The following is a 51,465-nucleotide window of genomic DNA, read 5'->3' as shown; positions in this document are numbered from 1 at the left end:
TTATAATCAGGTTTTTCTTTGTGAAACATAGGGATTACCTCACAACTCTTCTTACCTCTATTATACGACTTTACACAAAGAAAAGCCCTTAGAAACTTGAGTTCTAAGGACTTTGTCTTCAATCTGACCTGTATCATATACAGGTTTTTATATCAGATCCGTCTTCTCACGGTAACTAAAATAATCGGAATGTGAGACGATAAGATGGTCCAATAAGACCAAACCCATTAATTCGCAGGCTTCTTTAACAAGTTTCGTAACATGGTCATCATTTCTACTTGGCATAACAGCACCAGATGGATGATTATGAACCAGAATCACGGATGTTGCCATATGCTTTAAGGCATAATGGAGAATTTCCCTTGGTTCCGCAATACTTCTAGTAGCAGATCCAATAAAAATGGTTTGCTGATGAATAATTTGATTTTGTGTATTCAGATAGAGCGCCACTAGGTGCTCTTGTTTTTTATCTCCAAATTCTTGTTGCATCTTTTTAGCCAGTCTTTGACTACTCAGAATGCTCTCTGCCTCAATGGTTTCATGTTTGTGAATACGACTTCCAAGCTCAATCATAGCTTGCAGTTCAATAGCTTTTACTCTCCCGATTCCTGATAAACTCTGCAGTTCTTGCAAGGTCATTTTTTTTAACTCAGTTAAACTGTTTAATTGAGACAATACTTTCTGTGCAATTTCAAAAACAGTAGATTGACGAGTTCCTGTTCGTAATAAAATGGCTAGTAATTCCTGATTACTCAAACTCTCTACTCCTTCTGTCACCAAGCGTTCCCTTGGCAAGAGCGAATCTTCTTGAAATGAAATACTGTACATAAAAATCCTCCTCACTTTATTATTCGTGAGAAGGATGCTTAATTCGATAAAAACTAGTTATTTTTAGATTTTTTCAAGCGCTAGTCGTAAATCTTCAATCAAATCATCAGCATTTTCAAGCCCGATTGAGAGACGGATTTGATTTTTAGTTACTCCTGCTGCTTCTAGATCTGAGTCAGACAACTGAGCATGTGTTGTAGTCGCGGGATGAACGACCAATGATTTAGCATCTGCTACATTGGCTAAGTTTGAAAAGATTTCTAAGTTGTCAATCACCTTACGAGCTTCTGCTTCTCCACCTTTAACGTGGAAGGTAAAGATTGAACCAACACCTTTTGGTAAGTATTTTTCAGCCAAGGCATGGTATGGACTATCTGGAAGTTTTGGATAGTTGACCTTTTCAACTCTTGGATGGTTCACAAGGAAATCAACGATTTTCTCAGCATTTTGAACATGACGTTCAACACGAAGAGAAAGTGTTTCAAGACCTTGTAAGAGCAAGAATGAGTTAAATGGTGAAAGGGCAGCTCCCATATCGCGAAGCAGTTGAACACGAGCAGCAACGATAAAAGCTGCAGCACCAACATCACGAGTATAGCTGATATTGTGGTAGCTTGGATCTTCTTCGACTAATTGAGGGAATTTCCCTGAAGCAGTCCAGTCAAACTTCCCACTATCAACGATAACACCACCGATTGTTGTACCATGACCACCGATAAACTTAGTAGCCGAGTGGACTGCGATATCTACACCGTGAGAAAAGACATTGATGAGATATGGTGTTGCAAAGGTATTGTCTGCAACCAAAGGAATCTGATGTTTATGAGCAATTTCAGCAATTTTTTCGATATCAGGAATGTTGATGACTGGATTTCCCAAGGTTTCAATCAAAACAAGTTTGGTATTGTCTTTAATCGCTGCTTCTACCTCTTCTAGATTATCGATATCAACAAAAGTTGTGGTGATTCCGTAACGAGGAAGGGTTTCTTTCAATAGGTTAAAAGTACCACCGTAGATAGTTGAAGCTGCAACAACATGGTCACCTGCGTGAGCAAGTCCAAGAATAGTATAAGTAAGAGCTGCCATCCCAGATGCTGTGGCAAGAGCACCAACACCACCTTCAAGAGCTGCAATACGCTCTTCAAAGGCTGAAGTTGTTGGGTTAGTAATACGAGTATAGATATTCCCAGCTTTCTGAAGTGCAAAAAGTTCTTCTCCTTCTTGTGTATCTTCAAATACAAAAGATGTTGTTTGGTAAATTGGTACAGCACGAGATTTGGTAGTAGCATCTACAACTTGTCCTGCATGCAATTGTAGGGTTTCAAATTTAAATTCACGAGTCATCATCAGACCTCCAAAGATTTCATTAGGTTCATTGTATCACCTATTTCACTAGGTTACAAATACAACTTTGTTATATCTTGGCATAAGCAATAGCTATGGCTATGCCTGATAGAGAAAAATAGCAATCTTTTATTAGAATTGTAGAACTTTTTTCAGATAGTTAAAAATGTTTGTTTTCACTTCTCCTATCCTTTATACTAGATATAAAGGAGAATACTATGTCAGAAAATAAACATGAAATAGATACAAACTTTGCTGGTCGTTTAAATATCCTACGTGCTGGTGTTCTTGGAGCTAATGACGGGATTATTTCCATTGCAGGTGTTGTTATAGGGGTTGCCAGTGCAACCAGCAATATCTGGATTATCTTTCTCTCAGGTTTAGCAGCAATCTTAGCAGGTGCCTTCTCAATGGCTGGAGGCGAGTATGTATCCGTATCTACTCAAAAAGACACAGAGGAAGCCGCTGTAGCCCGTGAACAACTACTTTTGGATAAAGATATGGATGCTGCCAAGAAATCCCTCTATGCAGCTTATCTACAAAATGGTGAGTGTGAAACTTCAGCTCAGCTCTTAACCAACAAGGCATTTCTTAAAAACCCTCTCAAAGCCTTAGTTGAGGAAAAGTACGGAATCGAGTATGAGGAATTCACTAATCCCTGGCATGCTGCTGCATCTAGCTTTATTGCCTTCGTACTTGGTAGCCTGCCACCAATGCTTTCGATTATTATTTTCCCAAGCGAATACAGAATCCCTGCTACTGTTGTTATTGTAGCAATTTCTCTATTAGTTACTGGCTACACCAGTGCTAAACTTGGAAAAGCACCAACCAAAACAGCTATGATTCGTAACCTTTGTATCGGTTTGTTGACCATGGGAGTTACCTATCTATTCGGACAGTTGTTTAGTATTTAAAAAAGATACCGCTCGGTATCTTTTTTTGCTATCAAAATATAGACAGTTAATTTGATTTACCAAAACCAACCTTCGTCATCATTGATAGGTTGGGCTTCTTTGATCTTGCGTGGGCCTGTTCCATACATTTCAGCTTCGATGTCTTCTTTTGTTGGTAGGATTGAAGCTAGGATAATGTAGATAATAATTCCGAGTCCAAAGTTTGCGATTGTAAAGATTGCAAAAAGGAAACGAACTAGGGTTACATCAAGATTCCACTTATCAGATAGACCTGCAAGTACACCTGATACCATACGATTTCTTCTCATTTTATAAAATTTTGTATTCATAATTTTTTCCTCTTTCGGATTTCTTAATCTTAGTATAGCACTAAGCTAGATTTGCTACATCAGTCCTTAGGCCGATTTAATAAGAGGAGCTTTCCACGACAGAGACCACAACGATAACGCTTGGTATCGATTTTTCGCTTTCTTTGATAGATTTGCTGACAAGACTGACAAGCATAGACTAAATTTGGCTTTTGATTGGAACTTGATAAGGGAGGAACAAAGCGGAGACCGTCGACCTCTTTTAGAAGTTGCTTAAAGGCTAAATCCTTATGCTGATAGCCTTTACCTTCGAAATAAAGATGGTAATGGCAGAGCTCATGACGAACAATTTTACGAAAAACCTCTAAACCAAGTTCTTGATAAACCTTAGGATTGAAATCCAAATGACCATCCTTGGGGAAAAAACGTCCACCTGTCGACCGTAGACGAGTATTCCATTGAGCTTGGTGTTTGAAAGGTTTTCCAAAATCTTCTAAAGAGACCTGTTTAACGTAATCAGTTAGATTCATTTGGTGCAAGAAGTGACAGATTCACTTTTTCGCGGTCAGCATCGATTTTCTTCACCCAAACGGTTACCAAATCGCCGACTGAAACGACTTGACTTGGATGTTTGATAAATTTCTTGCTCATGTGTGAAATATGAATGAGTCCATCTTCATGGATACCGATATCAACAAAGGCACCGAAGTCAACGACGTTGCGCACAACTCCCTCAAGCTTTTGGCCAACTTGTAAGTCTTTGATATCCAAGACATCCTGACGAAGGACTGGAGCATCAAAAGAATCACGGAAATCACGACCTGGTTTGAGAAGATCAGCAATAATGTCTTTAAGTGTTTCTTGACCGAGGTCTAGCTCTTGAGCCATTTCTTTGATAGAAACAGATTTGAGTTTTGCTTGCGCTTCTTCATTTAGGTCCTTAACATCCAAGCGTTTGAAGAGTTCTTTAACCGCAGTATAGTTTTCAGGGTGAACTCCTGTATTGTCAAGGATATTAGAACTTTCAGGAATACGAAGGAAACCTGCAGCCTGCTCAAAAGCTTTTGCCCCTAGGCGAGGAACTTTCTTGATTTGGGCGCGTGAGGTGATTTTTCCTTCTTCTTCACGGTACTTAACGATATTTTCAGAAATGGTTTTGTTAAGTCCTGCAACGTGTGAAAGTAGGGCTGGACTAGCCGTATTGATATTGACACCGACTTGGTTAACAACTGTATCTACCACGAAATCAAGACTTTCAGAGAGTTTTTTCTGACTAACATCATGTTGGTACTGGCCGACACCGATGGATTTAGGATCGATTTTAACCAATTCAGCAAGAGGATCTTGCAAACGGCGAGCAATGGAGATAGCAGAGCGTTTTTCAACGGTTAAGTCAGGAAACTCTTGACGGGCAAGTTCACTAGCTGAATAGACAGACGCACCGCTCTCATTAACAATGACATAGCTAACTTCTGGAAAATCCTTAAGTACTTCAGCAACAAATGCTTCACTCTCACGGCTGGCAGTTCCATTTCCAATAGCGATGATTTCAACACCGTATTGGCCAATCAGATCTGCCAAATCACGCTTAGCTTCCTCAATCTGACGAGCTGAAGCTGGTTTGACTGGATAAATGACTTGCGTTGTCAGCATCTTACCAGTCGCATCAACGACCGCAAGCTTGGCACCTGTACGAAAGGCAGGGTCAAAACCAAGAACCACGCGCCCTTTAAGAGGTGCTACCAGAAGAAGATTACGGAGGTTTTCTGAGAAGAGTTGAATAGCTCTTTCTTCTGCCTTCTCTGTTAACTCTGTACGGATACGACGCTCGATAGCTGGCAGTACCTTCTTCTTAACAGATTGCTGAATAACTTCTTCAATATAGGCATTTTTAACCTTAAAACGAGCAGCAAAGAAGGCTTGAATACGTTCAACCGCATGCTCAAAACCAATCTTCAAGATGCCTAACTTCTCACCACGATTAAGGGCAAGCGTACGGTAACCTTGCATGTTTGCAACTGTTTCTGAGAAATCATAGTAAATTTGAAATACTAACTTTTCATCCAGGCTTTCGTCTTTGACTTGAGAAGTGATTTTAGAATTTTCAAGGACTTCGCGATAAGCAATGGCACGAAGTGTAGGATCCTCAGAAAGTGCTTCAACTAGGATATCTACTGCTCCAGCCAAGGCCTCTTTGCCACTAGAAAAACCTTCACATACAAATTTTTCTGCTTCTCCTTCTAAGTTGGGAACATTTTGTAAAATCAAGCGAGCAAGAGGAAAAAGTCCAGCCTCACGGGCGACAGTTGCCTTGGTCCGACGTTTTTCCTTATAGGGAAGATAGAGTTCTTCAACGTCTGCGAGTTTTTCAGCAGCTAAGATGGCTTCTTCTAACTCTTTGGTCAACTTACCTTGCTCTTTGATTTTTGCTAAGACCGCTTCCTTACGATCATTGAGGTTGGTAAGACTTTTATCAAGGTCGATAATAGCTTTGATAGCCACCTCATCCAAACTTCCAGTCATATCTTTCCGATAACGAGCGATAAAGGGAATGGTTGCTCCTTCTGCTGTCAAAGACAAAACCGTATCAATTTGCTTTAAGGTTACACCCAAATCTTGGGAAATTTTTTCATATTTTTTATCCATAAGACTATTATACCATACGGAAGAAAGCTTGTTTTCATTAATTTGTTGCTTTATTTCAACTTTATAAAGAGAAAAGCAATGTTTGTTTTAAAATCCAACTATTTCCCAAAAATAATAGTATAATAGTGTTAACTAAAAGAATTGAGGTATGCCCAATGGCTGTTAAATTTACAAAAACTGATGACTTAGATAAGATGTTCGAAGAGTTCGCTAAACTACCTGATTTGAAGCAAGTAACATTTCCAGATGACAAAGAAAAGAAAGATAAGGCAGAAAAGAAAAAATAGATGACACTCTTTCAAAGTTTACCTTCTAGTGTGTTACAAGCTGGCGCCATTTTCCTATCAATTATCATTGAAGCTTTACCCTTTGTCTTAATTGGTAGCATCATCTCTGGTGCCATTGAAGTCTATGTGACTCCTGAGAAGGTCTATAAATTTCTCCCTAAAAACCGCCTAGGGAGAATCTTTTTTGGTAGCTTCATTGGTTTTCTCTTTCCTTCTTGCGAATGTGGAATCGTTCCGATCATCAATCGTTTTTTAGAAAAGAAGGTTCCTAGCTATACAGCTGTTCCCTTTCTAGTAACCGCTCCTATCATCAATCCCATCGTACTTTTTGCGACTTATTCAGCTTTTGGTAATTCAATTCAAATGGTTCTCCTAAGAGCTTTGGGCGCGATGCTAGTTGCTACTATATTGGGTATCTTTCTCGGATTTTTCTGGGAGGAACCTATTCAAAAGGAAAATAGGCTGGCTTGTCATGAACATGATTTTTCTCACTTGACCAAAGGTCAGAAACTTCTTCAGGCCTTTATCCAAGCTATTGATGAGTTCTTTGATATGGGACGTTACTTGGTTTTTGGCTGTCTGTTTGCTAGCATAGTTCAGGTTTATGTACCAACTAGGATCCTGACTTCTATCAGTGCAACACCACTACTTGCTATTGTTCTCTTGATGGTCTTATCCTTCCTTCTATCACTTTGTAGTGAAGCGGATGCCTTTATTGGCTCTTCGCTTCTCTCCAGTTTCGGATTTGCGCCAGTCCTTGCCTTTCTGGTTATTGGACCAATGCTTGATGTCAAAAACCTACTCATGATGAAGAATTATCTTAAAACTCGCTTTATTTGGCAGTTCATGACCATTGTGACTCTTGTTGTTCTTGTCTATTCTTATATAGTCGGGGTGATGCTATGATACGATTTATCATTTTGTTTAGCTATTTTGTCTTAACCCTCTATCTGCAACTATCAGGTAAGCTCAATCAGTATCTAAACCTCCACTACACTTATCTGGCTTATATCACAATGGTGTTGTCTTTCTTGCTAGCTATTGTTCAAGCCTATATTTGCTTCAAGCGTTTGAAAGAACATAGTCACTTACACAAGTTTTCTGCCAAGCTTGCTAGTTTTGTCCTCCTAAGTTTGCCCTTGTTAGTTGGATTTACATTTCCAACTGTCGAGCTAGATTCCCAAACAGTATCAGCAAAAGGATATTATTTTCCTCTGTCAGAAGGAACGGACAAGGCAATCCAAGCAAGCGAAGGTACTAGCAGTCAGTATCTCAAACCGGATACCAGTCGATTTTATTCACAAACAGCTCATGAAAATATTATTCGGAAGAGTGCTGATAAATACTTAGCTCAATCTAGTATAGCTATCAAGGACGAGAATTACTTGGAAGTCATGGAGGCGATCTATGATTATCCCAATGAATTTGAAGGCAAGGAAATCGAGTTTATCGGCTTTGTCTACAACGATCCAAATCATGCCAATAGTCAATTTGTTTTTCGCTTTGGTATCATGCATTGCATCGCTGATTCGGGAGTTTTCGGCCTCTTGACCACAGGAAATATCAATCATTATGAAAATAATACCTGGGTAAGAGTCAAAGGTAAGATTAGCAATCACTATCACAAGGAACTTAACCAAGTCCTCCCAACTCTTGAAGTTCAATCTTTCGTAAAAGTCGATAAGCCAGAGAATCCTTATGTTTACAAAGAATTTTAAAAAGTAGCCTGAGTGGGCTACTTTTTCTTGTTATGTGACTTTCAGTCCGTCTCGCTCCGTTAGGTGCGAGACAAATAAACCACCCGCTATGCGGGTGCGCGTCGAAGGTTATACCAAAAAAACTCCAAACGCGATACAATAAAGGTGTTCAAGCCAATTGTAAAGCGAAAGGAGAAAACCATGGCACAAAAGTCTCATAGTTTATCACACACAAAGTGGCACTGTAAGTATCACATTGTGTTCACCCCTAAGTATAGACGAAAAGTCATCTATAATCAATATCGGAGTAGTTTAGGTGAAATATTTCATCGTTTGTGTAGCTATAAAGGAGTTGAAATTATCGAAGGACACTTGATGCCAGATCATGTACATATGTTAGTCAGTATTCCACCAAGGATAAGTGTTTCTAGTTTCATGGGTTATTTAAAGGGTAAAAGTGCACTCATGATGTTTGACAAACACGCCAACCTCAAGTACAAGTTTGGAAATCGACATTTCTGGGCGGAAGGTTATTATGTGAGTACAGTAGGGCTTAATGAAGCCACGATAAGGAAATACATACAAGATCAGGAAAAGCATGATATAGCACTAGATAAATTAAGTGTGAAAGAATATGAGGATCCCTTTAGGGATAGTGGTAGGTAATACTCACGCCTCTTTAAGAGGCAAGTGACGAGTCAAGAGCAATGAGGCTTGAACAACGTGAAAGCCAGCGTCTTTAGGCGCTGGCTGGTAATTTGGGCTTATAGCCCTGGTACAAACCACCCGTTTGACGGGTGGTTATGATTTAGTAAAGTTGAATGTTTGACTTATTCAAAAGAATTGTTTTCTTCATTTCAGAATTCTAATACTGTCTGTTTATCTATTTTTTAACTTTTAGGATTTAAACATCCAAGCTTAAGATTTGCCATTAGTCCTAAATGAATGTTCAGAGATCCATTTGGTGTAGCTAGATAACCTTTCATCTGTTAAGGATTCTACTGCGATAGTTACACACATATTGACCGCTTCTTCAACTGTTACAGAAAAACGATAACCATTTAACTGTAGAAATTTCACCAAAACAAAGAAAGCAGTTCGTTTATTAGCGTTGGCAAAAACATGCTTCTTGATCAATTGGACAAATAGTATCGTTGCCTTATCAAAAATTGTTGGATAAAGAGGTTTACCGAAGACAAATTGTTCTGGTAAATTGACAATCATATTTAAAGCAGAAGGACTAACCGTTTGAATTTTTTCATTAGGTGAATACCGTTGAATTGCTAAAGCATTGATTTTTTCAATTTGCCTTTCTGTTAGATAGACTGTCATTTTTCCACCAAAGCTTTGAAAACATCATCGTATTCGTCAAAAATTTTGTCCAAATTTAAGTCAAAGGCATCATCAGATACATAAGAAATCTGATGTCCAGACTCTTCGGGAGTAAAGATAATTTCACCACTTGGTAACAATTTCGCTTCGTATTTAACACCACTTGGAATATTGAATTCGCTTGGAATGGTGATGGTGATTGAATTTCCTTGTTTTCTTGTTTTTACTACCATCTGATTTCCTCCTTTGAAGTATTATAACAAATAATTACCGTAATTACAATGACAGAATATCAGTCAAAATACTCCTGCATGAGAGATTTCTTCAAGCAACTCATCCGAATAAACCGAATATCTCATTGGATCAGGCGCTTTGTGGTCGTTCATTGCTTGACCACATCTACAAGTCCATTTTCCCATATCTAACCTCAGTCTCGACTTAATTCTTCAAGGAAAAATTGATTAAGAGCTTCCCAATCTTTCTTCTCCTCGGTAACACTTTGGACGTAATCATCTAGTTCTTGGATATTTTTGATGATGTAGTCCTGGATGGGCTTAATGGGCTCAATTTCCATACCTTCAGGTCCATTTATCTTGATATCAAGCAGTCTAGACACATGCTCTTTCATTTCATCAGGAAGCAATTCTTTCAATAAATCATCAAACAAAATCGGTGGAACAGAATGATATTTTTCTATCCAACGACAAGCTAAAATGGGACGCAGAGCATAGAAGTACTTTTTAGGTTTGACCTTGTCTCCTGAAAGATACTTATTCATTTGAGTTCTAGCAGTATTCAAGTAATGGTGGAGCATCTTTTTCTCGGAAAAATACTGACTAACAAGCGGACGGATACGGTCAATAAAGCCTTCGTCTTGCTGGTAAACGATTGGCGACTGTAACCACTCAAAGAGGGTTGGATTTGACTTATAAAGCAACTTTAAAGCCTTGTCCAAATCCCAACCACTCACATCCCATGTATCGTCAATTGGTAGTTCGATGACATCTCGATGATCGTTCAAGCTTAGATAAAAATCTTGCTTGTGCTTGTATACGAAACGCACATCAAAATCACTATCCGGAGACTCAAAGCCCCAAGCGCGACTACCAGACTCAATTGCCCACAAAACAGTAACATCATAATCACGCTCAATTTCTGCTAGTTTTTCAGGTACCAGAATATTCATTTCTTCTTGTGTTTGCATGGTGGTTCTCTTTCTTATTAATTTCTTATACCCCATTTTATCAGAATCCTAGGACATTATCAAAAATTATTATAGTATCTACAGAAAAAAAGCCTACGATAGGCTTTCTCTTATCTGACAATATCTTTATACATATCTGGTCTTCTATCTCTAAACAGACCCCAGTTTAAGCGTTCACTTGCTCCCTTGTCGAGGTCATATGTAGTTAACAAGATCGCTTCGCCTTGTCGTTCTGCTTGGGTCAAGATAGCACCTGTTTCATCGGTCATAAAGGATGAACCGTAGAAATTAAGACTTGAACTTTGTCCACCATTTTCCTCGCAAGGAGAGACTTCTTCCAAACCATAACGATTAGCAGCAATAACTGGGACAATATTTGCTGCTGAGTGTCCTTGCATGGTACGTTGCCAATGACCACAACTATCTGTATCCAAAATAGGCTCTGAACCAATGGCTGTTGGATAAAAGAGCAATTCCGCTCCATTTAAGGCAAGGCAACGAGCTGTTTCTGGGAACCACTGGTCCCAACAGATGCCAATACCAATTTTGGCATAGCGTGTATCCCAGACCTTGAAACCGGTGTTTCCAGGAGTAAAGAAGAATTTTTCTTGATAATAATGGTCATCAGGAATGTGAGTCTTCCGATAAACACCAAGCACTTCTCCATCAGCATCTATGACTGCAATAGAATTGTACAAGACATTGCCATCTTTTTCGTAGAAACTGATTGGTAAAACGACCTTTAATTCCTTGGCAATCACTTTGAAATGCTGAATAGCCGTATTTTCTGTCACCGACTGGGCATACTGGTAGTAGTCATATTGACGTTCCTGACAAAAATAGGGACGTTCAAACAACTCAGGCAAGAGAATAATTTGCGCACCTTGCTCAGCAGCTTGACGGACTAAACGTTCAGCTGTTTGGATATTGGTTTCCACATCCTTAGCGCATTGCATCTGAATGGCTGCAACCGTTACATTTCTCATCTTTTTCTCCTATTCTGGAATTTGTTGGGTAATACAGTGGATATTCCCACCCCCTAAAAGAATATCTCTAGCTGGGATTCCTACGACTTCACGGTCTGGGAAACACTGACTGAGGATATCCAAGGCCACTTGGTCGTTTTCGTCCTGAAATTGTGGCACCAAGACAGACTTATTGGCAATATAGAAGTTCACATAGGAAGCTGCTAAACGTTCTCCTGCATAGCGTTCTTCTTCACCTTCTTCATAACTATAACCCGGCAAATCTTCTTCCGTTACTACTTGATGGATAGCTGGAATCGGAAGTTTATGAATGGTAAAGGAACGCCTCTTTGCATCTGTTTCCGTCTCTAAAAGAGCTAGATCTGCCGCAGACATGGCATACTGGGGATCATCCTGATCATCTGTCCAAGCTAAAACAATCTCCGCTGGACCAACAAAGGCTGCTACATTGTCGACGTGTTCATTTGTCTCGTCTTGATAAATACCGTAAGGCAACCAAATAACTTTTTCGGCACCAAGGCTCTCTAGTAAGGTCTTTTCAATCTCCTTTTTAGTCAGGTGAGGATTACGACCAGGACTAAGAAGGCAACTTTCAGTCACAAGAATGGTTCCTTGACCGTCACTGTGAATAGCTCCGCCTTCCAGTACAAAAGGTTTGGCATCATAAACAGGTATATCTAAGACTTCTGCAAAACGACTGGCTACTTGGTCATCTGCTTCATAGTCTTGGTAGAGACCATCCACAGCACCACCCCAGGCATTGAAAGACCAGTCTACCGCTAACTTTTCCCTTTTATCATTAAGGAGAATGGTCGGACCAGTATCACGAGCCCAGGCATCATTTGTCTGAATATCTAGATAAACGACCTGATCTCCAAGATAGGATTGCGCTTCAGACAGATAGTCTTCCTCCACCAAAAGGTAGACTGTTTCCCCCTGAGCAATAGTTTTGATAATTTGGCTAAAAGCTGTTTTAGCCGCCTTTCCTTGAAAAGGCCAAGATCCTGGTCGAGTAGGCCATATCATGAGGGTCCCATGGTGGGGTTCATACTCTGCTGGCATACGATAGCCTAATTTTTTGGGACTGTCCATCATGATAATCTCCCTTTAAAATCTTGATAGCCGAAGGCTTTGACTAAGCTACAGTCTCCCTGTTTGTCCATAAGATAGAGACTTGGCAATCCAATACCATTAAAGGTATTATTTTTAACAAATGAGTAAATAGCCATGTCCTCAAAGTAAAGTCTATCTCCAATCTCAACAGGATTTTCAAAACTATAATCACCAATCACATCGCCCGTCAGACAGGTATTGGAAGAAAGTTTATAGGTATGCGCTTTTTCCTGTGCCTCAAAGCCATTTCTCAAAGGTGGATGATAGGGCATCTCAAGTACGTCAGGCATATGGCAGGTCGCAGAGGCATCTAAAACCAAGATTTCCATACCGTTTTCTACAATATCCAATACTTCAGTTGCTAGATAACCCGCATTGAGCGCAATAGCTTCACCCGGCTCGATATAAACTTCAAGATTGTAAGTTTCTCGGATACGCTTGATTTCTGAAATCAGCAAATCCACATCGTAACCTTCTCTTGTGATGTGATGTCCACCACCCATATTGAGCCATTTAACTTGATGCAAATAGGCCCCAAACTGGTCTTCTACTGCTTTCAAAGTAGTTTGTAAATCATCTGCCCCTTGCTCACAGAGGGTATGAAAATGAAGTCCGTCAACCAAATCCAATAAATCACTTGGTATCTTATCCAAAGTTACTCCAAAACGAGAGCCAGGAGCACAAGGATCATAAAGCGCGTGGTCTCCCTGCGTTGAACATTGAGGATTAAGGCGCAGACCGACACTGATACCAACTTCACGACAACGTGCTCCATGTTTGCGTAACTGTCTCTCTGAATTAAAGACAATATGGTCTGTTATTTCAAGTAACTCTTCCATGTCTGATTCCTTGAAAGCAGGTGCAAATACATGGACTTCCCCCGGAAATTCTTCCCTAGCTAACTTCGCTTCATAGAGTCCACTAGCTGTCGTACCTGAAAGATACTGGCTAATCAAAGGATAGGTTTTATAGAGGGAATAAGCCTTTTGAGCTAGCAACACCTTACAGCCCGCTTCTTCCTGAACCTCTTGTAGAATACGGCAATTTTCCTCTAGTTTTGCTTGATCAATAACATAGGCTGGCGTTGGTACTTGTCCTAATTTCATTAGTCCACCATTTGTGGGTTTTCTACCACAACCCATGGCAAACCGAATTTATTCAAAGCTTCCATGAATGGGTCTGGATCCAACTCTTCAAGGTTATAAACTCCTGGTTGTTTCCAAGTGCCATCCATCACTAATTTTGTCCCAATCATAGCAGGAACACCTGTTGTATAAGAAATGGCTTGAGAACCAACTTCGGCGTAACATTCCTGATGGTCGCAAACATTGTAGATGTAGATGGTCTTTTCAACGCCATCTTTCACACCTGTAAAGATACATCCAATATTAGTTTTACCAACAGTACGTGGGCCAAGGCTGGCAGGATCTGGAAGCAAGGCTTTCAAGAATTGGATTGGTACGATTTCTTGTCCGTTAAAATTAATAGCATCTGTACGAAGGAGACCAACGTTTTCCAAGCATTTCATGTGCGTTAGATAAGATTGGCCAAAAGTCATAAAGAAGCGAATGCGTTTAACACCAGGAATGTTCTTTGCTAATGATTCGATTTCTTCATGGTGGAGGAGATACATGTCTTTTTGACCAACTTGAGGGAAATCATACTCACGTTTGATAGACATAGCTTCAACTTCTACCCATTTTCCATCTTCCCAGTAAGAACCTGGTGCAGAAACCTCACGTAGATTGATTTCTGGGTTAAAGTTTGTCGCAAATGGATAACCGTGGTCACCACCATTACAGTCTAAAATATCGATATAGTGGATTTCATCAAAATAGTGTTTGAGGGCATAAGCCGAGAAAACACTAGTCACACCTGGATCAAATCCAGAACCAAGAAGAGCGGTTAATCCAGCTTCCTTGAATTTTTCTTGGTAAGCCCACTGCCATGAGTAGTCAAAGTAGGCAGTAAAACCAAGTTCCTTACAACGCTTCTCATAAATGGCACGCCATTCAGGGTCTTCTGTATCCTCAGCCTCGTAGTTAGCTGTGTCAATATAGTGGACACCTGTAGCTAAACAAGCATCCATGATGGTCAAGTCTTGATAAGGCAAAGCTACGTTCAAAACAGCTTCTGGTTTGTAGCTTTCGATCAAGGCAATCACTTCTTCTACCTTGTCTGCATCAAGAGCAGCTGTCTCAATCTTTGTACTTGTTTTACCTTCTAATTTAGCCTTCAAGTCATCGCATTTTGACTTGGTACGGCTAGCAATCATAATTTCTTTAAAAGTTTCGCTATCTTGGCAAATCTTTGAAATAGCAACCTGGGCAACGCCCCCACATCCGATAACTAATAAACGACTCATTTTCTTCCTTCCTCTTCTTCTAAAATGTCTTCTACATACTTAGGCAACATAAAGGCACCAATATGTAGGTTTGCAGTGTAGTATTCTGTGAAAAGCTGGCGTTTTTTCCAACCTTCCTTGTCAAAATCTTTGACAGGGTGATATTTTTTCGATGCAAACCCAAATAACCAATAGCCTGCAGGACTGGTAGGGATATGTGCCTGATAAACTCGACTGATTGGAAAGGCTTGATTAACCTTACGGTGCATGCTTCGACAAGCTGACTCATCTTCGTCAAAGAAGGGACTACCATGCTGATAGATCATGATTCCATCCTCTTTCAAGGCTCTGTAACTATTGCCGTAAAATTCCTTAGTAAAGAGCCCTTCCGTATGGCCAAAGGGATCTGTCGCATCATTGATAATGATATCGTAATCATCTTCGCAGTTCCGTAAAAAGCGAAGCCCATTTTGGTAGTAGATGGTAACACGAGGATCATCTAGACCAGTAGCAAATTCTGGGAAGTATTCTCGACAAACCTCAACCAGCATCTCATCTGGTTCCACGATATCGATTTGTTCCAATTCTGGATATAGGGTTAATACTTGGGCAACACCACCGTCACCACCCCCTATTACCAAGACTTTCTTTGGATTGGGATGGACAGCCATAGGAACGTGGACAGTCATTTCGTTGTAGACAAAGTCATCTGCATCTGAGAACAAGACGTGCCCATTTAAAATCAGTATTTTCCCAAAAGCTGGTGTATCTAATACTTCTATATCCTGCCATTCACTTTTTCCAGCGTAGAGTTGTTTGGCAGTTCTCAAGGACAATTTCACATCTGGAGTATGAACTTCAGAAAACCATAAATCCATTTAGTTCTCCTTTCTCTCAATGACATTAATGTGGTTGACCTCTGGATCTTCCGTTCCTTGGAGGGAACAACCACGTTCTTTGGCAAATTGAATATAATCGACAAGACCTTGTGTAATGCGTTCACCGGGCGCTAGGATTGGAATACCTGGAGGGTAACACATGACAAATTCCCCGCAGACTTGCCCAACGGACTCGTCCAGGGTTAAGCTTCTTCTCTCTGAGTAGAAGGCTTCCTGAGGAGACAGCACCAACTCTGGTTGGATATATTCGCCAGCGATCAAGTCCTTCCCATCTCTTGAGTAGAGTCTCTTGATGTCAGCCAGAGCACCAACCAAGCGTTCAATATCTTGGATACGGTCACCAATCGAAATGTAGGCCAAGATATTGCCAATATCACCAAACTCAATCTGAATGTCATATTCATCACGTAAGAGGTCATAAACTTCAATACCTGTTAAACCAATTCCCTGAGTGTAGACTGACAGCTTGGTCACGTCAAAATCACAAACGGTCACGCCATCTACTAACTCTTTTGAGTAGGCATAGTAGCCACCGATGGCATTGATTTCACGACGAGCATACTCAGATAGCTCAATGACCTTCTCAAATGACTCTTTACCACGAAGGGCCAGATTGCGGCGTGAAATATCCAAACTAGACATTAACAAATAGGATGCTGATGTTGATTGGGTCAGGTTAATGATTTGACGCACGTACTCAGGATTCATCTGATCCCCAACTAAAAGAAGGGAACTTTGTGTCAAGCTACCACCAGACTTATGCATGGATACGGCTGACATATCTGCTCCTGCATCCATAGCAGATAGAGGAAGTTTATCTGTAAAGTGGAGATGAGCACCGTGTGCCTCGTCTACTAAGACTTTCATTCCTGCAGCGTGGGCCATCTCTGTTAGCCCCTTAAGATCTGAACAAATACCATAGTAGGTTGGATTGTTGATTAGAATAGCCTTGGCATCTGGATGGTCCTTAATAGCTTGCGCCACACGGTCATTTTCAAGCCCTAAAGCGATACCAATCTTAGGATCCACACTCATCTCGATATAGATGGGAATAGCACCGCATAAAACGAGTGCATTGATGGCTGATTTATGGACATTTCGTGGTAGGATGATTTTATCCCCTGCTTTACAGGTGGAAAGAATCATGGTTTGCACGGATGAGGTTGTCCCGCCAATCATTAAAAAGGCATGAGCAGCACCAAATGCTTCTGCTGCTAGTTCTTCTGCATCTCTGATAATCGAAATGGGATGTCCTAGATTATCCAAAGGCTTCATAGAATTGACATCAATCCCAACGCATTTCTCACCCAGAAGTTCAACCAACTCTGGATTCCCACGGCCACGTTTGTGACCAGGTACATCAAATGGTACAATTCTTTTCTTTCTTAATTTGACCAGCCCCTCATAGATGGGAGCTTGGTTTTGATTTAACATTATAAAGACATACTCCTTTATCATAGTTTTTTCACCTTGTGTAAGGCTCTAAAGGATACTTATGAAAAAAGAGCAGGTTGGCACCTGCTCTACAATCTACTGACGTGTTTATGTTTGTTTCTTTTGAGTATGTCTGTTCCTGATGTTTCCTAACTCTCTAGTAGCAAATATTACGTACTTTATTGATCGTTTCACAAGATGACGTGTGCTTTCACCACACTAACAAATGTATACGAATTAGAACTAATGTCCTAACATCAACTTATAAAAGTAGGCTTTTAACCCTATCAATAATGTGGCTTTTCAACCACGCTTCGGCATTCAACCCTGCCTGTCCGTAGGCATTTTTTACTCGGGTTTATATTTGCTAGAAAACATCATCTCATTTTCTAAGCTTCATTACTATATCATGTTTTCGTATTCTTGTAAAGTACCTTTTTGCAAAAAAAATAAATTTCGTTCGTGAATATCATAATTCCTGTAAAATATTAAGCTTCATTTAAGATTGAAAGCGAATAGAAAAAGAACGAATAAACTTACTCGTTCTTTTATTAGTTATTTAATCTTATGCTTGTTCATTTTCTCTTGGAAAATATCTGTAAGAATTTGTCGCAATTCTTGAACTTCCTTTTCAGGAAGTTGGCCTTCTTGTTCAGCAACAGCGTACAATTCCGGATATTCAAGTGAGATTCTCTTAACAGTACGTGTAATGGCATGTTTTCTAACAAAAAATGGAATCCGTTTAATCATATCTTGAGGAATTAAGGCAATAATCTTATCAGCAGTTTCCTTATCGTTCAGCTTAGAGAAAGTTAGGCCCTTTTTAATCATTTCTTGTTCTTTTTCTGTAAAATCTTTAATATCCATTATGTCTCCTTATGACTATTTTATTTACTTCTATTATACTATTTTTTTAATTGATCGAATGAAAAATCTCTATAAATCACTTCTTTACCAAGAAAGGAATCTGTTGTAACAGGTAGTTTTTTCAGCAGCTCTTTGATATCAATACCATTGGGAAGAGGATTCAATTCTCCCAGATTATTTTCCTGAAGGTGTGTTGCAAAGATAAACTCTCCCTTTTCCCAATACATAGCACAATCATTGATAAGATCTACTGGTGACAGGTCCAGCAGTTCTTGCTCTTGCGCTATAAAAGTCTCGTAGATCAACTCAAAAATAGCTTCTTTATCAATTTTTACAACTCTTAATGTATGTTCATCCATGCTTGCTATCCTCTAATCATATCAATTTAACTATCATTCGGTTGGTAACTTCTTATCCTACTCTTTAGGCAAATCATTCGAAAAATACTACTTTTAGAGTTGAACCCACTTATCATTGTCCATAATAAAGGGCTTCGCTAGACCTTCACCTGTATAGTTTTCGTATTTTGTATCTAGATATTTGTAGCAATCTTCCTTGGTTGCAAATTTGATAGCTTGATAAGGCTCCTCAAAGGTTAACTTTTCGACAAAGAGATAACCGTCCTCGCTTGGCACAAGTATGCCGACATGACCGATAAAGAGGGATTGACCATCCAAGTCATCATGGACTACTACGGAGAGCATTCTTGCATTTTCATTAAACTTGAATTGAGAAAGGAACTGTTCCATCTTAGCAGCATGCACCTTAACATCTGTCGTTGCTTCGGTCTTGACTCTTGAAAATAAGATATCAAAAGCATCCTTGTCTTCCGTACCAAAGATTTTGCCCTTATCAATGGCATCGTTATCGACAAACAAGAGAGAATCATCTTTCTCTAACTTAGGGATTTCGATAGAATTTTTCAATAAACAATAACTGTTAATACGACAGTTAGTCCCGACAAAATCACCTTTTTGAGGAGTCCAAAGATTGCTTATCTTTTCAACATCATAGTCTGTTTTGGCAAATGTAGAAAAATCTCCAGTTAAGCCAACTGAACCAACAGTCGCGTTATAATCATTTACAAGGTTGAAAAATGCATCGACACTATCTTTATCCAAATGTGCAGCCAAGGCTTTCCGAACTTCTTCTGCACTCGGTTTGCTATTCATATTGGTGTAAGAGGCTTTCCAAGAAACCTGATTCGACTGTGATTGAATCACGGAAGTTTCAGCAGTACTATCATAAGTCTTTTGAGTTTGACTACAAGCTACTAAGGTCAAAAGGAGTGTTGAGCAAAGACCAATAGTCGCTAATCTTTTAAATTTCATAGGCTTTCCTTTGTTTAAAAAAATTGTTGTTAAAGGTAAATAAGATTATGCTTTCGGTTGAGAATAGACTTGGATATGCTGACCTAGCACCTTAATTTCTACTGGTAGGTCAGCAGATTTATCACCATCAACATCCGTTTCTAACTCAGTGTCTGAAGAGATTTTGATATGACGAGCTTTTGTGTACTCGATGTGATCATTTTCAACGACATCCCCTTTTAATAAGTCAGGGATTACAGATAATTTAGAAAGAATTGATGCATCCTTAAGAATCAGAACGTTTGCATATCCGTCCTTATCTTCATCAAAGATCTTTTTGTCAGCGAAATAATTGGTAAGAAGAACTAAAACATGACTTGCTTCTCCAATATAGTTTCCATTTTCTGTCTCAACAGTAATATTAAATTCTTGATCTGTCACGACAGACTTTACAGTATTAACCGCATAGGCTAGCATACCAAACTTTGTTTTATCTTCAATTCCAACGTTATGAATGGCTTCTGGTAGTGACCCAATACTAAAAATGTAGCCGAAATAGTGCCCATTGGATTTTCCGATATCAATCTTATTTGTAGAATTGAAATCAAGTTCGTCAATAGCCCCGTCAATATCTTGATTGATTTCTAATAGTTTCGTAATGAGATTTCCAGTTCCTCCTGGGATAATCGCAAGTTTAGGAATGTAGTCTTTTTCAGCGATACCAGAGATTACTTCATTGACAGTCCCATCTCCACCAAAAACAAGAACAGCATCATATCGCTCGCGAGAAGCTTCTTCTGCAAAGTTTGTGGCGTCTTGCGCTTTTTGTGTAATTCTGGTATCGACTTGCTCGAAGAATTTTTTAGCCTTATTTTCTAACTTTTCCTTATAATCTAAAGCTTTTTCTCCACCAGAGGTTGGATTGATAATCAACATTATTTTTTGCATTTATTTTCTCCTCAATATCCATGTACATCTTTAGGCTATCAATATATTTTTTTTGATATACTTTATTATATAATGAAATTTCTAAAAACAAAAATTGAAAGTACTGAACTAAAATAGATACAATCATGAACTGTCTAAGAATTTTTCTATCAAAATTGGAAAAATAGAATTTGTGGAAAAAATTTTATCAAGTTACAAACTGAAGAAATCATCTCATTCACTCTTTCTTCATATACATCAGTTTTTATTTTACTTCAAAACAAAACCTATGCTTCTATTATTTTCTTAGCCACAAATGTTGTAAAAAACTAATATCTTTATAGGGTTTTAAATTACATACTGCAAGTTCAATCTTTGTCATTTCTTCTAACCAGTTTTCTTTGTTCTTAAATTCATTTGGTTGTAGACTGTAAAATGTTCGAATCCCCAAATAGTTTTCTAATTTAAGACCAGACAAAGCTAATAATTCCTCAATCGTATAAGTAGAACCACTTGTAAATGAGAGGCTCTCAAAATTTTCACCATTGAGTAAGCTAAATGCTTGATTGATGTCATTAGCAAAAACAACACTTTGTAAAACTTTTCCAACGTGATTATGCTTGATAATTGAAATTAAGCCATCATCTTTTAAAATTCTTTTGAACTCCAGAAGATAGTCTTTTCGGTCATTAGGATCTATATATTCTAAAACATTATGGCAAAGGACAAGATCAAAGGATTTATCCGTAAAACGAACGAGTTGGTCAATACTTCCCCACAATTTTTCATAAGCTCTCAAATTCAGTCAACTTTCTCATCTCTGATCTAGCTTTTGAATCCTTAAATAACTAATCTTAACTTAGAAAAACCTATTAAAAAATAGAATCCCTACACCTTTTATTATACTACATTAACAGAAAAAAAGACTGAAGTAGATGGCATTCACGGATCTATACTATTGTAATCGGTCAATTCCCTAAAATGATTACCTAGTCCATTTTATTGTATACAGATGAGGTGTTATTTGAGCATGCCCTTTTATAACTCAATTAGTATTAAAAATAAGATAGAAACTTCAGGATGGCTACTGTCTTGTAGCATTTTTTTACCTTGATAAGTTTAACAAATCGTAAAAAATAGTTAAAAAGTCTTTAAAATTAAAAAAACGTATAATATCAAGAGTTCAATGAACTGATACGATACGTTTTATAATGGGCAGATTTACTTAATTTTATCTTCAATTTTGATTTTGCTCACCCGAATCCTTCTTCTGTCTTTGAATATAGACTATCGATACCAACGAAAGAAAAATAACTCCAAGTCCGATAATCAAAAAGGAAGCTAAGTGCACACTTGGTAAAAATGTCATCACACCTTTTGCAATCGGCATAAAGAGAATTGCCAGTGTAAAAATGGTACTCAATACCCTCCCCAGATAGTCTCCGTCAACCTTGGTCTGTACCTGCGTAAAGAAGTGAATATTAAAAATCGTCATAAATAGTTCACAAACAAGGTTTCCTGAAAAAGTTAGAAAATTTGGCAGTGGCAAGCCCATCATGAAAACTCCTACTCCTGTGAGGATCAATAAGAACAAAAGTGTATTCATACTGGATTTAAATTTATTTGCAATCAATGCTCCGATGATTGAGCCAATTGCACCCATGGTTAAGATAGTTGCATAGGCTCCTTCTACACCATAGAGTTTATTTGAAAAAGGGAGCAAAAACTCAAAAGCTGCAAAAAAGAAATTCACACTGGAAGCCACTAACAAGAGAAAGAAAATTTCTTTTTGATGCCAGATATAGTGCAAGCCATCTTTGATGTCCGCAAAAATATCTTTCCCGGTGAAACTCTTCTGCTCTTGAACCTTTGGTTCTTCTTTTGGAAGTAAAGCCACTAGAGCAAAAGCAATGAAAAAAGTCAGTGCATCTAGTGAGAGCGTCATATGAAGACTTGCAAATTGTAAAACAAGGAAAGAAAGCACAGGAGAACTAACACCAACAACCTGCAAAACTAACTCCAAGCGCGAGTTATAGGTCACTATCTCGTCCTTTGCTACCACCTCTGTGATAATAGCTTTATTGGCAGGCCGAGAAAAAGCAAAGGCAATGGCCTGGACAATATTAGCAAAGATCAAAGCTCCAATCATCCAGCTATCATTTCTGATAAAAGAAATGACCAGACAGAGAATCCCACAAACCAAGTCTGTTGTCATCAAAATCTTACGACGCGAAAAACGGTCTGAAATCACTCCACCAAAGGGATTGACTAGTATGGATGTAACGAGTTCAGAAATCTGATAAATCCCTAGAACGGTTTGCCCAATCGTTCCCATCGATGCCAACCAAACACTATTCCCATAATCATAGAGCATATTTCCTAGTTTGTTAATAGCTCCACGACTAATCAACTGTACTGCATATCGATTCATAAAAACTCCTCTCAAATTTTGAAACTATTGTATCAAAACTTGAAGGAGTTTCTTATTTTTTCCCGTATTTGGGAAATTAATCTTTTACAAATTTATCGTAATGTTCCTGATAGTAAGCTACTTGCTCTGGAAGACCTAGCACATCAAAAATATGCATGGCTTCCTGCATTTGTTTACAACCTTCTTCTTTTTGCCCCTTCTGATAAAGAGCAAATCCTTTAAGAAAGTGGAAAACATTACGCTCATAGAGTTTGATGCTCTTACCTATGATCTTCTCTATATAAGCTTCAAAGTAGCTGGCATTTTCAAAAGCAAGATGTTCTAAACAATGCTGGTAACAATTAAGAGCTAAAATCAAGACCAGTTTTCGATGGCGACCAATTTCTTTGTAGAAATCCTCCCTCTCCATCACTTCTCTACCAAGGCGAGCAACATAGTCCACATCATAAAAGCTGTAGAGATTGCCAAAGAGAATCAACTCATACATGGTCCATTCATCTGTTTGGAAAAGATAATCCGCCACCTTATCCAGATCAGCTTGCTTCATAGTGAAGCTAGCATCTCTTTGACAAATCAGACCTTGTAACAAAATCCAGTTCAGCTCAAAATAGAGGGGATTTGTTGAACTCTTAGCCTTTTCAAGTTGTTCTTCTTGAAGCTTTTGAAAACCTGCAATATCATTTGAGTAGTAAAGCGGAATAATCTGAGCCATCAAGCTCACATGCGCATGATGTTGAAAATTTCTAGTCTTATCCATAAAATTCTCAATCGTCACATGAATATTATCTAATATTTCAAAGAAACGAGATGCAGCCAGATCTGACTCCCCCAATTCAAATCGGGATAATTGGGAGGTCGAACAGGCCTCTCCTGCAGCTTCTTTTAGAGAGTAATTTTTACTGATTCGAAATTCACGAAAGACTTTTCCAAGATTTTCCATCTTACACCTGCTCCGACAATTCTTCCCACTCCAGCATAGCTTCTTCCTGACGATGGCTAATTTTATCCAGTTCTGCTTGCAATTGCATGAGTTCATCCGCATCATTGGTGGTATGCATTTGTTCAGAGATTGCTTGGGCTTGAGTTTCCAGCTCTTCGATTTCTGTCTCAAGACTTTCGATTTGTCTCATCAATTTACGAAGTTCTTTTTGACTTTCCTTTTGAGCTTGGTAGTCATTAACTGGAGAAGCTTCTTTTTCTTCGTTAACAGCTGCTGCTTCTTCTGCTTGGCTAGCTGCTAGCTCTGCTTTTTTATCAACATAATAGTCATAATCACCCAGATAAAGTGTTGACCCATTCTCAGATAATTCCAACACATGAGTGGCCACTCGGTTGATAAAGTAACGGTCATGGCTGACAAATAGAAGAGTCCCATCAAAGTCAATCAGTGCATTTTCCAAGACTTCCTTGCTATCGATGTCTAAGTGGTTTGTCGGCTCATCGAGGATCAAGAAGTTATTGTTTTCCATGGAAAGTTTAGCTAGAAGCAAACGAGCTTTCTCTCCACCTGAAAGCATTCCAACTGATTTCTTAACATCGTCACCAGAGAAAAGGAAGGCACCTAGGCGATTACGGATTTCAACTTCTGGCGTCAATTTAAAATCATTCCAGAGTTCGTCTAAGACTGTATTGCTCGGAGTTAACTTACTTTGCGTCTGGTCATAGTAACCAACCTCAACATTAGCACCAAAACGCTTCTCCCCCTTAATAAATGGAATTTGGTCTACAATAGACTTAATAAAGGTTGACTTACCAATACCATTAGGACCAACAATGGCGATGGCGTTCATCTTACGAAGATCAAGGTTAATGGGTTCTGATAAGATTTCACCATCATAGCCAATGGCAGCATTCTCCACCGTCAAAACGACATTACCAGATACTCTATCAGAATGGAAGGTCATATTAGCTGATTTCTTGCCAGCTTCAGGCTTGTCCAATCTCTCCATTTTCTCCAGTTGCTTGCGTCGAGATTGAGCACGTTTGGTTGTCGATGCTCGAACAAGATTTCGGTTAACAAAGTCTTCTAAGGCAGCAATTTCCTTCTGTTGTTTTTCATAGTTCTTAGCTTCAGTTGCGAGTTTTTGCTCCTTCTGCTCCACAAAGCTCGAGTAGTTTCCTACATATCTGTCCAAAGAATGTTTTGTTAAGTCGAGTGTTATGGTCGCAACCTTATCGAGGAAATAGCGGTCGTGACTGACGATAATGAGGGCACCGCTATAGTTTACAAGGTAGTTTTCTAACCAGGCAATGGTTTCAATATCTAGGTGGTTAGTCGGCTCATCCAAGACCAAGAGATTAGGCTTTTCAAGGAGCATTTTAGCAAGAGCTAGACGAGTATTTTGACCACCAGATAACTCTGCAATTTTCATCTGCCACATAGACTCGTCAAACTTGAAGCCATTTAAGATAGCACGAATATCGGCTTCATAGGTAAATCCTCCAGCATGACGAAAATTTTCTGATAGGCGATCATAGTCAGACATGAGTTTATCTAGTTCTGCTCCAGTCTTTTCCCCCATCTCCAACTCCATCTGGCGAAGTTGTCTTTCAGTACGACGCAAGTCATCAAATACATGTAGCATTTCATCGTAAATGGTGTTCTCAGACTCAAAACGGCTATCCTGTGCTAGATATGAGAGGGAAATATCTTTTTTCTTATTGATTTCACCAGTGGTTGGCTCCTCTTCTCCAACCAATATCTTGAGCAAAGTAGACTTCCCAGCACCATTTTTTCCAACGAGGGCAATACGGTCTCTTTCATCTACTTGTAGGTTTATATTATCAAAAAGAACCTCTCCTGCAAAAGAACGTTCAATTTTATTAGCTTGTAAAATAATCATACAGTTAGTATAGCATGTTTCGGTAAGCCGTTCAAGACTTGTGGTTTAGGTATATTTCATAACTTTTTCAGAAACTTATGCTAACGTTTTACTAAAACTTCAAATCGTGATATAATGTAAGCGATTAGATTATATATTAAAGGAGATTTCCTATGTCTTACCAAGAAAACTACCAAAAATGGGTTGATTTCGCAGAACTTCCAGACTATCTTCGTCATGATTTGGAAAATATGGACGAAAAAACTAAGGAAGACGCATTCTATACAAATCTTGAATTTGGTACTGCAGGTATGCGTGGACTGATTGGTGCTGGTACTAACCGCATTAACATCTACGTTGTTCGTCAAGCAACAGAAGGTTTGGCTCGTTTGATTGAGTCAAAAGGTGAAAATGAAAAAGAACGTGGTGTAGCCATCGCTTATGATAGCCGTCACTTCTCACCTGAGTTTGCCTTTGAATCTGCAGCAGTTCTTGCCAAACATGGTATCAAATCTTACGTATTTGAAAGCCTTCGTCCAACTCCAGAACTATCATTTGCAGTTCGTCACCTCAACTGTTTCGCAGGAATTATGGTCACAGCCAGCCACAACCCTGCTCCATTTAACGGTTACAAGGTTTACGGTGAAGACGGTGGACAAATGCCTCCACACGATGCGGACGCTTTGACTACTTATATCCGTGCAATCGAAAATCCATTTGCAGTTGAAGTTGCTGATGTGGAAGCTGAAAAAGCTTCTGGCTTGATTGAAGTTATCGGCGAAGCTGTTGACGTAGAATACCTTAAAGAGGTTAAGGACGTAAACATCAACCCAGCCTTGATTGAAGAATTCGGTAAAGACATGAAGATTGTCTACACACCACTTCATGGTACTGGTGAAATGTTGGCTCGTCGTGCTCTTGCCCAAGCTGGATTTGACTCTGTTCAAGTCGTTGAAGCGCAAGCAACTGCTGACCCAGACTTCTCAACTGTAAAATCTCCAAACCCAGAAAGCCAAGCAGCCTTTGCCCTTGCTGAAGAACTTGGTCGTCAAGTTGGTGCAGATGTTCTTGTGGCAACTGACCCTGATGCTGACCGTGTTGGTGTTGAAGTTCTTCAAAAAGATGGTAGCTACCTCAACCTTTCAGGTAACCAAATCGGTGCTATCATGGCTAAATACATCTTGGAAGCCCACAAAAACGCTGGAACTCTTCCTGAAAATGCAGCCCTATGTAAATCTATCGTATCAACTGACTTGGTAACTAAGATTGCTGAAAGCTACGGCGCAACCATGTTCAACGTTTTGACAGGTTTTAAATTTATCGCTGAAAAAATCCAAGAATTCGAAGAAAAACACAATCACACTTACATGATGGGATTTGAAGAAAGTTTCGGTTACTTGATTAAACCATTCGTACGTGATAAAGATGCAATCCAAGCCGTTCTAGTCGTTGCTGAACTTGCTGCCTACTATCGTTCACGTGGTTTGACACTTGCTGACGGTATCGAAGAAATCTACAAAGAGTACGGCTACTACGCAGAAAAGACTATCTCTGTTACCCTTTCAGGTGTCGATGGTGCTGAACAAATCAAAGCGATTATGGCTAAATTCCGCAACAATGCACCAAAAGAATGGAATGCAACAACTATCACTGTCGTTGAAGACTTCAAAGCCCAAACTGCTACTGCTGCTGACGGAACTGTTACAAACTTGACAACTCCTCCAAGTGATGTTTTGAAATATACACTTGTTGACGGTTCATGGATTGCCGTTCGTCCTTCAGGTACAGAACCAAAAATCAAGTTCTACATTGCAGTTGTTGGTGAAAGCAACGAAGAATCACAAGCTAAGATTGCTAACATCGAAGCAGAAATCAATGCCTTTGTAAAATAAAGTCCTATAAAAGATGAGACCAACCAATCTCATCTTTTTTTCGTATCAAATCTAAGCAATTTTAGAAACTTTATGGCATACTAGACATATCAATGAAAGCGAGGTAATCTCATGGAACAATTTTTAGAAAATATCAAAGACCTTGAAGTCACTACAGTTGCGCGTGCGCAAGAAGCTCTTGATAAAAAAGAAACTGCAACTTTCTTTATCGGTCGCAAAACTTGCCCTTACTGCCGTAAATTTGTAGGTACATTGGCTGGTGTCGTAGCTAAAACTAAAGCTCACATCTACTTCATCAATAGTGAAGAACCAAGCCAACTCAATGAGTTGCAAGCATTCCGCTCACGCTACGGAATCCCAACTGTACCAGGCTTTGTTCACATTGCGGATGGACAAATCAATGTCCGTTGCGACTCTTCAATGTCAGCACAAGAAATCAAAGAATTTGCAGGATTGTAAAAGATATAAAAAAGAAGGTCAATGCCTTCTTTTTTAATTATTTTCAAAATAGGAATCAACCAGCTCCTGAATCCTTCCTTCTTTAGCAGCAGGAATGGTATCTTCTAAAACAAAGTTCTTTCTACTAATATCTTGGGAGAGATTTCCAAAGATAAAATTAGTGGAAATGTTGTAGATAATTTCTGAAGGCGCAAATCCATAAACTTGATTTTCAAGGATATGTTTTAAGCGTTCTTCAGGATTTGGAAAGGATTCTTGCATACCTACGCTATTATATAGGCGCTTAACAAGTTCTGCAATATAGAGGCCTGATTTTATGTACAAATCAATAAATGTCTTAGATGGATCATCAAAGATTCCTGGGTTTTCTTTTTCAAGATCATCCACCATTCTCTTCACCACTCGTTTAGGAGTGAAAATCTGATTGGTTTTCTGCGGTGGAATATAGTCAAAAATATCTTCTTTCTGATCTTTAAAATAATCTGCCAATTCCTCTTTCTTACGAAGAAATTCTTGAATGGCTTCATCAAATGTTGCTCGATCGAATAGATGTCCTGTAAAATCTTGCCCACCATCTCTCAAATATCTAAATTGATCAATCGTAATCCCTGTTACTTCATAAAAAACATGTTCAGGAACAAAGGTGTCAAAATTATCAAGTGTTAGAGATAGATCACCATAGGCCATAATAAAACTAGGAATTGTTCTTGCAAATCCTCGAAGGTGATCACGAATCTCATCCTGAGCTGATTGTTTCAACTGCTCCACACGTTTTATCTCAACTTGTTCGATAAATTTCTCAGGCATTTTTTCCACTTCTTTTTTGAGTGTTTGTTCTAGTTTTTCTTTGTGAATGAGATTATTTTCTTCTATTCGTTTTTCAAGATCTTCTTGAATCTTATCTTTCTGTTCCTTATCATTTGTTTCCTTGAGCTGTTGTTGCAACTCTTCCTTGATATGAGCTTCAGAAATTTTACGTTCTATCTCATTTTTTCGAATTTCATTCTCAAATGTTTTGGAAATTTCTTTCTTGATTTGTTCTTTTTCCCTCGTTTTAAGGTCATAGCCTGCTTCCAATTCTTTTACAATCACTGGAGAAACTGTTTGACTCAACTCAGAAGCCAACTTCCTATGAGATTTTTCCTCATTCTGGGCCATCACTTCTGTAACTGACTGACCAAGTCCATAGACTTTTTCTCCAAAGAGTCGCATTTGCTGATTAACTACAATTTCATGGTCAACTACTGCATTGCCCTCATCATCGACTGTAACATCTGAAAAGTCTAGTAGTGCAGAAGGTGTTTGTAACTTTCCTTCCTTTTCAACTGGTAATTCATTTAAAATGTCTAGAACGGTTTGACTAGCTTGGAAAATGCCGCTGATATTATCAAATAAGAGATTGGACATAAAGCCTCGTTTGAGGACTTCTCTAGCTTTTATCTGACGAGGTATGGTTAGAACCGCCTTGGCATCAATTTCAACCATCTTACCTGCACGGTCTTCTGCTATCACAGGGAAGAAATTTAGTAATTCTCTAATGTTTTCTTCACGAGTTGCGGAAGTTCCTCCACCTCCAGCAGTTGAAAGAGATAAGTTATTGGCAAACTCATCGAAAAGTATCAAGGTTCTTTCTGGCGCAAAGTCAAATACATAGGCTCTTTCTTTGCGGAAGTGATTTCCTTTGTTATCACTCCATGAATATGGGTTTTGAGCACGAAAGGCAGCCTGCATATAAAGGGCGGGTGATTTCAAGTTTGATAACATCAATACGCCTGTCCATTCAGGGATAGTCACACCTGTCGTCAACTGACCGACGGATAGGGTAATGGTTTTGTCATTCTCTGCTATTGCTTTTCTAACCAAGTCTAAGGATTTGAGTTTGACCTTATCATCTTCCTCTGACATACGTCCGTCACCAGCAGCTAGAACAATCTCATAATTTTCATAGATGGGGTGTTCTTCTAGTAGTGCTTTTAAGGCCTTAGCTGAGGCTACACGTTCTAAGAGCCAAAAAGTATGCTTGAGTTCGTTCCGAAGTTCCTTGGTTGAAAATGGATATTTTTCATTGCTTGACAGAGTATCTAACCAATTTATAACATCTTGTTCATGGACAAATTTCCCTTTATCATCTGTAGCGAAAAATTCACTCAAGTCAAAAGCATAATCGATATTTTCACCATCTAGTTGAGCACCTTTTTCTAACTCTTCGCCAATCATCTGAGACATTTGATAGGTAAAGAGATTTAACTGAGGCAAGCTCTCATAAGGATTTTCCTCTTCTTGTTCAGGAGACCAGGTAGATTTGGCAGACTGTTCATCCGCATAAGACCAGTTGTAAATCTGCTCCTCTGTAAAATCTCCCTTAGCTAGTGCCTTAAATGGAGTTCCAGAAAGATGTAAAGTAAAATTCCGACGAATCTTGTTAAAGGCTTGATCTGTCTTAAAAGTATCAACTCCTTCATGAGCCTCATCGATGACCAACAAATCCCAATGTAGGTCAGTTACCCATTTGAGTTTATTATGCTCTCCACCTAGATAAGCAGAACCTTTCAAGTCTTGCAGACTGATAAAAGCAAGTTGTCGTACATCATCATCTAAAAGGCCAACAAATTCTTTTCGTGACAATGTTGGACGATTTTTAAGGCTATCTGACTCTGAAACAAACTTGTAAGTCGTTTGACCTGCTATGAATGTTTCGAAATCATCATACCACGAATTAGCAATGGCAGGTCTGTTTGTTACAATCAGGACATTGACAGCATCCATTCGACGAGCTAGGTCATAGCTAGATAAGGTTTTACCAAAACGTGGCTTGGCATTCCAGAGGAACTTACCTCCTGGGTGATTCTTGAAATAAGCTACCGTTTTAGCAACTGCTTCTTTTTGCTCTTGTCGCAGAGTATAGTCCTGTCCTTGGCCGGGCTGATACCCTGACAAATCATGCTGAACAAACTTATCAAAAAGATTTTTAGATTTTTCAGGAGTTCCATTAAAGTAAAACCATTCCGTCTTAGGACGACGCTCCACATCATGGAAAGAAAGGAAATGGTGGAAATCATGATCCTTAAAAGTTTTTCCTTTATCAGGTTCTTCCGTATATGCTGCAGCAGCCGTCCATAAGATATCTGTATCTATATGAGCAGTATGCGTTTGTTCTTTAATCCGTTGCGTTACATCACGCTCCGTATAACCAATCTTAATCCAGCCCTCATTACTGGTTACAGTCGGTGTAGTGTAAGCATAGATTTTAGGATCAATTTTCTTTTTTGTTTTAATCTCAACTGACATACGTGTTCCTTTTAAAATGAAATTAGGCTAATTTTTCCAACTCAGTTAAGTCGATTCCCATAGTCTTTAAAATGTCGTTAAATACTACTGTTTTGAATTCATCAGCGTACTGTTTAAATAAATGCATCAAAGCTTTATATAATCTTTGAAAATCTTTTTTATCAAGTACAACTTTTAAAAATAGAATGACCACTATGAAACGTTTATTATCATATCTGCTAATCCCAAAATGATTTGCTATCTGGGAAACTCTGACACTTCTTAAATTAACATTATACAGTCGTTCATCATGTGCACAGATATTTCTAACTAAGTTAACCACTTTCAAACAAGCGCTTAAATCTGCACTAGAAAGTCTAAATGTATGATCTTTATTTTGTGTTCTGTACTTGTCTGTATAAAACTTTGCAATGATATTCTTCATGCTATCCGTTAAAATATTGTAAAAATTAGCAATGTTTCCCATCGTAAGAAAATTAACCAAAACCCAAAGTGGGACTTCTCCATGCTCTTCAATGTAGTGCTTAATAGCCCCTGTCCTATCTACCTTATCATGAATAGTCTTTGTTAAGATAGAGATTTGTTGAAGAACCTTTTTAGGGTCATTATCGACAAAATTTGCAATATCTAAATAAGCATTCTTCCGAGAATATTTTTTGGAAAATTCATATGCAATCGTAGTTTTTATTGAGTTTTCGAATATCAATAAATATTTCAATAATAATATTCGTAATTCCCTGTCAAATAAAAATAGGGCTTTGAGTTCGTTAAAATGAGTATCTTCTTGATAAAGTTCAGGCTCAACAGGGAGATTATTGCTATCCTTTACTAAAAATAAATCTTTGTAGCCGTTTATAACATTGTAATAATTTTCTTGTTCTAAAAATCTCTTTGGTTTGCCATTCGTTGGGACCACAACTCCCCTATTTCTTAAAATCGTTAATTGTTGATTGAATGTTTTATGTTCCTTCAAACTAATCTCCTATAAAACAAAAAGGGTCAGGGCATCGTATGCTTCCTGACCTAATCCTATGCAATCTATTATAGATCATTGGGCGCTATATGTCAAATAAAAGTATTTTTCTAGTCCATCTCCCTTACATGGGTCTCAATAAAGGCAATTTCCTCAGGGGAAAGGTCATATTTTTGATAGAGCTGACGGTCAATGTCAGCCACTGATTGTGTCCAATCAATGTCCGAATTGACCGTAAAGTCTTGGAGTGGGACTTTAGCCCACTTATCACGTGTATTATCCTGAGTAACTTTTAAGACAGCGAGTAATACTCTAGCAAATTTACTCTTTATATATTTTAAACAGTTTAATGCTTCCTCTTGACTACTAAACTGACCAATCGAAATGTATGTTTCAGTAAAAGCTGAAAGAGGTTCTATAACAAATGGTTCTCCTATCAAAATTACAGAAGTGTTATTATTCGCAATGCCAGTTCCATACGCTTTTGGTAGTATAACTCTCCAATTCTCATGACCTAAAGGTTTGTTTATATAATCACTTTGTATATATCTATACACTCGATTGTTTTGATATCTACCATATACCTTAGTAAAATTTTCTTTCTTTTCATTAATCGAATCAAAGAAAATTATGTCAGTAAATTTATCAAATGCACCTGTACCAATATCATTTTTATGCCCCTTTGATTGTATACTTTCAATCTGAGGAAAATCCAAATGCGCTTTTTCTGTTAATCTATAGATACCTCTACCTGAAATAATATTATTCAAAGTTGATGGAGTGTTACTTTCTACTTTCTTTGAAATACTATTTAGCTCCGGATGACTGGTAAAGGAGCCTATAGGCCCAGAAATTTTATCTTCATTCCTATATAGAATTACAACACCTCCAGAAATGCCAACACCCGGAAATACTTTTGATGAGTCTTGCTCATAGAAAACAACCTTTAATTTTTCGTCTTCAAGCATTTTCTTATTCCATTTTTTAGGAGTAGATCCTGCATTAAATAGAAAACGAGCAGGGGTAATAAGTAGGTATTTTTTTGAAATCTCTTCAGCAGAGTCGTAAAATAAATTATATATAGCATCATCACGAGCAGATGTCCCACTATCTATTTGATACGGCGGATTTCCTATCACGACATCAAATTTCATTTCACTTTCCTCACTAGATAGGCGCTCAAAACCTATCATCTTATTCTTTTTCCAGTCTTTGATTTGGGTTTTAGATTCTACTGCTTGTTCTACTTCCAGCTCATCTGAAAACAAGCTTAGCTGTTGAGATTGCTTTTGTGTACCTGAGTAAGGACTGATTTTATTCAATCCGTCCATCTGAAAGACGTTATAAGAGATAATGGTTGCAATTTCTTTCTTTTGCTCTAATGTTGGTTGATTTCCAGTCTTAGCTAGATAGTAATCCTCAAAGGTTGCTAAAAGATTTTCACGCGCCAAAAGCAGGGAATCTCCTTGATACTCATAGCCATAGGAAGCACGGTAAACTTCTTTTACAAGTTCATAGAAGGTGGCTTCTTCTGTAACCTCACGACTAATGCGCTGTAATTTTCTATCAACAAAACCAACTCGCTCAGACAGTGGAATTTCCTCTCCGGTTACTGTATCATAGCGGGTTACCATATAAGGAGCCTCACCACAGGTAATTTCTAGCCAGCGGACTTTGATATATTCTTCAAGCGCTAGAACTTCAAGTTCAGCTTCCACATAAGCATTTTGCTTTTCAACCAACCATGTAGGCGTAAATACTTCCGCTCGAATCTTGGTTCTATCTTTTTGCTCATACTTAGACTTTTCCGAACGAGGTTGAATCAAGCTTGCATAGGTTCCCGTCACCCTACTTGGAGTGATGCGATCACTTGGAGCAAATCCTTTTCCCAACAATTCATAAGAATGTGTCGCCCAAACAATATTTTTCTTTGTCGTTCGATCTTTTAAAAGAATTTTTAATAAGTCAGCCGACTCCAGAGCCAACTGTTCTTCACTAATATCTATTGTCATAAGCAACCTTTCTTATATTGTAAACCCTATTATATCATATTTTAGAAAATGAAAATTTATTTGGAAAAGAAATTCAAGAATTATCTCTACGATGACCTATTTCTAAAGTAGAGACTATCAGTTCATCATCTACAATGTGCACAATAACTCGATAATTACCAATCCGGTACAGCCATTGCCCACATGGATTCCCCACCAAAGCTTTCCCATGCCTTCTTGGATCCTCTAAAACGTTATTTTCTAGATACTTTTTAATTAGTATCTGCGTATAACGATCTAATTTCTTTAGTTGTTTGATAAATCGTCTTGTTGGAACTAGCTTATACAAGTTAATCTTCCTCCAGACCTAGATTATGCATCATTTCTTCCCAAGTAATGGGTTTAAGTCCTTTTTCCAAGTCTTCTAAATGCTCTTGATAAGCTAAATCTGCTACACGAGCATCATATTCATCCTCTAAAGCTTCTAAAGTTTTTGTTCGTATCAACTCGGATAGAGAAACTCCTTCAAACTTAGCCATGGCTTTCATAAATGTTTTATCTGCTTCGGAAACTTTTAATGTAATAGTCGGCATGTTTCTTCTCCTAGAATTATTGGTAATACCATTGTATTACTTTTTAAGAACCCAGTCAATATAAAAAGAACACCTCTCGGCGTTCCTTTCTATATATCAGTCAGTGGTGTTGCGGTGTCTGGTGAAGTATCGTAAACTTGAAAGTCTACTCCTACTCCCAGATCTGCCTGAGCTAACTGATTGACCATGGTCATGTGGGCCAGTTCCTTGATATTATTTTCCTTGGACAAATGGCCTAGGTAAATTTTCTTGGTACGATTACCTAGTGTGCGAATCATAGCATCTGCTCCATCTTCATTTGAGAGGTGACCAAGGTCAGACAGGATGCGTTGTTTGAGTCGCCATGCGTAAGATCCAGCTCGCAGAATTTCCACATCATGATTTGACTCAATCAGGTAACCATCAGCGTTCTCGACGATACCAGCCATACGGTCACTAACATAGCCCGTATCCGTCAGCATGACAAAGCTCTTATCATCCTTCATAAAACGATAAAACTGGGGCGCCACTGCATCATGACTCACACCAAAACTCTCAATGTCGATGTCACCAAAGGTTTTGGTTTTCCCCATCTCGAAAATATGCTTTTGCGACGAGTCAACCTTACCAAGATACTTACTATTTTCCATAGCCTGCCAGGTTTTCTCATTGGCATAAAGATCCATGCCGTACTTACGAGCCAGAACGCCCACGCCGTGGATATGGTCTGAATGCTCATGCGTAATCAAGATAGCATCCAAATCCTCTGGTTTACGATTGATTTCACTCAAAAGGCTTGTAATTTTTTTGCCAGAGAGTCCTGCATCTACTAAAATTTTCTTTTTTGGTGTTTCCAAGTAAAATGAATTTCCACTGGAACCCGACGCTAAAATACTGTATTTAAAACCGATATCACTCATTCTAGTCTTCTAGTTCATCCTCCCAAATCTCTTCTTTCACGGCATCCTTATCGTATGGAAGTACGATAGTAAAGGTAGATCCCTTGCCATATTCACTCTTGGCCCAGATAAATCCCTTATGTTGCTTGATGATTTCCTTGGCGATAGCCAATCCTAGTCCTGTTCCTCCTTGAGCACGACTTCTAGCCTTATCAACCCTATAAAAACGGTCAAAAATCTTTGGTAAATCTTCTTTAGGAATCCCAAGTCCTTGATCTGAAATAGATAAAATCATCTGATCATCTGTAGTTTTCATGTTAACAGTGATTTTTCCACCATCTGGTGAATACTTGATAGCGTTATTCAGGATATTGTCAATCACCTGGGTCATCTTATCTGTATCAATCTCAATCCAAACAGAAGTAATCGGATAGTCTCTCACCAACTCGTACTTCTTCTCCTCATCTTGACTTTTCATTTTATCAAAACGATTAAGGATAAAGGTGATAAAGGCCGTAAAGTTTATCAACTCAACATCTAAGTGACTAGTTGCGTTATCAATCCGTGATAGATGCAAGAGGTCCGTCACCATCCGCATCATACGGTTGGTTTCATCCAAAGAAACCTTGATAAAGTCTGGAGCAACTGGTTCTGTCAGCGCTCCTTCGTCCAAGGCCTCAAGATAGGATTTTACACTGGTCAAAGGTGTACGCAACTCATGACTAACGTTCGAAACGAAAAGCCTTCTCTCACGTTCTTCCTTCTCTTGTTCAGTCGTATCATGTAGAACTGCTACTAAACCAGAGATAAAGCCAGACTCTCTACGAATCAAGGCAAAACGAACGCGCAAACTGATATATTCGCCATTAAGATTCTGCGAATAAATCATCAGCTCAGGGCTCTGAGTAATAAGTTCTCTCAGCTCATACTCTTCTTCAATCTTGAGTAACTCTAAGATATTTTGATTAAGAGCATCATCCCTTTCAACTCCAAGTTGTCTCTTGGCCATGTCATTAATCATGATAATCTGACCACGACGATTGGTCGCAAGCACTCCGTCTGTCATGTAGGACAGGATACTATGCAACCTTTTACTCTCTTGTTCCAGATTTTCTTGAGTCAGACGAATGACTTCAGACAAATCATTAAGATTGTTAGTGATATTAGTTATCTCTGAGCTTCCTTGCATATCCAAAACCTGAGAATAATCACCATCAATCAAATCTTTTATTTTCTGATTGATCTGCCTCAAACGAATATTATCACGACGACTCTCAAGCAAGAGAAAAGACACTAACAGAATAAAGCCAATTAAGATGAGGATAAAGATAAAGTCGCTCGTCAAAATTGTTTGTCTAATTACTTCAATCATTATTTCTCATATAATATCCTACTCCACGACGAGTTAGGATGTATTCAGGTCTGCTTGGTGTATCTTCAATCTTCTCACGCAAGCGTCGAATGGTTACATCAACTGTACGGACATCTCCAAAATAGTCATATCCCCAAACGGTTTCAAGAAGATGTTCTCGGGTAATAACTTGTCCAAGATGAGAAGCTAAATGATGCAAGAGTTCGAATTCACGGTGGGTTAGGTCTAACTCTTCACCATATTTCTTAGCCACGTAGGCATCTGGTAAAATCTCCAAATCGCCAATCTGCAGACTTTGTAATTTCGTTTCAGGTTCTTGGCTATCAACTGAGACAAGATCTGTACGACGGAGAAGAGCTTTAACACGGGCCTGTAGTTCACGATTTGAAAACGGCTTGGTTACATAGTCATCCGCCCCAAGCTCAAGCCCAATAACCTTATCAAACTCGCTGTCTTTAGCTGAAAGCATGATAATAGGAACACTACTTGTCTTACGAATAGTTTTTGCGACCTCAAGTCCATCAATCTCTGGAAGCATCAAATCCAAGATAATAATATCTGGTTGCTCAGCTTCAAATTGTTCAAGTGCTTCACGACCATTAAAAGCAGTTACAACTTCATAACCTTCCTTGGTCATATTAAATTTTATAATATCTGAGATGGGTTTTTCATCATCTACAATTAGTATTTTTTTCATTTAGTCACCTTTTTCCTTATCTCATTATACCAAAAAAATGTAAAGAAGACACGAAAGACCGATGCTAGTGGCTTCTTTTCAAGTAGGCTTGCCAAATCTTTTGCTGAGGTTTGGCTAGGGGATAATTGCTAAATTCTTCTGGACTTAACCAAAGGACTTCTCTATCTGTATATTCTTGTGTCTCAGTAACTCGGCCTGCAATTATCTGGATATGCCATTTACGATGGCTAAAAATGTGCTTGACCTCTTCAAATCGTAGATTTTGCCAATCAACTTCAAGATCATAGTCCTGTTCAAAACTTTCCTGTGGAGATGGTCCAAGCTGTAAAATTGGCTCCGCTACTTGACTGAAAAGGTCCAGGTCTTGAGTCTGGTCTGAGAAGTCATCAACTTCAATCAAGGGAAAATGCCAAAATCCAGCCAAGAGTTTTTCACTCTCATTCTTCTCTAATAGAAACTGACCCTGACTATTTTGCACTACAAGAGCCTTTAGATAAATAGGGATTGGCTTTTTCTTGGGAGCCTTAATTGGATAGCGATCCATGGTCCCATGTTGGTAAGCAGCACTGAATTCCTTAACAGGACTCTCCTCAGGTCTTGGATTAACAGGTGCCTCAATATCTGAACCTAAATCCATCAAAGCCTGATTGAAATCACCTGGACGATCAGGATCTATCAGAACTTCCATCATCGCTTGAAATATTTTTCGATTGCTAGGATTTCCAATATCATGATTGACTTCAAACAAACGTGCCAAAACACGCATGACATTGCCGTCTACAGCAGGCTGGGGAAGGTTAAAGGCAATACTTGAAATAGCCCCGGCTGTATAAGGACCTATCCCTTTCAAGCTTGAAATACCTTCATAAGTAGACGGGAACTTGCCTTCAAATTCGCTCATAATCTGTTGAGCGGCTGTTTGCATATTGCGGACACGAGAATAATAGCCAAGTCCTTCCCAGGCTTTTAATAAGCGCTCCTCAGGAGCATTTGCTAAGCTTTCTACGGTTGGAAACCATTCTAAAAAACGTTCATAATAGGGAATGACAGTATCAACTCGAGTCTGCTGCAACATAATTTCAGAAACCCAGATATGATAAGGATTCTTACTCCGTCTCCAAGGTAAATCCCGCTTGTTTTCGTCATACCAGGCTAATAATTTTTGACGGAAAGAGAGAATCTTGTCCTCTTCCCACATGGTCACACCATATTTCTCCAAATCTAACATATTTCTAGTATAGCATAACCTTTTAGGATACTCAAAAATTCAAGATAGACATTCAATAAAACAAAGACTATAAGACTAAAAGGAAATCTAAAGATTATCTTGTTTAAAATTTGAATAAACACATAGTTTAAAAAAGTTTATCAGAGTCTAGGATGTCTGGAAACAAAAGTAGAAAAGATTTATTCTATTCATAATACTCTAATTTTTATATAGCTACTTGTCAGTTTTAATTTAAAAATGTTGATTTAAGCTAAATATAGTGGATTGAAATAAGGTATGAATAGAGAGGTTAGGAAAGTCAAATCAATTTCTAGCAATGTTTTAGAAGTCGAAATGAACTATTCTTTATTTAGCCTACTATAATAGTTATGATGATTCCCCAAACTTAAGCTAAAATACAAATAAAAAAGAGTGTGAGAAAATCCCAAACTCTACTATATTTTATTTTGATTTTATTTTCTAGCTATCTTTTCATCCTCTTCTAGTTGTTTAACTAATTGATCAACGCTATCAAATTTTACCATATCACGGATACGGTCCAACCAGGAAACGATGACAGTCTCCCCATAGATATCGTCGGAAAAATCAAAGATATGAACTTCAAAACGCTCTTCTTCGCCATCAAAGGTTTCATTTTTACCTAGACTCGCCATACCACGATAGACTTTTCTTTGGATTTCAACGTCAACGGCATAAACACCATCAGCTGGCATATATGTCCGATCCAAGTTGACTAGATTAGCTGTCGGGAAGCCAATAGTTCGACCACGCGCATTTCCATGAACCACTACACCTCTCGTTGGCAAAGGGAATCCCAGAAGTTTGCCTGCCTCTTTTACATCTCCTTCTAGAATGGCTTGGCGAATACGCGTTGAACTAATTTTCCCCTTTTCGTCCTCAACTGGTGGAACAACAACCACTTCACCATGGAAGAGTTCTTTTAAATCCTCAGCTGTTTTTCTATCTGAACCAAGAGTATAGTCAAAACCAACTACAATCGTATCTGCCTTTGCTTCCTTGACATAGGTATCAATGAATTCTTGGGCAGTCATATTTGCTACTCGACTAGTGAAATCCATCAAATACAAGCTCTCAACTCCAGCTCGCTTCAATCTACGTTCACGTTCACTAGCATTCAAAATATGCAATAAGTGTTCAGGTGAGTATTGATTCAGAGTTAGCTTTGGTGATTCGTTAAAAGTTACTAGAGCTACTCCCTGGCGCTTTTCAGCAGCAATGTTAGAAGCTATTTCAAATAATTTTTGATGGCCGAGGTGAACTCCATCAAAATAACCAAGTACAAGGACGTTTGGTCCTGGTGTTGCAATATCTTTTTCTGTTTTAATAGGTACTGTAATAATCATAGTATTTATTATACCAAAAAAATGGCGCTTTCAAAACAATTTAAACTGAATTCAGAACATAAAACTTAGAGCAAACTTTCTCTGACTTCTTTTCGCAACATTTCTAGACTTTCGATCCCGTACTTATCCATGACTTTTGGTAGATTTTCGATAATATCTGGACAAGCATAGGGATTTGTAAAGTTGGCTGTTCCGATACCGATTGCTGAGGCTCCTGCCAGATACATTTCTAAGGCCGCTTCAGCCGAATCCACTCCTCCCATCCCAATGATTGGAAGCTTAGTTGTTTGAGCTACTTGACGGATTAGTTTTAGGGCTACAGGAAATACAGCAGGTCCAGACATACCACCTGTCCCATTTGCGATAATCGGCTTTCTGGTTTTAAGGTCAAAACGCATCCCAACAAGGGTATTGATCATTGTGAGACCACTAGCTCCAGCATCTTCTACTGCTTTTGCAATAGTCACGATATCCGTCACACTAGGGGTTAATTTGACGTAAACGAGCACATCTGATGCTTCCACAGCTGCTTTTACCACATCATAAGCCAACTCAGGATCTTGTCCAATTAAAAGACCATGATTACCGTGATCAACGTTAGGACAAGAGATATTGAGCTCAATGGCTTTCACGTTAGGTGCCTTGGAAATTCCATGAGATACGGCCGCGTATTCTTGCTTTGAAAATCCAGCCACATTGGCGATAATGGGAAGATTTGGATATTCTCTTTGAAGCCAAGGTAGTTTCTCAGATAGAACAACCTCTAAACCTGGATTTTGTAAACCAATAGCGTTGAGCATACCTGCAGGTGTTTCTGCTACTCGTGGAGTTGGATTTCCAAACCTGGGTTCTAGGGTAGTCGCCTTAATCATGATAGAGCCTAAAAGATCTAAATCATAGTATTTAGCATATTCTTGACCAAAGCCAAAACAACCTGATGCAGGAATGATAGGATTCTTTAATTCTAAGCCTGGTAGAGAAACTTGTAATCGATTTTCAGTCATGACACTCTCCTTATAAAACTACTGTTCCTGTTTTAAATACAGGCCCATCTTCACACACACGTTGACTAACCGTATCACTATCGGGAACTTTTAAGACGCAAGCATAACAAGCTCCCATACCACAGGCCATACGGGATTCAAGAGATAGATAAGCTCTTGGATGCTCGTAAAAGGTTTGATTGATATATTTCATCATACCAGGTGCCCCACAAGAGTAGATGGCATCAAATTTCTTATCAAATTCCTTTATCACTACTGATACATTTCCTTGGGTTCTATAAGAACCATCATCAGTCGTTACAAAGACTTTGCTATATTGGGATAATTCATCTTCCAAAATAACTGCGTCTTTGGTCGCAAATCCTAGAACCGTTGTGACATCTACACCACGCTCATGCAGTTGCTTAGCTACTTCGAGTAAGGGTGGTACTCCGATTCCACCACCAACTAGGAGAACACGATTCTGCTTGTCTAAATCAGATAAATCAAAACCATTCCCCTGAGGTCCCATAACATCTAGGGCATCTCCAGCTTTTAAGGTTGAAAAGATTGCCGTACCCGAACCTTCAACTCGATAGATTAAATGACATTGTTTTTTACTTGTATTGATAGATGAAATTGAAATTGGACGACGCAAGAGATGGGCGTCATCAGGAACACGCAAATGAAGAAATTGTCCTGCTTTCATAGCTTCAACCATTTCTCCTTGAAGTACTAGTTCAAAGATCGCTGGTGCGATTTCCTTTTGAGACACTACTTTCATGGTTTCCAAGCGAATAGCACCCATTCGTTTTCTACAATTTGGATTCATAACTTTTCCTCCTTAAATTTTAAGGGGATCAGATAAAGAAAAACCTTGCTATTGCAAGGTTTCAGTTAAGATATTTACACAAAAGTACAAATAAGCACCTGCTTACTTGTTTCCATTGTAGCTTCTTTTCTCTGACACCTTGTGAGCCTCTCTGGACTTCCCTTAAAGGTTAAATTTTTACTAGTATACTGTATCAACCCTAAAAAGTCAAGCAAAAATAGGTAAGGTGTCTGACGTATTTTATAGTTAATTGAACCTAAAACAGTACATAATGTGGTATAATATTCTTATGGCATATTCATTAGATTTTCGTAAAAAAGTTCTCGCTTATTGTGAGCGAACAGGCAGTATAACAGAAGCATCACACATTTTCCAAATCTCACGTAATACCATTTATTGCTGGTTAAAGCTAAAAGAAAAAACAGGAGAGCTAAACCATCAAGTAAAAGGAACAAAACCAAGAAAGGTTGATAGAGATAGACTTAAAAACTATCTTACTGACAATCCGGACGCTTATTTGACTGAAATAGCTTCTGAATTTGGCTGTCATCCAACTACTATCCACTATGCTCTCAAAGCTATGGGATACACTCGAAAAAAAGAACCACACCTACTATGAACAAGACCCAGAAAAAGTAGCTTTATTTCTTAAAAAATTTAATAGTTTAAAGCATCTAGCACCTGTTTATATTGATGAAACAGGATTCGATACTTATTTTTATCGAGAATATGGTCGCTCATTAAAAGGTCAGTTAATAAGAGGTAAAATATCTGGAAGAAGATATCAGAGGATCTCACTGGTTGCAGGGCTAACAAATGGTGAGTTAATCGCTCCAATGACTTACGAAGAGACGATGACGAGCGACTTTTTTGAAGCTTGGTTTCAGAAGTTTCTCTTACCAACATTAAACACACCATCAGTTATTATTATGGATAATGCAAGATTCCATAGAATGGTAAGATAGAGCACTTATGTGAAGAATTTGGGCATAAACTTTTACCACTTCCTCCCTACTCACCTGAGTACAATCCTATTGAGAAAACATGGGCTCATATCAAAAAGCATCTCAAAAGGGTATTGCCAAGTTGCAATACTTTTTTTGAGGCACTTTTGTCTTGTTCTTGTTTCAATTGACTATAACATTTCGAATATTCAAGAAGATTGAAAAACGTACTTTTCCTTCCTTAACTAGAAGAAAACCTAGTAAGATAAAAATACTTAGGAAGTCGTGTGCTGCTGCTACTACAAAGGGTGATAAATCAGTAAATATTGAAAATATATAGGCACTAACGGTAAGTCCTAACCCCCAGAACACACCTGAAAGTAGACCAAAAGAAACTCCATTTTTAGTTTTCATCAAATCCTCCCTTAGACTGTAATTCTCTTACAGCTCTATTGTAACGAGAGATTCCATAATCTCCGAAATCTGCACCATTTTCTTCCTTGTAAATAGTCCAAAGACTCCAAATGATGTCTTGCAAGATTTTGTAGATATGAATTTTTTCTCTTGAAACTGGAGTCTTATCACTCTTATAATGAATTAGAAAGTCTTCTTCCTCTTCACTAGTAAACTCTGATTCTAGGAAGAGAGCTGCCAGATCCCACATAGGGTCATTCATGGATGAATATTCCCAATCAATGAGATAAAGGTGACCATCTGGTCCTTCTATAAAGTTTTCTGGAACCAAATCAATATGACATGATTTTTTATCAATTCCAATTTGTTCAAGTTGATCTTTCAAAGAAAATACAGACTTTCTGACAACTTCATAGTTTGGATAGGAAATCTCCCCTTGAATCAAGGTTTCATATTTTTTGATTTCCTCAAAAGGAGCAAACTCTCCTTTTAATTCTTTACCAGAAGCGTGAATGGTTTGTAGAATTGGTGCAATCTTTTCAAATTTGGTTTTAATGGTAGCTGAATCAAGTGTCTCAGCATTTTCAATGTATTGATTAACCTTAATTCCTGCTTCGATATCGAAAAGATAATTTTCTACATCTAATTTCAAATCTTTCAACAATTCAAGATTGAACTTCTCATTCTGGCGGTCAATTAATTTATCTGTACCTTTTCCGAAAAACTTAACGATATACTGATTTGAGGTTGTCTTAACCAAATAGTTTTGATTAGTCATTCCTCCTAGTTATTCAACACTTAAAATATCTTCATCAGTTGATAGTAAAGAGGTAAGTTTTTCCTTAATAATCTTTTCCACAATCATCCTCCATTAGACTTCCCACTTAAAGACTGTCTTAAAAGCAGTATTCAGGTCAGTTGCAAAAACTCGGTGAATATCCTTAATTTCTCGTACTGGTTCTTCTAAATAAATGATATTTTTCAAACGATTGGCAAATCTCTTAATCTCCATCATTTGGATAGCTTTTTCGAAGTCAACACGTCCTGAACGAGAAGAACCTACTAGTAACAAACCTTTTTCCAAGGAATCTCGGGTATTGATGTTAACCTTGTACTCACTAACACCCATCATCAGAATAGTACCTTGTGGTTTGATGTAACGGATGAGATCATTAATAGCAGGTCCGCATCCATCACCACCACAACATTCGAAACCATGATCAAAACTAAGATCTTCTGGAATACTATCTGTAATGTATAGCTCCTTAGCAAAAGAGAAGAGTTCTAATTTTTCCCAGTGACGACCAATAACAATAATCTCAGCTTCAGGCAAGGTATAGTTGATAATATTTGCCATGACAAAGGCTAGACTACCATCACCAATAACTGCAATACGCTGACGTCTGCTATGTGAAACCGTCAAGAAGCGATTCATAGCGTGCATGCCCACACTGACAAACTCAGTAATTGCAGCTACTGTATCTTCGATGTCCTCGTAAGCTACCACACGATCCTTAGGTAGAGAAACAAACTCACGCATAAAGCCATCATAACCACTAGACAAGAAATAGGTTCCTATCATATAGTTTTCATAAAATTCCTCATCACTCTGCATAGGTGGTTGATTGGGAATCATGACAACCTTCTGACCAACTTTGTAGGTACCTGTGGGATCAGAAATAACAGTTCCACAAGACTCATGAATCATAGCCATTGGAAGTTTCTTTGATAAAATTTTTGGATCACGTTTTCCTTGATAGTAACGTTGATCCGCATGACAAACCGCCATAAAGTTTGGTCGAATAAGGATATGATTCTCTTGATCAATTTCCTCTTCCTGATATTTGATATTGATAAACTTTGGCTTGGTCAGTTGATAAATTTGATTAATCATGTCTCTAGTCTTTCTCAATCATACTTTTAGCAATTTTCAAGTCTGTAACTGTTGTAATTTTAAGGTTTGAGTATTCACCTTTAGCCAAGGCAACATCTTTACCCTTAATGACAAAGATTTTACATGCATCTGTTAAAATTTCTTTTTCTTCTGCTGATAAAGAACCATACAAATCAATAAAGTCTTTACAACGGAAGGTTTGAGGTGTTTGTCCTTGATAAAGATGAGCGCGATTTGGAATATCTGTGATGAACTGACCATTTGTACTTTCAACAATGGTATCCACGGCTTCAACTACAGTATCAACAGCATCATGATTTTGTGCAAGTTCAATATTGTCTTGAATCATTCTAAGAGTGATGAAAGGACGAACGGAATCATGCGTCACCACAATATCATCTGCTGTCAGTGGACAGTAAGCATCAATAGCTTCAATAATTTTTTCAATACTAGAATTACGATCCGCACCACCTTTTGTGATGATGATACGATCCTTATGAAGCGGAAGGAATTTTTCAACTAAATCTTCTGCGTGTGTAACCCAGTCTCCATGGACTCCAACTACAATCTTTTCAATACTTGGTTCTAGTACAAATTTCTCAATAGTGTGAATTAAAATTGGGCGGTCTCCCAACTCTAGAAATTGCTTTGGTAAATTACTGATCCCCATGCGTGTGCCAGTGCCACCCGCTAAAATTCCAGCGTAGATCATTTTCATACTCCTTTAGTCTGTTCTTAAAAAAACTCATTCTTTACCATTATATCACAACCTAGCCCTTTATTGAAATAAATACTAGAATTCTCTAGTCAGAAAGAGCCTAGGCATACCATTAGGGAAAGTAACTTGAATGATAAAAAAATCTCAACTCTATTTTCAACAAATATAGAGTTCTTCAGAATATTATAGAAAACTTAAAGAAACCTTAAACTAAATAAAAAAGTTGAGATTGTAGCCAGAGATAATTCCAAGCTAACAATTCTCAACTCTATTCAATTATTTTTCGTTTATTTTTCTTCTTGCTCACCAATGCCCTTAACGGCTTTCTTAAACTCGGCAAGCATTTTTCCTACTGATTCGCCTAGCTCTGGTAAGCGTTTTGGTCCAAAAATTAACAGTGCTCCAAGAACAATGACTATTAAGCCTGGCGCACCAATATCACGTAAGATTCCCATTTTTTTCTCCTTTCCTTTTTCTCTTAATTATCCATTTACTAATAGCGATACTAACCTCATACAAAAGGATTAGGGGAACAGTCATCGCTAAATCACTAATAAAATCGGCAGGTGTCAAAATAACAGCCAATACCAATAAGATGAAATAGGCATAACGTCTATAAGCAATGAGTAGTTCAGGTCCAATCAAACCAATTGAGGTAAAAAAAGCAATGATAACTGGCAATTCAAAGATAAATGCTAGTGGTAGAGTTGTTTGAAAGACAAAAGCTAGATAATTTTGTGCTGTCAGCTGAGTTTCAAATAAGTTTTCACCTAGTCCCAGTAAAACCTGAAGTATAGCTGGTGTGACAAAATAAAAGCCAAAGGCTAACCCCAAGATAAAACAAAGGAAAGTTGCAGGGATATAAGCAAAAATCGCTCCTGCTTCTTCATTTTTAAGGGCTGGTCGGACGAAACTCCAAACTTGATAAACGGTAAAGGGCAAGGTAAGGCTAAAGGCCATCAAACTTGCCAAACGAAGATAAATCCATAAAATATCATTCGGTCCTAAGACGATCAACTTCTGACTAAAGCCTTGTGTGATAAATTGATAAACCTGATCAGCAAATAATAGTGAAACGCAGAATACTAGAAAGAAGCAAACAACTACTGCTAGCAATCTCTTTCTAAATTCTACCAAATGTTCAATAATTGTCAATTCCTTTTGATCCATCACTTTTCACCCTGTCTAATGGTAATTAGAAAGACTACGAGGATAAAGAGAGTCTGACCTGCTACCCCTTCCCAACTAGGGTAAATTCCCAATATATCAATACTTGGTATTCCTGAGAGCAGATGGTTTGGAATCATATTTGTCAACTGTAAGGCATGGATACTGACTCCCGTCATCTTAAAGGCTAAGGCATAAATCATCCAAGTCAGGATGAAGAAAAACTTATGAGGCAGGAAAAATTGACTAGCCTTGTTCATCACAAAGGCAATCACGACTAAAACTGAGAGGGCTAGAGAAATTCCTAGGACAAAATCAAAACTAGAAATCCTTGGCAGAATCCCCACATAGAATAAAATCGTCTCAGCACCTTCACGGAACACGGCTAGAAAACTCAGAGCAAACATAGAAAAGAACGATCCTGTTTTCGTGACAGTTTGCATCTGCGATTCCATAAAAGCATTCCATTTTTTAACAGAGGATTTGCTATGAAGCCAAATACCGATTAAAATCATCATGATAACCGCAAAAATCCCGACTGCTCCTTCGATGATTTCACGGTTAGTTCCTGAGGCAACTGCTGGAAAGGCAATCTGTAGGATATAGGCAATCAAAAGACTGGCCACTATACCAGCAAATGCACCACCATAGACCCACTTGAGGCCCTTTCTCATCTTAGCAGCTTTCAAAGTTGTCACAAGCGCCATGACAATCAAGAGTGCTTCCACACCTTCTCGGAGCAAGATGAGCATGGCGTCAAATGCATTATAGGAAGCGCTAGTATCAATTTGAGATAGCTCTGCAATCAAGCTAGAAAGCTTTTCTTGATATTCACTTTCCTTTCCCTTAACCATGATGACAGGACTTTCACTTTCAACCTTGGTATAAAGCGAAGGATTGGTTGTACTTACAGAACCTTCGATTGTTGGCCAAATAGTAATAAACTCCTTCATCGTCGCAGCTGCTTCACTATCTTGACCAGCTTGAAATTGAGCCAAGGCCTTTTTTAAAAGATCGATTCCATCCTTCAGTGTCAGGTTGGATGATTTCGTTGCAACTTCTGTACCTTCAACAAAGTTAGAAATGGCTGTTTTCAAATCATCAAACGATGCCTGAATAGTATCAAAGTTCGTTGGTTCAGTCTCAATGCTACTACGCAGAAAGGAAATAGCTGTTTCCACTTGCCCATAATGAGCTGTACTATGGTCGCGAACCACTGCTTCATTGATGGTCCAGGTTGAATTCATTTTTTTATAGGCTTCTCTTACTGCTTTCAGATCTTGAGAAGCGATTGCCTTGTCTAAGGCTTCAAAACGAGGTTCTAATCGTGAAACAAGTTTCTCTTTTTCTGCATCAAGGTCGACTGGATTTTGCTCTTTCTCAAATGTCAAAAGGGCTAAAGAAATCTGAGTTAACTGGTCTTCAGTAAAATCACCAGTTAAGGCCAACTTTTCTTGAACTTGACGTCCTGCTTCAGAGTCAGAATTCTCGACTTTCTCGAAATCTTTGGTCATTTCATCGATTAGTTTTCTAGCCTGATCTTGTTTGCCTTCTTTAACAGCTTTAGTTGCATCAGTTATTTTCACAAAGTAGGGACTCAAATTTTCCTTAGCTCCTACCGGAAAAATCAACAGGAAGAAACAAGCACATAGGAGGATAATACTTTTAGGATTCCAATAATTTCTGCCCAATGTAACCTCCCTTCTCTACTCCACCAAAGCAGGCAAAAAGACCACTGCCTATATGGGTAACGTACTCATTCATTTTATCCGTAGCACCTAGATTGGTCTGCACCTTAACAAAGCTATCTGGATCCTTTTGGAAGGAGATAAAGAGCAAACCAGTGTCAAACTGACCAGTCTTTTCATCTATGCCATCAGAATAAGAATACGATCGACGCAGGAGAGGTTTATCCACTTCTTTTGCTAAGCGAACATGAGAATCGTCAGGAAGAAGACTCAAGTCCACCTCATCAAATTCGTTTTTCTTACCAAAAGGAGCTCCACTTTCCTTATAGCGCCCAAAGGTATTTTCTTGCTCCTCCAGATTGGTTCGATCCCAAGTATCAAGAAACATCTGGATGCGACGAACGGCCATGTAGGAACCATTTTCCATCCAATCCTTACTGTCAGCCCAAACAACCTGATCAAATTCTTTCTCAGTGGTAACATTAGCAGTCCCATCTTTAAAACCAAAGAGATTACGAGGAGTTTCCATACGATTACCGATAGCCGCAAAACCAGATTGACTCCAACGAAGAGTCACTGCATTCCTTCCCTTTCGGATAAGGTTACGAACAGCATGAAAGGCAACTTGCTCATCATCAGCACAAGCTTGGATAACTATATCTCCTCCCGTGTACTTTTCTCGTAACTGTTCCTTTGGAAAAGGAGGCAAATCTCTAAAGAGTGTTGGACGTTTGTTCTCTAGTTTCATCTTTTCTAGGAAACTAGCCGAAATTCCAAAGGTCAGGGTCAAACGATGAGGATTAAGCCCAACTGTTTCTCCAGTATCACTCGGAGGCAAGAGGCTATTGTTACCATCTTTTTTAACCAATTCTCCCTCTACAAGTTTGGCACTATAATCCGTCCAATCCTTAAATAACTGGATGATTTTCTCTTTGTCAGTTGTATGCAAATCTAATACCACAAAATAAATGTTTTTCTACATGACAGTTGTAATGCCAGCTTGGTGCTTGCCATAGAAGGCTATTTTTTCATCTCCGTACGAGATTTTCTCCTGACCATCAAGCTTAGGTGCGAAAAAAGCAGAAGCACCAGAGAGTCCAAGTGCGAGACCAGCACCTCCGATACCTGCTTTTTTTAGAAATTCTCGACGGTCCATTTTTCGTTCAAAAAATTTTTCGCCTTTGTTTGTCATATTACTTATTCTCCACCAAGAAATTTACCCATTTGTGATAATGGTTCACCAAGTTTTGTCACTGCTTCAGACAATTCTTTAGTGTCTTCTTTCGTTAAGTCTGTATAGAGCTTATAGTGTTCCTTGTCCGTCATGTGTTTGTCTAACAAACTATTGACAGATTTGAAATCTTCCTCTAACTCCTTAACCAAGGCTGCATCTGATTTTTCAAGCAAGGGTTTAAATAGCTGGAAAATCTTCTCAGCACCTTGGATATTGGCACGAAAATCATACAAATCTGTATGAGAATAAATCTCCTCTTCACCAGTAATCTTACTTGTCGCTACTTCATTAAGAAGGTCAACAGCGCCAGTTAGCATAATCTTGTAATCAACATCTACAGTCGCAATCTTAGCCTTCAATTCCTTGATATCATTTACCAGTTGGTCACCATAAGACTCAGTTCCTTTGGTTGTGTTTTCCTCCCAAAGAATGCGCTCGATACGGTGGAAACCAGACCAACCTTCTTCAGTCTTATTTTCATCTAGATAGTCTGCCAAACGAAAGTCAATCTTCACATCAGATTCACCAAAGCTCTCTGCAATCGGCTCTGAACGTTCATAAGACATACGAATTAAAGGGTATGCCTTTTTAGCTTCTTCTAACTTACCATCCTTCAAAAGTTGAACAAAACCTTCTGTATCCGTCAATAGTTTATCAATCTGTTCTTCTACAAAGGTTTTGTAGTCACTAGTTGCCTTATCCAATAATTTTTGGTTATCTTCTGATAATTTTGTAACCTGAGAGGAATTACTTGTCGAGGTCTGTTTTTCAGTCTGTGCCGCACAAGCCGTTAATAATAAAGCCGAAGATAAAAGGATAAAACCAAGTTTTTTCATATAACGCTCCTATTAAATCATGGGAATCCCATTTTTTAAATTTATTATATCATGGTTTTTCTAATCATTCAATAAATTGTCAGAAAATTTAATGTTTGATCGTTAGACATTAACAACATTTTTATGGTAAAAACGATTGTTACATTAGTATATTTTAAAGGGCATTTAGAAACTTTACATAAATAATAAAACGCTAATACTGTACTGACCCCAAAAAGTTAGACAATTAATTTATTCAAAGGATTTAGTTCTGTATTGCACAGGACTGAGTCCTTTTAGTTTTACCTTAATTCGTTTGTTGTTGTAATAATCAATATAGTTTACAAT

The 51,465-nt window shown here is 38.4% G+C and carries 49 protein-coding genes and 4 pseudogenes; 8 read left to right on the top strand and 45 right to left on the bottom strand.

The window, feature by feature from the left end:
* Window positions 1–147: 147 nt before the first annotated feature.
* Both radC and QM406_RS07780 read right to left on the bottom strand, forming a co-directional pair.
* The gene (radC, locus tag QM406_RS07785) at window positions 148–828 is read right to left on the bottom strand and encodes a RadC family protein (protein ID WP_414273885.1); all 681 of its coding nucleotides are present in this window, start codon (window positions 826–828) and stop codon (window positions 148–150) included.
* Between the two features lie 63 nt (window positions 829–891).
* Entirely contained in the window at window positions 892–2,172 is a 1,281-nt protein-coding gene (locus QM406_RS07780; protein ID WP_414273887.1) for an O-acetylhomoserine aminocarboxypropyltransferase/cysteine synthase family protein, read from the bottom strand.
* 218 nt (window positions 2,173–2,390) lie between these two features.
* Here QM406_RS07780 and QM406_RS07775 point away from each other — a divergent pair, with 218 nt between their 5' ends.
* Window positions 2,391–3,086 carry a VIT family protein gene (locus QM406_RS07775; protein WP_414273884.1) on the top strand — a complete coding sequence of 232 codons (696 nt, stop codon included), beginning with the start codon at window positions 2,391–2,393 and terminating at the stop codon, window positions 3,084–3,086.
* Between the two features lie 56 nt (window positions 3,087–3,142).
* Here the strand turns inward: QM406_RS07775 and QM406_RS07770 are convergent, their stop codons facing one another.
* Genes QM406_RS07770 through QM406_RS07760 form a run of 3 tightly spaced genes read right to left on the bottom strand, consistent with a single transcriptional unit; the run spans window position 3,143 to window position 6,040 of the window.
* Window positions 3,143–3,415 carry a PspC domain-containing protein gene (locus tag QM406_RS07770; RefSeq protein ID WP_045762960.1) on the bottom strand — a complete coding sequence of 91 codons (273 nt, stop codon included), beginning with the start codon at window positions 3,413–3,415 and terminating at the stop codon, window positions 3,143–3,145.
* A gap of 59 nt (window positions 3,416–3,474) precedes the next feature.
* Window positions 3,475–3,924 (bottom strand): SprT family protein, encoded by a 450-nt coding sequence (locus tag QM406_RS07765; protein ID WP_414273883.1) that lies wholly within the window; start codon window positions 3,922–3,924, stop codon window positions 3,475–3,477.
* Window positions 3,911–6,040, bottom strand: coding sequence for a Tex family protein (locus tag QM406_RS07760; RefSeq protein WP_414273882.1), 2,130 nt, complete (start codon window positions 6,038–6,040; stop codon window positions 3,911–3,913). The genes QM406_RS07765 and QM406_RS07760 overlap by 14 nt, the downstream gene beginning before the upstream one ends.
* A gap of 155 nt (window positions 6,041–6,195) precedes the next feature.
* Here QM406_RS07760 and QM406_RS07755 point away from each other — a divergent pair, with 155 nt between their 5' ends.
* From QM406_RS07755 to tnpA, 4 genes are all read left to right on the top strand, one after another.
* On the top strand, window positions 6,196–6,327 hold the full coding sequence (locus tag QM406_RS07755) for an SPJ_0845 family protein (protein ID WP_000268695.1): 132 nt from the start codon (window positions 6,196–6,198) through the stop codon (window positions 6,325–6,327).
* Window positions 6,328–7,233: a permease gene (locus QM406_RS07750; protein ID WP_414273881.1), complete on the top strand. Its 906-nt coding sequence runs from the start codon at window positions 6,328–6,330 to the stop codon at window positions 7,231–7,233. It abuts the gene before it with no gap.
* Window positions 7,230–8,045 (top strand): TIGR03943 family putative permease subunit, encoded by an 816-nt coding sequence (locus tag QM406_RS07745; RefSeq protein ID WP_414273880.1) that lies wholly within the window; start codon window positions 7,230–7,232, stop codon window positions 8,043–8,045. Before QM406_RS07750 ends, QM406_RS07745 begins: the two co-directional genes overlap by 4 nt.
* Before the next feature lie 180 nt (window positions 8,046–8,225).
* Window positions 8,226–8,690, top strand: coding sequence for an IS200/IS605 family transposase (gene tnpA, locus QM406_RS07740; RefSeq protein ID WP_414273879.1), 465 nt, complete (start codon window positions 8,226–8,228; stop codon window positions 8,688–8,690).
* 252 nt (window positions 8,691–8,942) lie between these two features.
* Here the strand turns inward: tnpA and QM406_RS07735 are convergent, their stop codons facing one another.
* From QM406_RS07735 to QM406_RS07650, 18 genes are all read right to left on the bottom strand, one after another.
* Complete coding sequence (locus tag QM406_RS07735; protein WP_414273878.1) at window positions 8,943–9,356, bottom strand: type II toxin-antitoxin system death-on-curing family toxin; 414 nt, start codon at window positions 9,354–9,356, stop codon at window positions 8,943–8,945.
* Window positions 9,353–9,589, bottom strand: coding sequence for an AbrB family transcriptional regulator (locus tag QM406_RS07730; protein ID WP_000260607.1), 237 nt, complete (start codon window positions 9,587–9,589; stop codon window positions 9,353–9,355). The genes QM406_RS07735 and QM406_RS07730 overlap by 4 nt, the downstream gene beginning before the upstream one ends.
* Window positions 9,590–9,652: 63 nt before the next feature.
* Entirely contained in the window at window positions 9,653–9,775 is a 123-nt protein-coding gene (locus QM406_RS07725) for a hypothetical protein (protein ID WP_414273888.1), read from the bottom strand.
* Between the two features lie 8 nt (window positions 9,776–9,783).
* On the bottom strand, window positions 9,784–10,560 hold the full coding sequence (locus QM406_RS07720) for a DNA polymerase beta superfamily protein (RefSeq protein ID WP_414273877.1): 777 nt from the start codon (window positions 10,558–10,560) through the stop codon (window positions 9,784–9,786).
* A gap of 110 nt (window positions 10,561–10,670) precedes the next feature.
* Complete coding sequence (gene aguB / locus QM406_RS07715) at window positions 10,671–11,546, bottom strand: N-carbamoylputrescine amidase (protein ID WP_075231375.1); 876 nt, start codon at window positions 11,544–11,546, stop codon at window positions 10,671–10,673.
* 9 nt (window positions 11,547–11,555) lie between these two features.
* A complete protein-coding gene (gene aguA / locus QM406_RS07710; RefSeq protein ID WP_414273876.1) occupies window positions 11,556–12,641 on the bottom strand; it encodes an agmatine deiminase in 1,086 nt (361 codons plus the stop codon).
* Window positions 12,638–13,765: a carboxynorspermidine decarboxylase gene (gene nspC / locus QM406_RS07705; protein ID WP_414273875.1), complete on the bottom strand. Its 1,128-nt coding sequence runs from the start codon at window positions 13,763–13,765 to the stop codon at window positions 12,638–12,640. Before nspC ends, aguA begins: the two co-directional genes overlap by 4 nt.
* On the bottom strand, window positions 13,765–15,024 hold the full coding sequence (locus tag QM406_RS07700) for a saccharopine dehydrogenase family protein (protein WP_414273874.1): 1,260 nt from the start codon (window positions 15,022–15,024) through the stop codon (window positions 13,765–13,767). Before QM406_RS07700 ends, nspC begins: the two co-directional genes overlap by 1 nt.
* Window positions 15,021–15,881 carry a polyamine aminopropyltransferase gene (gene speE / locus QM406_RS07695; RefSeq protein WP_414273873.1) on the bottom strand — a complete coding sequence of 287 codons (861 nt, stop codon included), beginning with the start codon at window positions 15,879–15,881 and terminating at the stop codon, window positions 15,021–15,023. The genes QM406_RS07700 and speE overlap by 4 nt, the downstream gene beginning before the upstream one ends.
* Window positions 15,882–17,336 (bottom strand): aminotransferase class I/II-fold pyridoxal phosphate-dependent enzyme, encoded by a 1,455-nt coding sequence (locus tag QM406_RS07690; protein ID WP_281335585.1) that lies wholly within the window; start codon window positions 17,334–17,336, stop codon window positions 15,882–15,884.
* Window positions 17,337–17,891: 555 nt separating this feature from the next.
* Window positions 17,892–18,203, bottom strand: coding sequence for a hypothetical protein (locus QM406_RS07685; RefSeq protein WP_414273872.1), 312 nt, complete (start codon window positions 18,201–18,203; stop codon window positions 17,892–17,894).
* A gap of 38 nt (window positions 18,204–18,241) precedes the next feature.
* On the bottom strand, window positions 18,242–18,562 hold the full coding sequence (locus QM406_RS07680) for a hypothetical protein (RefSeq protein WP_414273871.1): 321 nt from the start codon (window positions 18,560–18,562) through the stop codon (window positions 18,242–18,244).
* 93 nt (window positions 18,563–18,655) lie between these two features.
* The gene (locus QM406_RS07675; protein ID WP_414273870.1) at window positions 18,656–19,534 is read right to left on the bottom strand and encodes a DUF4300 family protein; all 879 of its coding nucleotides are present in this window, start codon (window positions 19,532–19,534) and stop codon (window positions 18,656–18,658) included.
* 45 nt (window positions 19,535–19,579) lie between these two features.
* Window positions 19,580–20,461: a diacylglycerol/lipid kinase family protein gene (locus QM406_RS07670; protein ID WP_414273869.1), complete on the bottom strand. Its 882-nt coding sequence runs from the start codon at window positions 20,459–20,461 to the stop codon at window positions 19,580–19,582.
* Between the two features lie 277 nt (window positions 20,462–20,738).
* Entirely contained in the window at window positions 20,739–21,239 is a 501-nt protein-coding gene (locus QM406_RS07665) for a class I SAM-dependent methyltransferase (protein WP_414273868.1), read from the bottom strand.
* Between the two features lie 438 nt (window positions 21,240–21,677).
* Complete coding sequence (locus tag QM406_RS07660) at window positions 21,678–22,871, bottom strand: MFS transporter (RefSeq protein ID WP_414273867.1); 1,194 nt, start codon at window positions 22,869–22,871, stop codon at window positions 21,678–21,680.
* A gap of 76 nt (window positions 22,872–22,947) precedes the next feature.
* Window positions 22,948–23,811 carry an XRE/MutR family transcriptional regulator gene (locus tag QM406_RS07655; RefSeq protein ID WP_414273866.1) on the bottom strand — a complete coding sequence of 288 codons (864 nt, stop codon included), beginning with the start codon at window positions 23,809–23,811 and terminating at the stop codon, window positions 22,948–22,950.
* 1 nt (window position 23,812) lies between these two features.
* Window positions 23,813–25,714 carry an ABC-F family ATP-binding cassette domain-containing protein gene (locus QM406_RS07650; protein ID WP_414273865.1) on the bottom strand — a complete coding sequence of 634 codons (1,902 nt, stop codon included), beginning with the start codon at window positions 25,712–25,714 and terminating at the stop codon, window positions 23,813–23,815.
* Window positions 25,715–25,866: 152 nt separating this feature from the next.
* Here QM406_RS07650 and QM406_RS07645 point away from each other — a divergent pair, with 152 nt between their 5' ends.
* Both QM406_RS07645 and QM406_RS07640 read left to right on the top strand, forming a co-directional pair.
* The gene (locus QM406_RS07645) at window positions 25,867–27,585 is read left to right on the top strand and encodes a phospho-sugar mutase (protein ID WP_414273864.1); all 1,719 of its coding nucleotides are present in this window, start codon (window positions 25,867–25,869) and stop codon (window positions 27,583–27,585) included.
* Between the two features lie 111 nt (window positions 27,586–27,696).
* A complete protein-coding gene (locus QM406_RS07640) occupies window positions 27,697–28,044 on the top strand; it encodes a thioredoxin (RefSeq protein ID WP_414273863.1) in 348 nt (115 codons plus the stop codon).
* Window positions 28,045–28,077: 33 nt separating this feature from the next.
* Here the strand turns inward: QM406_RS07640 and QM406_RS07635 are convergent, their stop codons facing one another.
* The 12 genes from QM406_RS07635 to QM406_RS07580 all read right to left on the bottom strand — a co-directional run bounded on the left by QM406_RS07635 (window position 28,078) and on the right by QM406_RS07580 (window position 42,243).
* A complete protein-coding gene (locus tag QM406_RS07635) occupies window positions 28,078–31,332 on the bottom strand; it encodes a DEAD/DEAH box helicase family protein (protein WP_248034295.1) in 3,255 nt (1,084 codons plus the stop codon).
* A gap of 22 nt (window positions 31,333–31,354) precedes the next feature.
* On the bottom strand, window positions 31,355–32,305 hold the full coding sequence (locus tag QM406_RS07630) for an Abi family protein (RefSeq protein WP_248034296.1): 951 nt from the start codon (window positions 32,303–32,305) through the stop codon (window positions 31,355–31,357).
* Window positions 32,306–32,415: 110 nt separating this feature from the next.
* A complete protein-coding gene (locus QM406_RS07625; protein ID WP_248034297.1) occupies window positions 32,416–34,317 on the bottom strand; it encodes an Eco57I restriction-modification methylase domain-containing protein in 1,902 nt (633 codons plus the stop codon).
* 73 nt (window positions 34,318–34,390) lie between these two features.
* A complete protein-coding gene (locus QM406_RS07620) occupies window positions 34,391–34,645 on the bottom strand; it encodes a type II toxin-antitoxin system RelE family toxin (protein ID WP_248034298.1) in 255 nt (84 codons plus the stop codon).
* A gap of 1 nt (window position 34,646) precedes the next feature.
* A complete protein-coding gene (relB, locus tag QM406_RS07615) occupies window positions 34,647–34,889 on the bottom strand; it encodes a type II toxin-antitoxin system RelB family antitoxin (RefSeq protein WP_248034299.1) in 243 nt (80 codons plus the stop codon).
* Between the two features lie 89 nt (window positions 34,890–34,978).
* On the bottom strand, window positions 34,979–35,788 hold the full coding sequence (locus QM406_RS07610; RefSeq protein WP_001279898.1) for an MBL fold metallo-hydrolase: 810 nt from the start codon (window positions 35,786–35,788) through the stop codon (window positions 34,979–34,981).
* Window position 35,789: 1 nt separating this feature from the next.
* Window positions 35,790–37,139 carry a cell wall metabolism sensor histidine kinase VicK gene (vicK, locus tag QM406_RS07605; protein ID WP_248034301.1) on the bottom strand — a complete coding sequence of 450 codons (1,350 nt, stop codon included), beginning with the start codon at window positions 37,137–37,139 and terminating at the stop codon, window positions 35,790–35,792.
* Window positions 37,132–37,836 (bottom strand): response regulator YycF, encoded by a 705-nt coding sequence (gene yycF / locus QM406_RS07600; RefSeq protein ID WP_075231732.1) that lies wholly within the window; start codon window positions 37,834–37,836, stop codon window positions 37,132–37,134. The genes vicK and yycF overlap by 8 nt, the downstream gene beginning before the upstream one ends.
* A 64-nt stretch (window positions 37,837–37,900) precedes the next feature.
* A complete protein-coding gene (mutY, locus tag QM406_RS07595; RefSeq protein ID WP_414273862.1) occupies window positions 37,901–39,064 on the bottom strand; it encodes an A/G-specific adenine glycosylase in 1,164 nt (387 codons plus the stop codon).
* 452 nt (window positions 39,065–39,516) lie between these two features.
* Window positions 39,517–40,428 (bottom strand): bifunctional riboflavin kinase/FAD synthetase, encoded by a 912-nt coding sequence (locus QM406_RS07590; RefSeq protein ID WP_281334831.1) that lies wholly within the window; start codon window positions 40,426–40,428, stop codon window positions 39,517–39,519.
* A 65-nt stretch (window positions 40,429–40,493) separates the two neighbouring features.
* Complete coding sequence (locus tag QM406_RS07585) at window positions 40,494–41,432, bottom strand: dihydroorotate dehydrogenase (RefSeq protein ID WP_414273861.1); 939 nt, start codon at window positions 41,430–41,432, stop codon at window positions 40,494–40,496.
* A 10-nt stretch (window positions 41,433–41,442) separates the two neighbouring features.
* Window positions 41,443–42,243 carry a dihydroorotate dehydrogenase electron transfer subunit gene (locus QM406_RS07580; protein WP_414273860.1) on the bottom strand — a complete coding sequence of 267 codons (801 nt, stop codon included), beginning with the start codon at window positions 42,241–42,243 and terminating at the stop codon, window positions 41,443–41,445.
* A gap of 289 nt (window positions 42,244–42,532) precedes the next feature.
* Here QM406_RS07580 and QM406_RS07575 point away from each other — a divergent pair.
* Window positions 42,533–43,378: pseudogene (locus tag QM406_RS07575) on the top strand (IS630 family transposase).
* On the opposite strand, the pseudogene QM406_RS07570 reads toward QM406_RS07575, so the two are convergent.
* The 10 genes and pseudogenes from QM406_RS07570 to QM406_RS07525 all read right to left on the bottom strand — a co-directional run.
* Window positions 43,377–43,601, bottom strand: a pseudogene (locus QM406_RS07570) (EamA/RhaT family transporter); the annotation flags it as partial. The pseudogenes QM406_RS07575 and QM406_RS07570 sit on opposite strands and share 2 nt — an antisense overlap.
* Window positions 43,591–44,460: pseudogene (locus tag QM406_RS07565) on the bottom strand (phosphotransferase). The pseudogenes QM406_RS07565 and QM406_RS07570, both read right to left, overlap by 11 nt.
* A gap of 12 nt (window positions 44,461–44,472) precedes the next feature.
* The gene (locus QM406_RS07560; protein ID WP_414273859.1) at window positions 44,473–45,495 is read right to left on the bottom strand and encodes a ribitol-5-phosphate dehydrogenase; all 1,023 of its coding nucleotides are present in this window, start codon (window positions 45,493–45,495) and stop codon (window positions 44,473–44,475) included.
* A gap of 4 nt (window positions 45,496–45,499) precedes the next feature.
* Complete coding sequence (locus tag QM406_RS07555) at window positions 45,500–46,207, bottom strand: 2-C-methyl-D-erythritol 4-phosphate cytidylyltransferase (RefSeq protein WP_414273858.1); 708 nt, start codon at window positions 46,205–46,207, stop codon at window positions 45,500–45,502.
* A 293-nt stretch (window positions 46,208–46,500) separates the two neighbouring features.
* On the bottom strand, window positions 46,501–46,668 hold the full coding sequence (locus QM406_RS07550) for a twin-arginine translocase TatA/TatE family subunit (protein ID WP_000512114.1): 168 nt from the start codon (window positions 46,666–46,668) through the stop codon (window positions 46,501–46,503).
* Window positions 46,652–47,383, bottom strand: a complete 732-nt coding sequence (tatC, locus tag QM406_RS07545) for a twin-arginine translocase subunit TatC (protein WP_414273857.1) — start codon at window positions 47,381–47,383, stop codon at window positions 46,652–46,654. Before tatC ends, QM406_RS07550 begins: the two co-directional genes overlap by 17 nt.
* Window positions 47,383–49,071 carry an FTR1 family iron permease gene (locus QM406_RS07540; RefSeq protein ID WP_414273856.1) on the bottom strand — a complete coding sequence of 563 codons (1,689 nt, stop codon included), beginning with the start codon at window positions 49,069–49,071 and terminating at the stop codon, window positions 47,383–47,385. Before QM406_RS07540 ends, tatC begins: the two co-directional genes overlap by 1 nt.
* Window positions 49,046–50,260 (bottom strand): annotated as a pseudogene (gene efeB / locus QM406_RS07535) (iron uptake transporter deferrochelatase/peroxidase subunit). The gene QM406_RS07540 and the pseudogene efeB overlap by 26 nt, the downstream one beginning before the upstream one ends.
* Window positions 50,261–50,265: 5 nt before the next feature.
* Entirely contained in the window at window positions 50,266–51,138 is an 873-nt protein-coding gene (efeO, locus tag QM406_RS07530) for an iron uptake system protein EfeO (protein ID WP_414273855.1), read from the bottom strand.
* A 231-nt stretch (window positions 51,139–51,369) separates the two neighbouring features.
* Window positions 51,370–51,465: IS3 family transposase (locus QM406_RS07525; RefSeq protein ID WP_414273886.1), on the bottom strand; the 96-nt coding region annotated here is incomplete at its 5' end.

This window comes from Streptococcus infantis, assembly GCF_047465035.1.
GTDB lineage: Bacteria > Bacillota > Bacilli > Lactobacillales > Streptococcaceae > Streptococcus > Streptococcus infantis_T.
Note: the sequence above shows the minus strand (reverse complement) of the source record. Positions and strands in the feature narration are given on the sequence as shown.

Coding starts and splice junctions, on each gene's coding strand:
- QM406_RS07680 (WP_414273871.1), bottom strand. CDS start 18,562: ATGGATGAACATACATTAAGAGTTGTAAAAATTGATAAAGAAGCTATT.
- QM406_RS07645 (WP_414273864.1), top strand. CDS start 25,867: ATGTCTTACCAAGAAAACTACCAAAAATGGGTTGATTTCGCAGAACTT.
- QM406_RS07640 (WP_414273863.1), top strand. CDS start 27,697: ATGGAACAATTTTTAGAAAATATCAAAGACCTTGAAGTCACTACAGTT.
- QM406_RS07670 (WP_414273869.1), bottom strand. CDS start 20,461: ATGCAAAAAATAATGTTGATTATCAATCCAACCTCTGGTGGAGAAAAA.
- QM406_RS07765 (WP_414273883.1), bottom strand. CDS start 3,924: ATGAATCTAACTGATTACGTTAAACAGGTCTCTTTAGAAGATTTTGGA.
- relB (WP_248034299.1), bottom strand. CDS start 34,889: ATGCCGACTATTACATTAAAAGTTTCCGAAGCAGATAAAACATTTATG.
- QM406_RS07550 (WP_000512114.1), bottom strand. CDS start 46,668: ATGGGAATCTTACGTGATATTGGTGCGCCAGGCTTAATAGTCATTGTT.
- QM406_RS07625 (WP_248034297.1), bottom strand. CDS start 34,317: ATGACAATAGATATTAGTGAAGAACAGTTGGCTCTGGAGTCGGCTGAC.
- QM406_RS07650 (WP_414273865.1), bottom strand. CDS start 25,714: ATGATTATTTTACAAGCTAATAAAATTGAACGTTCTTTTGCAGGAGAG.
- QM406_RS07660 (WP_414273867.1), bottom strand. CDS start 22,871: ATGAATCGATATGCAGTACAGTTGATTAGTCGTGGAGCTATTAACAAA.
- QM406_RS07700 (WP_414273874.1), bottom strand. CDS start 15,024: ATGAGTCGTTTATTAGTTATCGGATGTGGGGGCGTTGCCCAGGTTGCT.
- tnpA (WP_414273879.1), top strand. CDS start 8,226: ATGGCACAAAAGTCTCATAGTTTATCACACACAAAGTGGCACTGTAAG.
- QM406_RS07655 (WP_414273866.1), bottom strand. CDS start 23,811: ATGGAAAATCTTGGAAAAGTCTTTCGTGAATTTCGAATCAGTAAAAAT.
- speE (WP_414273873.1), bottom strand. CDS start 15,881: ATGGATTTATGGTTTTCTGAAGTTCATACTCCAGATGTGAAATTGTCC.
- radC (WP_414273885.1), bottom strand. CDS start 828: ATGTACAGTATTTCATTTCAAGAAGATTCGCTCTTGCCAAGGGAACGC.
- QM406_RS07760 (WP_414273882.1), bottom strand. CDS start 6,040: ATGGATAAAAAATATGAAAAAATTTCCCAAGATTTGGGTGTAACCTTA.
- QM406_RS07555 (WP_414273858.1), bottom strand. CDS start 46,207: ATGATCTACGCTGGAATTTTAGCGGGTGGCACTGGCACACGCATGGGG.
- QM406_RS07780 (WP_414273887.1), bottom strand. CDS start 2,172: ATGACTCGTGAATTTAAATTTGAAACCCTACAATTGCATGCAGGACAA.
- QM406_RS07590 (WP_281334831.1), bottom strand. CDS start 40,428: ATGATTATTACAGTACCTATTAAAACAGAAAAAGATATTGCAACACCA.
- QM406_RS07610 (WP_001279898.1), bottom strand. CDS start 35,788: ATGAGTGATATCGGTTTTAAATACAGTATTTTAGCGTCGGGTTCCAGT.
- QM406_RS07750 (WP_414273881.1), top strand. CDS start 6,328: ATGACACTCTTTCAAAGTTTACCTTCTAGTGTGTTACAAGCTGGCGCC.
- QM406_RS07685 (WP_414273872.1), bottom strand. CDS start 18,203: ATGGATATTAAAGATTTTACAGAAAAAGAACAAGAAATGATTAAAAAG.
- nspC (WP_414273875.1), bottom strand. CDS start 13,765: ATGAAATTAGGACAAGTACCAACGCCAGCCTATGTTATTGATCAAGCA.
- QM406_RS07585 (WP_414273861.1), bottom strand. CDS start 41,432: ATGACTGAAAATCGATTACAAGTTTCTCTACCAGGCTTAGAATTAAAG.
- tatC (WP_414273857.1), bottom strand. CDS start 47,383: ATGGATCAAAAGGAATTGACAATTATTGAACATTTGGTAGAATTTAGA.
- QM406_RS07635 (WP_248034295.1), bottom strand. CDS start 31,332: ATGTCAGTTGAGATTAAAACAAAAAAGAAAATTGATCCTAAAATCTAT.
- aguB (WP_075231375.1), bottom strand. CDS start 11,546: ATGAGAAATGTAACGGTTGCAGCCATTCAGATGCAATGCGCTAAGGAT.
- yycF (WP_075231732.1), bottom strand. CDS start 37,836: ATGAAAAAAATACTAATTGTAGATGATGAAAAACCCATCTCAGATATT.
- aguA (WP_414273876.1), bottom strand. CDS start 12,641: ATGATGGACAGTCCCAAAAAATTAGGCTATCGTATGCCAGCAGAGTAT.
- QM406_RS07775 (WP_414273884.1), top strand. CDS start 2,391: ATGTCAGAAAATAAACATGAAATAGATACAAACTTTGCTGGTCGTTTA.
- efeO (WP_414273855.1), bottom strand. CDS start 51,138: ATGAAAAAACTTGGTTTTATCCTTTTATCTTCGGCTTTATTATTAACG.
- QM406_RS07730 (WP_000260607.1), bottom strand. CDS start 9,589: ATGGTAGTAAAAACAAGAAAACAAGGAAATTCAATCACCATCACCATT.
- QM406_RS07755 (WP_000268695.1), top strand. CDS start 6,196: ATGGCTGTTAAATTTACAAAAACTGATGACTTAGATAAGATGTTCGAA.
- vicK (WP_248034301.1), bottom strand. CDS start 37,139: ATGATTGAAGTAATTAGACAAACAATTTTGACGAGCGACTTTATCTTT.
- QM406_RS07745 (WP_414273880.1), top strand. CDS start 7,230: ATGATACGATTTATCATTTTGTTTAGCTATTTTGTCTTAACCCTCTAT.
- QM406_RS07770 (WP_045762960.1), bottom strand. CDS start 3,415: ATGAATACAAAATTTTATAAAATGAGAAGAAATCGTATGGTATCAGGT.
- QM406_RS07720 (WP_414273877.1), bottom strand. CDS start 10,560: ATGCAAACACAAGAAGAAATGAATATTCTGGTACCTGAAAAACTAGCA.
- QM406_RS07675 (WP_414273870.1), bottom strand. CDS start 19,534: ATGAAATTTAAAAGATTAGCGACTATTGGTCTTTGCTCAACACTCCTT.
- QM406_RS07725 (WP_414273888.1), bottom strand. CDS start 9,775: ATGGGAAAATGGACTTGTAGATGTGGTCAAGCAATGAACGACCACAAA.
- mutY (WP_414273862.1), bottom strand. CDS start 39,064: ATGTTAGATTTGGAGAAATATGGTGTGACCATGTGGGAAGAGGACAAG.
- QM406_RS07580 (WP_414273860.1), bottom strand. CDS start 42,243: ATGAATCCAAATTGTAGAAAACGAATGGGTGCTATTCGCTTGGAAACC.
- QM406_RS07690 (WP_281335585.1), bottom strand. CDS start 17,336: ATGTTAAATCAAAACCAAGCTCCCATCTATGAGGGGCTGGTCAAATTA.
- QM406_RS07735 (WP_414273878.1), bottom strand. CDS start 9,356: ATGACAGTCTATCTAACAGAAAGGCAAATTGAAAAAATCAATGCTTTA.
- QM406_RS07560 (WP_414273859.1), bottom strand. CDS start 45,495: ATGATTAATCAAATTTATCAACTGACCAAGCCAAAGTTTATCAATATC.